Origin of the sequence: Streptomyces monomycini (assembly GCF_022271435.1) — a bacterium.
Classification (GTDB): Bacteria; Actinomycetota; Actinomycetes; order Streptomycetales; family Streptomycetaceae; genus Streptomyces; species Streptomyces monomycini.
The window spans coordinates 230,687-288,357 of sequence record NZ_JAFIQY010000001.1 but is presented as its reverse complement, the minus strand read 5'-3'; the positions used below and the strand labels follow the sequence as shown (position 1 = coordinate 288,357).

Here is a 57,671-nt window from a genome sequence, read left to right as displayed (position 1 = left end):
GATGTGCCGGACCATCCGTATCCCGGTGTGCTGTTCAAGGACTACGCCTCTCTACTGGCTGACCCGATTGCGTTCACCGCACTCGTGGACGCACTGGCCGACGTGTGCCGCAGCCGCGAAGCCACCATGGTCGTCGGACTCGAGGCCCGCGGATTCGTGCTGGGCGCGCCGGTGGCCGTACGGTCCGGGCTGGGGTTCGCGGTCATCCGCAAGAGCGGCAAATTGCCCGGCAGGACGTTCCGCCGAGTGTACGAACTGGAATACGGGACGGACGAGTTCGAGCTCCAGTGTGACGCCCTGGGACCGAAGGACCGGGTGGTCGTGGTCGACGACGTGCTGGCGACGGGCGGCACCGCTCTGGCGGCCGCCTCCCTGGTCGCGGAGGCGGGGGCCGAGGTCGTCGGCGTGGCCTTCATGCTGGAACTGGGGGCGCTGTCGGGGCGCCGGCGGCTGGCACACGACCTCGACGGGGTGCCCGTGGACGCCGTGATCGATGCGTAGGAGACGGAGCCGATGCGGGCAGCGGGCGAAGAACGGGCCTCCACGGCCACCGGCGCGGCCGGGCCGGGCAGCGGGGGCCGCCCTCCGGTCCGTTCTCTGGCCTACCTCGACGTGCTGGAGTCGGAGGCGGTGCACATTCTGCGCGAGGTGGCCGGCGAATTCGAACGGCCGGTCATCCTCTTTTCCGGGGGAAAGGACTCGATCGTCGTACTGCACCTGGCACTGAAGGCTTTTGCCCCGGCTCCTCTGCCTTTTGTGCTGTTGCACGTGGACACCGGCCACAATTTCCCGGAAGTCCTCGCCCACCGGGACCGTACCGTGGCCCTGCACAAGCTCCGGTTACAGGTCGCCTCGGTGCAGCGCTACATCGACGACGGGCGGTTGCGCGAGCGACCGGACGGCACCCGCAATCCTTTGCAGACGGTGCCGCTGCTGGACGCCATCGCGGCCGGCCGGCACGACGCGGTGCTCGGCGGCGCCCGGCGGGACGAGGAGAAGGCGCGCGCCAAGGAACGGGTGTTCTCGCTGCGGGACGACTTCGGCGCGTGGGACCCCCGCCGGCAGCGGCCGGAACTCTGGCAGCTGTACAACGGGCGGCACGCCCCCGGCGAACATGTACGCGTCTTCCCGCTGTCCAACTGGACCGAACTGGACGTGTGGCACTACATCGCCCGCGAGAAGGTCGAGCTTCCGGCCATCTATTTCGCCCACACCCGCACGGTGTTCCGCCGCGACGGCATGTGGCTGTCACCGGGGGAGTGGGGCGGGCCGAAGGACGCGGAGACCCTGGAGCGGCGGACGGTGCGTTTCCGGACGGTCGGCGACATGTCGTGCACCGGGGCGGTGGACTCCGACGCCGGGACGGTCGAGCAGGTCATCGCCGAGATCGCGGCGTCACGGCTGACCGAACGGGGGGCCGGCCGGGCGGACGACCGGATGTCCGAGGCCGCGATGGAGGACCGCAAGCGCGAGGGCTACTTCTGACGTGCCGCCGGCAGCCGTCCGCCGACGGAATCGGAGGTGCTGAGTGGTATCGCCGGAGTGTCCGATAAAAGGACCTTCGGTGACGCATCGGCGATCGTCGGACAGAAGGGTGGCGTGAATTCAACGTATTCGGCGATTTCCGGAATGCGGCAGAAGTGAAAATGCTAATGTGTGCCGATGTATTTGCACGAAGATGAGACCCTGCGCATCGAACGGGCGCTGGGGCAGACAGTGAAGTCGGCGGAGCGAATCCAGGGGCGGGGTTACACGAACAATCGCCGCTGGATCGTCCGCCTGGCCGACGACCGGACCGCGTTCGTCAAGCACGCCGACGACGCCGTCACCGCCGAGTGGCTGCGCAGGGAGTACGAAGTCTACGACGCGCTCCGTCTCGACGTGGTGCCGCGCGTGCTCGGGTGGCACGACGACGGGGAACTTCCGGTGCTCGTCCTGGAGGACCTCTCCGACGGCGAGTGGAGTCCGCCCTGGTCGAAGGGGAAGATCGACGCGGTGCTCGCGACCTTGCGGGCGGTCGCCGGGCACGAAGCGCCCCCCGGGCTGCCGACGGCCCGCTCCACCCACATGGGCGAGGACAACTGGCCGGAGGTGGCGGCCGATCCGAAGCCGTTCCTGTCCCTGGGGCTGTGCTCCGCCGCCTGGCTGGACCGCGCGCTCCCGGTACTGCTCGAGGCGGCGCGCCCGGAGCAGCTGGACGGTGACAGTCTGCTGCACCTGGACGTCCGCAGCGACAATCTGTGCTTCCGCGAGGGGCGGGCGTTCCTGTTCGACTGGAATCACGCCGCGGTCGGCAACGCGCAGTTCGACGTCGCCTTCTGGCTGCCGAGCCTGCGACTGGAGGGCGGACCGGCTCCGGAGGAGGTGGCTTCCGTCCCGCCGGAACTGGCCGCGCTGGTGGCCGGCTTCTTCGCCGCGCGGGCCGGGCTGCCGCTGATTCCGCAAGCGCCGATGGTGCGGGACATTCAGCGGCGTCAGCTCGAAGTGGCCCTGCCCTGGGCCGCCAGGGCCCTGGGGCTGCCCGCGCCGTCCTGAACGGGCGATCAGTGCCGCCGAGGGGCCCACGATTTCGCGTGCGGCTCCTCGGCGGAATAGGTGCTGACGGCCGGTGCGTATGACGCTTGACGCTCCGAGAGGCGCGTCGTTAGCCTGCTGGGAAATCGAGCAGGGGACCACCTTCGGTGCACGTGCGGGAAGTGCGCGGCAATTCTCGTCGTACGACGGTCAAAGGCCTGCCCGTCTGCTCGCCCGTCGATCCGGCGATTTCTGTTCCTCAGCACCGCTGCTGCCGATTCCGGCTGGACAGGCGTCCGGCAGGACGTGATCGGTGCGGTGACGACAGAGAGGGTAACCATGCGGGTTGTCATCATTTTTCCGCACGTTGGGTACTGCACGGGATGGCGCCCGCACTTGGCGACGGAAGTCAAGAACGGTTCGACCTACCACATCGCGCAGGCGCTGACGTACCTCTACAGCATCGCCCGGCACTACACACCGGACGCCTGGGTCGTCGACTTCAACTTCGGTACGTACGAGGAGAACATGCAGCGGGTCCTGGACCACCGTCCGGACGCCGTCCTGATTTCCTCGACGGTCAACTCGTACGACAGCACGCGTCAGATCGCCGTCGACATGTCCCGGCGTTCGCCCGCGAAACTCTTCGTCGGCGGGCCGGCGGTCAGCTCCAACCACTTCCTGCGGCCCGACCTGCTCAAGCTCGAAGCCGACTGCGAGTTCGTGGTGACCAACCGGGACATCTTCGCGTGGGCGAAGCAGGTGTTCGGCCGGGTGGACGACTTGAAGTTCCGTACCTTCCGGCCGGACAACTCGTGGATCGGCGAGACCTACGCGCCCGAGGTGCGGGACAAGATCCGCTACACGGTCGTCACCAGCATCGGGTGCACGTACAAGTGCACCTTCTGCCTGAACCCCATGGTCTACAAGATCAACTACAAGGACCCCGAGGTTCTGCGGGACGAGGTCCGGTATCTCCAGACGGAGTACGGCGCCGACGCGGTGTCCGTGGCCGACCCGTTCTTCTTCATGCGGCAGCAGCACGCCGACGAAATGATGGACGTGCTGTCGGAGGCCGGTATCGCCTGGTCGCAGCAGACGTGCCTGGTGACGCTCACCGACGAGAACCTGGACCGGATGGCCGAGACGGGATGCCACTCCGTCCTCGTCGGTATCGAGAACTTCACCAGCAAAGAGATCAACAAACCGGTGGAGGTGGAGAGCTTCGAGGACCGCCTCCAGTTCGCCGCCGCGCGGGGCATCTCCATCAAACCCAGTTTCATCTCGGGTCTGCTCGACATCGACTACGAGGCCGACCTCGGCCAGATCGACTACATCCGCAGCATCATCAGCCGAGGACTCGTCCCGAACTACCACATTCAGTCGAACATCTACACGCCGTACATTCCGGACGCACGCGACCGGCTGCTGGACATACCGTTCCGGTTCTGGGGCGTGATGCCGGTGACGGCCCAAGACGAAGATCACTGGAAAAGGAATCTCCACCTGTGCGACATGATCTACGAGTCGGTGTTCCCGGAGACGGCTCAGCGGTACCAGGAGGTCCGCAGCGAGTATCTGGACATCCTGGACCGGCAGGAGACGATGTGGCTGAGCCACCGTCCGGTTCCGCCGGTACCGCCGGAGAAGCGCATTCATCTGCTGACCTCGGGCAAAGTCCGGGTGTGACGGCCCACATCGTCTGGGACTGGAACGGCACGCTCTTCGACGACATCGACATCAGCGTCGCCGCGGCCAGCGCCGCCTGCCGGGCCGTCGGCGGCGGGGACATCACGCACGAGGCCTACCGCAGGGCGTTCACCCGCCCGGTACGCAGTTTCTACACGAGCCTGCTGGAACGGACGTTCACCGACCTCCAGTGGAAGGCCATCGCCGAGTGCTATCACCAGACGTACCGGAAGCTGCTCGACCGGGCCCGGCTCCGGGAAGGCGTCGCCGACATCCTGGACAGCCTGGCGGGCGCCGGCGTCACCCATTCCCTGCTGTCGATGGGGGAGCACGACGAGGTGGTCGCCCTGCTCGAACGCGAGGGCCTGATGTCCCGTTTCCTGGTCGCCGAGGGGATGGCCCGGCAGCACCGCACCGAGAGCAAACAGGCCATGCTGGCGCGGCACCTGGACGCCGTACGGGAGCGGCATCCGGCCGAGCTGAGCGTGGACCGGGTGCTGCTCATCGGTGACACCCTGGACGACAACGAAGCGGCCGTCGCGGTCGGCGCCTCCTGCGTCCTGCTCGCCGACGGCTCGTACGACCCGGAGCGGGCGGCGGCCGTCGCCGTACCCGTCGCCGCCAGCCTCAGCGCCGCGGCCGAACTCGGCCTGCGAGCGATCTCGGCCCGCCCCGGCCCCGCATGACGGCCGCTGCCGACAGCCCACGGCGAGCCGGGCGCTGACCGCCCACGGCGTGCGGCCGGCGCCTGACGGCAGCACCGCGGCCGTGGCCGGAGCAGCATGCGGCGCCCGTCCCGCCCCCGTCCAGGGGGCGGGACGCTCCGCATCACCGACAGCGTCGTGGCGAGTGGTCCGACCCCGCCTGAGCGAGAGGAAACACGCCCGTGAGCGTTCCCCAGCCGTACGACCATGTCGTGTTCATATCCCTGGACTGCCTGCGCAGCGACGGCGTGGGAGCCAATCCGCACAAACTCTGGCCACTGCGGTACCCCGACCTGCGGGCCCCCGCCACACCCGTCCTGGACGACCTCGCGCATTCCGGTGCCTTCTTCACCAACGTCATCGCCTCCGCGCCGTACACCTCCGCCGCCCACGCCACGGTATTCACCGGGCAATATCCGGCGCGCCACGGCCTGCACGCCTTCTACGAGGGTTTCCTGCGCAGCCCGTCGGTGTTCACCCACGCCCGCCGCGCCGGCCGCCAGACCCTCATGAAGGTCGACTTCCCCGTCATCCTCGGCGACCAGCTGGGATTCACGGCGGACATCGACACCTACCTCGTCGAGGAGGACCAGAAGTTCATCGACGCCGTGCTCGCCACGGAGACGTCGCTCTCGCTGGCCCACTTCGCCGGTATGCACATGCCGTACGGCTTCCACAACCTCCGCTTCGGCGGCTCGGCCTACCAGGAGAAAATCGCCTGGATGGAGAGCCTGCTGCCCGCGGAGGTGCCCCATCAGGTCGACGAACTGAACGAGACGTACCGCACGCCGGCGGACATGGCGCTGTTCCTGCGGTACAAGCGGGCCATCAACTACCTCTACGCCGCGGGTAAGTACGACACCCTCTTCCAGATGTACCTGGACGGGATCGAGTTCTTCCTCAAGAGCCGCTTCGAGCCGTTCCTCACCCAGCTCGTCGACCGGGTGCGCCAAGCAGGAAAGACCCTGCTGCTGGTGCTGTTCGGAGACCACGGCCAGCAGTTCGAGGACGACTCGTACGGCAACTTCAACTCGCTGGAGGAAGGCGTCCTCCGCATACCGCTGATCATCGCGGGAGACGGGGTCGCCCAGGGCCGGCACCTGCGCCGTATCCGGTCCGCGGACATTGCGCCCACGGTCATGGAACTGGCCGGGATCGAAGTTCCCTGGCGTGGGCTCTTCGACGGGGAATCCCGCGCCGGCGTGGTACGGGGAACGGCCGGGCTCACCGAGGACGCGCCGGCGCTGGCCCAGGCGTACACCTCCGACGCACGGCAATTCGTGCACTACCAGAAACGCCAGCGCGCCGGTGAGGACCCCGGGGCGTTGCCGCACGTGCTCCTGGGCGAGAGCGCTTACCTGGACCGCACCAGGCTGGTCCGGCTGAACTACCGCTACACCGACCAGATGAGCCGTCTGACTCCGGACCGACGGGTACGGATGGAACACTTCGACGACAACACGATTCCCCACGTCCGGGAAGGCGCCCCCGACCCCACTTTGCTCGCCGTGCTGGACGACTACAACCGGTCCCTGGGGCCGGCCCGGAACAACGCCCCGCCGGACTCGGTACGGGAAGGCCTGCGCAGTCTCGGGTATCCGCTCTGACGGCATTTCCGCCGCCGTAACGGTCCGTGGTTACGGCGCGTGCGGCAGCGGATTTCGACGAGCGCACACCGAGACTACGTTTCCCCCGGTCAACGACGGCGCGTAGCCGGTGGTTGACCGGGACGACCTCTTCTGCCCGGCCGACCCTTCCCCTCGGTCAAGGTTTCTTCGCGCGCTCGCCGACGAGCGGAGCCGGAGTGCTGTCCTCAGGGGCCTTGACCAGCAGGGTCAGCAGCGGTCCGGTCATGGCTGTGGTCGCGATCGCCATGATGACCATCACGGAGTAGAAGGACCGGTCGATGATGCCGGCGTCCAGGGCGACAGCGACGATCACGATTTCGGTCAGTCCCCGCGTATTCATCAGCAGGGCCGTGGGCAGCGCCTCCCCGTGCCCGATTCCGGAGATCCGGGCGCCCACGTACGCACCGCCGATCTTGGACAGCATCGCCGTGCAGATGATGAGCGCGATGACGGCGACAGCCGACACACCGACCGCCGAGAGGTCGACGTTCATGCCGGCCAGGAGGAAGTAGGGCGGCAGCATGAGCTGGCCGATCTGATTCATGCTGCGGGGGACCGATCCCCGCAGCTCCGCCATCTCTTTGCGCGGCATGACGGCGCCGAACGCCAAGGCGCCGAAGATGAAGTGGATGCCGAGCCATTCCGTGGCCGCGCACGACAGCATGAGTCCCAGAAACACGGCGGAGACGAGTCCGGCACCCGTCCGGTTCCGCCGCAGGCTCGCGCGTACCGCCGCCCTCAGCAGCGGCCGCGCCATGACCAGCAGAACGAGATAGAGCGGCAGCAGTAGGACACGCACCTGACCCGTTCCCCCCGCGTAGGCCACCACGCCCGCGAGACAGACCCAGGCGGTCAGATCGCCGACCGCGGCCGCTCCGAGGGAGAGATTTCCGACGGGCGTGCCGCTCAGCCCGCGGTCCGCGAGAATTCTGACGAGTACGGGCAGTGCCGTCACGGACATGGCGAGGGCGACGAAGAGGACGAAGGCGGTGCGCTGCGCGGGGGCGTACTGGTCGGCGAGAAAGAGCGCCACGCCCGCCCCCAGAGCGAGCGGGCACAGAATCGAACCGATGAGCAGCCCCAGTGACCCGGTCGCCCGGCGGTACAGCATCGACAGGTCCAGTTCGTAACCGGCGGCGAACATGAAAGCCGCCAGACCGATGTCGGCGACCACACTCAGCAGTGGTTTCACCTCGCCGGGCAGAATGACCGCGACCAGGTCGGGGGAGAGGACCATGGGACTGGCTAAGAGGCCCGCGCAAATCTCCCCCACCACCCGCGGCTGCCCGACCAGACGGGCCAGCCAGCCGAAGAGTTTCGCACAGCCGAGAACGAGTGCCAGGGCCAGAAAGAACTGCGAGAGGGTGGTTCCGCTCATCTAAGCGACTCCAGGTCCGGGACGGGCGCTTCGCGCGGAGTGCGAGAGGGGCCGTGCGGCGCGATCGGTCCGACGTGGGGAAGGGGGAGCATCGGGAGCCGTGGACCGACGAGGGTGCGACCTGAACGCTCACGATGCCCGGAAATCCGTCATCCGCGCGCTGCGCACACACTCCACCGACCGCATCTCATGAGAGGCGTGACGCTTCGTAGGAGCTCTTGAACCGTTATACGGTCATCGCTGGATATACGCCAGAGTGGTCGGCGACCACCCCGGCAGAAAACGGCCTGAATCCGACCCGCAGCGGTGAGGGCGCGCCCTTCCCTTCTCCACTTCTCCCGGCCACCGATTGTTTCCGCCCGCCAGCCCCCGACCATGGTGGAGTGCACCGCACATCTTCCAGCCTGACCTGGGCAAACGGAGAGGCGTAACGGATTCGGCGAGCAGACGTAAGAGACGGTGGGGGTTTCGGCCTTCGCCCACGTACCCAGGAGACGCCCCTCCATGAGCGCCACTTTCACCGTACCCGCGGCCACCGCGCAGTCCGCTGCGCCGTTCTTCCCCGCGACCGCCACCCCCGCGCCCCCCAGGGGAGGCCGCCGCGTGCCGTCCACGCTGTCCTCCACCATCCCGTCCCCGGCCTCGGACGCCGCCTACGAGGCGGCGCACGAGACACATCGCCGGTTCCGCCACGGCGTCTACTCCGTGGAGTGCCCGACCTGCCATGTCCCGGCGGGCGAACGGTGCTTGCTCCGCCGCGCGGTGCACGCCGCGCGTCGCGAGGCGTACTGGCTGGCTCACTCCAGCGCCACGCTGGTGCCCCTGCTCGTGGCGGGCGCCTGAGGGGCGCCCTGCGATCCCTTCGGCGCGGTTCAGGCGGTGGCGGCCCGCCAGATCTGTACCGGGCAGTACTGACCCGCCCTGCCCAGAGCGGCTTCATGGCCGGTGGGTGCGGCCAGTACCTCGGCTCACCGTCGTGCTCACCTCCGACGCGGTGCTCCACCGGAGTGTTCCGACCCAGTGGTGTCCGGTGACGGTGCCTCCGCAAAAAGAGGTTGGCCGGCCGCCGCGACCACTGCTACGTTTCCGTCGGCCGTGCGAGAGAACGAGGAGGTGGTACCCGTGAACGCAGTATCGACATGGGTGCTCCCCTCCGGGGTCACGGTCGGGTGACAGGTCGCCCGGGAGCGCCGTCCCAGAGCCCTCCCGAAAGGCACGACCATGCACTTCACTTCTGAGCAACGCCTCGACGACGGTGTCCTCGTACGCGAATTCACCCTCGGCGAGATCCCCGGCACCCTGTGGACACCCGAGTCCACCGCGCCGGTCCCGCTGATCCTCATGGCCCACAACAACGGCCTGCCCAAGAGGGAGCCCCGGCTGGTGGCCCGGGCCCGGTACACCGCGTCGTGCGGTCACGCGGTCGCCACCATCGACGCCGCCGGGTGCGGCGACCGGCCCCGTTCCGCCGCCGACGAGCAGGCACGCGCCGAACTCCGCCGGGCGATGCGGGCCGGCGAGCCGACCGACGACATCTTCGAATCCTTCATCGGTCCGCTGGTCGAAAAGGCGGTCCCGGAATGGCGGACCACCCTGGACGCCCTCCTCGCGCTGCCCGGGATCGGCGGCCCGGTCGGGTACTCGGGGTGGGCCGCCGTCGGCATCCGGCTGGCGGCGGTCGAGCCGCGCATCGCGGCCGCCGGTCTCTTCGCCGGCGGATACGTACCGCGAGCCCAGCGGGAGGAGGCCCGGCAGGTCACCATCCCGCTGCTGCTCCTGCTCCAGTGGGACGACGAAGGGAACCCCCGGCAGCGGGCCCTGGACCTGTTCGACGCCTTCGGCAGCAAGGAGAAGACGCTGCACGCCAACATGGGCGGGCACACCGGCACTCCGTGGTTCGAGGCGGAGGGCAAGGGCCGGTTCTTCGCACGGCACCTGACGTGAGGCCGGGGCGGTAGGCCCCTGGCAGACGGTGAGCGGGGCCGGCCGGGACGCCGTTCACTGAGGACAGGTACCGGCTCCCCACCACGGGCAGCACGGGCCCCTGCCTACCCGGTGAGGGCCCGTGCTGCCCGAAGCCTGGCCCTCAGGGCGGGGTACGTGTGCCGCCTGTCCCCGCCCTGCCCCTGCCGGAGGCCGCGGTGCCGCGGGAATACGATTGGCGCCGCGGTGTCAATCGTGGACCATTCCGTCGACTCCGGGCTCCTGGACACCACCGTCGAGAGTTTCGACCGGCACTTCGCCGTCAACGCACGCGTCACCTGGCTGCTCATCCGCGAGTTAGGGCGCCGCTTCACCGCGGCGCGGGGAACCGGCCGGATCGTCAGCCTCACCAGTGCTCACATCGTCGGCAACCTGCCCTACGGGGCGAGCAAGGGGGCCCTGGATCGCATCACGCTGGCCGCCGCCCACGAACCCGCCCACCTCGGCGTGACCGCCAACGCGATCAGCCCCGGGCCCGTCGGCACCGGCTGGATGCCCGAGGAAGTGCGGGAGCGCTGTGTTCGCAGCACCCCGCTCGGCCGGCTGGGCACTGCCCGGGACACCGCGCCCCTCGTGGACTTCCTGTGCTCCGAAAAGGGCGAGTGGATCAACGGTCAACTGCTGATGAGCAACGGCGGCCTCGCGTAGACGCCGAAGTCTCCGTCGTCAGGCGCCGATCGGAATGCGGAGCACCTGCCCCGGCACGATCACGTCAGGGTCCGTCACCTGATCCGGATTCGCCCGGACGATGCGCTGGTAAAGGGACGGGTCGCCGTAGAACGCCTTGGAGATGGACGACAAGGTGTCGCCCCTCACCACCTTGTGCTCGCGGTACCCGTAATAGCCGCGGACGATGCGCGGTCCGTAAATCACCGGTACGGACACGAGGTTGATCTCGCTGCCGTCCTTCGGGCTGATCTCGAAGACCTGGACGATCAGCCGGTCGAGCTTGAATGCGGCCTGCCCGACGTCGGCCTGGACCTGGAACTGCCCGTGCTCCCCGGAGCCGCCCCCGGCATTGAAGTGGCCGCTGACCTCGTCGTGCCCGTCGCCTACGCGGTACTGCAGCGTGGCCTCGAAACCGGTGCCGACACCGCTGATCTGTACCGGATTGCCGACCAGGTCGAGCTTGCGTGGTTGATCGATGCGGTTCGTCATGGAACCTCCTCGGCGGAAGGCTGTCAGGCCGTACTCTCGGGACTGCTGCCGATGGCGTCAAGCCGGTGCTCCGTCAGGGGTGGTGAAGGCGCCACATACGTCGTGCACATGCTCTGCGTACGGTGCGGAAAGCCCGGGAGGGACGTACTCCTCGCCGTCCGTCGAGCGAGCTCACCCCCGAGTGATTTTTCCGAGCTCGTAGATGACCCCGCCTACGATGCCGAGTCCGAACCACTTGAACATGCTGGGAGGGAAGCCCCTGCTGTGGCCGGTCCCCATGCCTGACCGCACGACGCCCAGCAGTTCCATGCCGAACATCGCCGTGCCGATCAGCATGGCGACGAGGCCCACCATCATCACGATTCCGCCGGATTCTCGCAAGGCTCTCCCCCCTGTATGCAAGCAGCTTGCCGTGGGCGGGCGGCTATCCAGAGGCAAAGAGACAGGTCGGCAGCCGGGGCCGCTGCGGGGGGCGCGTGGTGGACGGTGGCCCACGCCTCGCGGCCGCCCGCGACGGGGCCGTACTGCGTACCGCCACTGATCTGTACGCCTTCGTTGTGCTCCTCGGCACCGAGCTCACGCACGCTGACGGCCGGAGCGTGGTTGACGGCATAGCCGTCGCGGACCAGCCGGCGGTAGCGGCCGCGATGGCGCATGGCGCCTGCCAGCGCGGCGCAGCCCGGGACGGAACACCCGGTCGCCGACGGTCAGCCGGTGCAGGGCGTCTCCCGGGTATTCGCAACCCCGACCGAGGGCCTGAACCGCGACGCTGATCGCCTGGTGCAGCTCAGCGGCGTTGATCGGCCGAGGCATGGCGGGACGACGGTGGCCGCACCGGCGCCTGTTCCGATGAGCCGCAGCAGTGCGACCGTCAGGAGTGCCGGCCGGGTGGCACTCCAGTGCCCGGAGAACACGCCGAGCGCCAGTACGCCCAACATCGCCAGCCCCGCCAGGAACGGGGCACGCCGGGCCCGCAGACATTCATGAAGAACCCGTACCAGGTCGGTGCCGGGCGATGGCGCGGGCACCCGGTAGGGGTGCTCGATCAGCTCCACGATGACGGCACCGCGGAACGTACGGTCCAGGCAGCCGGCGGCGCACAGGTAGCGCGTTGCGGTGCCGCGCGGGGGCCCGGCGTAGTGCTCGATCAGCTGACGTGAGGGAGCCGGCGGATCGGGCGGCCGACGAGGCTGGGGCGGTACGGCGGGCAGGCGCGGTCCGGGGGAGGGGCCGGGCCAGTCGGAACTCGTCGCGAACCCCCGTTCGCGCGCTCATGCGCCTACTGTTGATCACAGCGGGTGATCTGCCGCAGGTGGAGGGGCATGGCCAGGGCTTCAACGCCGCTTGAGGTCCCTGGCCGCTGCCGGCACCTCGGGCGCGACACCCGGGGTACCGGGAATCCAGTTGCCGTGGAAGCCCGCCGGTATGCGGACAGGCACGTGGATCTCGGCAACCGGGGCGGCGCTGAGGTCGGCGGCGTCCAGGACGGCCAGGTAGCTGGTGCCGCGGGAGCGGTCGTGGGCGAACGTCAGGAGGTACCCGTCGTCTTCCTGGCCGGAAGAGGTGGGGGAGCGGGGGACGAAGACGGGCTCTCCACAGGTGTGGCCGGCGGGGAAGCGGTGGGTGCTGCGCCGGGCACCGTGGGCCAGGTCGTACTTGTAGATCTCGGTGTGCAGGGGCTCGGCGTCGAGGGTGAATCCGGCGGTGTAGCCGTAGCGGTGGGGCAGGCTGACACCGGTGTCGGCGATGCGGGGGTATTCGCTGGGAGTGTCGTCCAGCGGGGTTTCCGTGACCTTGCCGGTGGCCAGGTGGAGCACCCACTGGTGCAGGGCGGGCAGCCCACCGCTGAGGTCCTGCGGCCCCTGGCGCCACAGGGCCGGGACGCGGGTGCCGGTGAGGGTGACCGTCCCGTCGGTCTCGAAGGCGTTCATCGTGTGCCACACGTAGCAGGGCGCGACGTCGAACCACCGTACGCGGGCGTCCGCCCCGGTCCGGGGCAGGATGCCGAAGCGGGCGCGGTGTCCGTCGTCCCACCGCCAGGGCGGGCCGCCCGCGGCGGCCCGGCCGGCGTCGAAGACGACGGGCAGGTCCATGAAGACGACGTGGTGGGCGGTGAGGGCGAAGTCGTGCATCATGACTGCCCGCGGCAGGTCCACGGTCTGCTTCTGGAGCACTTCGCCCGCCGCGGAGGCCCGGTAGTAGGTCAGGTACGGCGGCCGGAGGCGGTAGCCGAAGAAGTGCAGTTCCCCGGTGCGGGGGCAGGTCTTGGGGTGAGCGGTCATGGGGGTGGTGAGCGCCCCGTCGAAGGTGAAGACCCCGAGGGTCGCCAGGTCGGGGGTGACCTCGTAGGGCAAGCCGCCTTCTTCGAGGGCGAAGAGCCGGCCGGCATGGGCGATCAGATGGGTGTTGGCGGTGGTGACGCGGTAGTCGATCCGTGAGGTGGCCGGGTCGAAGGCGAGGTCGAGGCGGGAGGCGCCCGGCTGTGCGTGCAGCGGGGTGCGTACGTAGCGGTTGCGGTACCAGGTGGCGTGGCCGTCGGCCAGTGCGACGGTGTGGAGCATGCCGTCACCGGCGAAATAGTGGGGTGACCAGCCGCTGCGCGGGTTGGGCCCGTTGCGGAAGTACTGGCCGCACAGTTCCCGGGGCACGGTGCCGGTCACCGCGCTCGGCCGGTGGGTGACCTCGGCCGCGACCGGTGCGTTGTTGCCCGAGAGGTGCAGGGGTGTGGGGGAACCCGATGGCATCGTCATCTGCGGTCTCCTGCCGTGGGGTGTGGCAGCCAGGGTCCCGCAGTCGGCATGCCGACGGCAGTCTTGTTCTTTTCGCGCGCGTCAGCCGCCGCCGTCCTCGCGAAGTGGTTCATCCGGAGCAGTTACAGCTACGGCGGCCACCCTGGCCCCGGCGCGCCCGACGGGCCCCACAGATCCGTACGGACCCCGACGGGCTCAGCGCCACGCTCCGGACAGGCGCCTGGTCACGACCGCGCTGAGTGTGCGTACGCCGCGTGTCGAGCCGGGGTCGATGCCGGTGAGTTCCCGTACCCGGCGGAGGCGGTAGTCCAGGGTGCGGGCGTGGATGTTGAGGGCGGTCGCCGTGGCGCCGCGGTGCATGTCGTGGCGGTAGTACGCGTCGAGGGTGACGAGCAGGTCCGGGCCGGAATCCAGTTGGCGGGCCACGTCGCGCAGCCAGGCGTCGACGAACGGCACGTCCACGACGGTGAGTTCGATGAACACGTCGGCCAGGGTGTGCGGCCGGAGCCGGGCGGATGCCCGGCGCAGCGGGGCCGCCCGGCTGATCCGGCGGGCCCGGTCGAGGGCGTCGGCCAGTCCGGGCGGCGGTGCGGTGGCGGTGCCGACGGCGCAGGGCCGGCCGAGGGCCAGGGCGAAGTCCTGTACGAGCTCGGACAGGGAGTCGGGGGTGAGCTCGGGCAGAAGGTCGGAATAAGCGTGCGGCGCTGCGGATCCGGCTCCCGCCGTGCCGGAAATCAAGGGGACCAGAGCGATCAGCTCACCGCTTCCGTCGCTGTATTCCCGGCCCCACATGACAGGCGTCCGGTGGCTCTTCACCAATGTCTCGATATCGTTTTTCAGAAAACGATCTGCGGCGGGGCGGACCGGCATACGGAACACCGTCACCACCCAGCAGTCAGGCAGCTCCATACCGACGGCCGAGGCGAGTTCCGCCGCTATGGGATCTCCGTTCAGCAGGGACCGGGTCAGCAAGGCGACTTGTTCGACGTACTGCCTCCGGCGGCGCAGTACCCGTACGAATCCCTGGCAGTAGGCGCCGATACCGCGGTCGCCCTGTGGGGCGAACCAGGTCATCATGCGCATGATTTCCTCGACACCGCCGCCACGCTGGGCCTCGGTCACCTCGTTGACCTCGCGCAGCATGAGCGCGGCGTGCAGCCCCAGGACCCGCTGCCGTGCGTCGAGCGACATCCCCGCCTCGGCCCGCAGCTCCCCCATCGACGCGATGTAGCCGAGGTCGGCTTCGGTCAACTCGCGGTTGTCCGGCGACAGTTCGACGGTGCGACGCCGGAGCCACAGCGCGTGCTCCAGCGTCCGGGCCCGGGCCCGGGAGTCCTTCTCCAGGAACCCGAACTCCGGGATCTCGCGCGTGTACGCCTCGACCTCCCGGCGGGCGTTGGCCGACGCCTGCCGGGCGAGTTCGACGAAGAGGCTCCCCACGGACACGAGCATGCCCTTCCGGACGAACCGGCCGACAGTCGGGATCCGGACGGTGTTCAGCACTGCGCGCAAAACGGCGGCGAGTACGCGACCGGACCTTTGTCACAGCGCGCAAAATTCCCGGACCTGAGCGTTCTCATCAGCTCTTCCGCTTGTGGAGGGGCCGTGAAGCAGTCTTAATGAGAACCGCATGTACGCCCGTGGGGGAACACCGCGACAGTCATTTCTGGGCGCGGCCCAGGAATGATTCCGGTCGTCAGTACGGGAGTACGGGCGGGCGCACGAGAATTCCCAGCCGGCGCCACACCATGACGCTCGCTCAATCTGGAGGGATGCTCCGATGAAAGCAGGCACGCGCAAAAAAATAGTGGCGACCATGGTTGCCGTGGGCACATCGGCAACGCTCATGCTCGGCATGGCGGGCACCGGTACGGCGGCGCCCGCCGTCCCCAGCCTGCGTGCGTACGGCATCACCGGCGACGGCACCCTGATGGCCGCGTTCAAGACCGACCGGCCGCAGGTCCTCGACTGGGTCCGGGCCGTCGAGGGCCTCGTCGGCGACACGAGCCTGGTCGGCATCGACTTCCGGGTGCAGGACGGCCTGCTGTACGGGGTCGGCAACAAGGGCGGCATCTACACGATCAAGATTCCGACGGGCGACGAGGACGTCCTGGTCACCAAGGTGTCCCAGCTCCAGTACGACTTGCGCGGCACGGCGTTCGGCGTCGACTTCAACCCGGCGGCCGACCGGCTCCGTGTGATCAGCGACAACGGGCAGAACCTGCGGCACAACCTCAACAACCACACGACCGTCCAGGACCAGAACCTCACCTTCCCGGGGGAGGAGGGCACGGCCAAGGGCATCACCGCCGCCGCGTACACGAACAACGACCGCAGCGCGGCCACGGCGACCGCCCTGGCCGACGTCGACACGACCAACGACCAGGTCGTCCTCCAGTCCCCGGCCAACCAGGGGACGCTCGCCCCGACCGGCAAACTCGGCGTCAACGCCGGGCTCAACGCCGGCCTGGACATCTACAGCACGCTGTCCGACGGGCAGACGGTCGACAACGCCGCCTTCGCCTCCCTCACTCCGAACGGCGCGGGCAACCCGTCGCTCTACAGCGTCAACGTCCTCACCGGCCAGGCCACTCCCATCAGGCAGTTCCCGCTGAACATCACGGACCTGGCCGTCTCTCTCACCGGCACCTGACCCCGCCAGGCGGTCCGCATCGGCGTCCCGTCCGTATCAGCCGGACGGGACGCCGAGCCGCCGCGGGCTTCAGGCAGCGAGGTTCACGCGAAGAAGTTCCAGTTCCCCTCGACCGGCAGCGGGTAGCCGCTGTCGGTCCTGTCGCTGACGAGGTCGTAGCGGACGTACTGGTCGTCCTTGAACAGGTACACCTTGTCCGTGTCGAGCACGGAGTTGACAGCCGCGTCGATGCCCCGCTGGAAGTTCTCCGGCAGCCCGCGCCAGCCGCGCAGGATGGGTGTCGGGCCGCCCAGCAGCTTGTCGTTCACGACGTCGTAGCGGATGTACAGGTCGTCCTTGAAGAACCAGCTGACGTTCGGGCTGCTCTGGTGGTTGACGGCCGCGTCGATGCCGAGCTGGAAGTCCGGCGGCAGCCCCTTCCACCCCTCCGCGATGCTGAGCGGGTAGCCCGGCTCGACCTTGTCGGAGTCCAGGTCGTAGCGGACGTACTGGCTGTCCTTGAAGAGGTACACGACGTTCGGCTGGTCCCGGCGGTTGAGCGCGGCGTCGATCCGGCGCCCGAAGCTGTCCACCAGGCCCGGCCAGTTGCCTTCGATGAGCTTGGGGTACCCGTCGAAGCCGTGGTTCTCCCTCATGTCGTAGCGCACGTAGGAGTTGTCCTTGAGGACCCACGTGATCGGGTCGTTGCCCTTGGCCCTCACGACGGCGTCGATGCGCCGGTAGAAGGAACCCGGTGCAGCGGTCTGCTCTGCCACGTTCCACACCCTCTTGCAGTCGATGGGTCTGGTTGACGCCTGCCGGCCGGCGGCTGTTCGAGCTCGTCCCCAGCACCCTGCCAGCCCCTCACGGCCGTGTCACGCCACCCACCGCTCATCGGCTCATTCCCTCCCTGCACCGCCATGCAGTTCGAGCCACACCACCTTCACCTGCACGTTCTTGTCGCCCCGCCAGTCACCCGGACACGGCGGTGTCCCTCGCCGTACCGACCGGTCCCGTGCTCGGATCGCCGGCACCCTTGCCTTGAGGCCGGGCATGCGCGCCCGCCTCGTACGGACCACGGTGCTGCCGGCCGGCCGTGGTGCGTTCACGATGCGTCGCGGCGGCGCCGGACCTGCCATACGGCCGCGCCGACCAGGGCAACGACGATGCCACCACCGAACAGCAGCCCCACGGACGGCCCGCCGCCCGAACCACTGCCACTGCCACTGTCGCTGCCGGGGCTGCCACTGCCAGGGCTGTCGCCGCTGCTCGCGCGAGGGGAACTGTCGGCCACCGCTTCCCCGCAGCCGCGCCGCGGGTAGCCCGCGATGGCGCACAGCAGCCCCGAGGACCCGTACCGCAGGGGTGGCGCGGCCTTGGCCAGCGCCTCCGCGGTGGTGGCATCCGGCGGCAACTGCACGCAGAGCGTGCGTACCGCCGGCGGCCGCTCCCCGGACGGGGCATCCTCTGCTGTTCCGAAGTCCACGACCAAGGCGACCCGCTTGGTGCCCGTCTTCGCCGGGGTGGCAGCGCATATCGCCGGGAAGTCGGCGGGAGCACGGGGGACGACGGACCCCTTCGTGTCCTCGTGGAAGACGGCGAAGCGCAGCCCTTCCACAGCGCCGTCGGCCGGACGGTAGGTACCCGGGCCTTCGGCCGTGGTGTGCCAGGCACCGTCGTCCCCGTGCCGCAGCGACCAGTAGCGGTAGTCGGCGGCGTGGGCGGGGGCCGCGGAAGCCAGCGCGAGAGTCCCCGCGGTGGCCACCACGGCCAGGCCGTGGCTGATGGGTCTGACGCTGCGTGTCACCGGGTGTCCCTCGTCTGCCTGGTACGGACCGCTGCGGCCCGAGGGCCTTCGGGTGGGTGTCGCAAGGGAGTGTATGCAGCCGCCGGCATGTCCGTACCGGACACCGCCGGCCTGTGCCGCTTCCGCCCGTCCCCGCCCGAAGCCTGGCGGTACTCTGCGTCACTGCACGGAAGATCCGGCTCGTTCTGGAGGGGCAGCAGTGAAGAACACGGCCAGCACCGACCCCGCACCGCGGTCGCGGCCCGCATTCGTTGTCGCCGCGACGCACAGCAGCGCCGGCAAGACGACCGTCACCGCCATTCTGCTGCGCCTCTTGCGGGAACGCGGCCTGAGGGTACAGGCCTTCAAGATCGGCCCTGACTTCATCGACCCCGGATACCACCGGGAGATCACCGGGCGGCCGTCGATCAACCTGGATCTGTGGATGACGGGGGCCGAAGGCGTGCGCCGCTCCTTCGACCGCTGGTCCGCCGAGGCGGACGTGTGCGTGATCGAGGCCATGGGCGGGCTGTACGACGGGGAGAACGGGACGGAGAAGGGAAGCGCGGCGCACATCGCCAAACTCCTCGGCCTGCCCGTGGTGGTCGTCATGGACGTGTGGGGGATGACGCGCACGTCCGGAGCCGTCCTCGGCGGCCTGCTGGCCTTCGACCCCGAGGTCCGGATCGCGGCCTGCGTCCTGAACCGGGTCGGCAGCCGCACCCACGCCGAGATGGTGCTCAGCGCGCTCCCCGGCCACCTGCGGGAGCTCGTGGCCGGCTGGGTCGAGCGCAGCGAGCACCTGCGGGTCGACGAGCGGCATCTCGGGCTGACCACCGTCGAGGAGAACCCGACCGGCGCCGCGGAACGCGCCCGCGCGCAGGTCGCTTCCGGACGCTCGGTGGACGTGGACGGGCTGTTGGCGGCCACGCGTACCGCGCTGCCCGGGCCCGCCGGGACATCCGCGGACCGTCCGGCACGCGGGACCGGCCCCGGTATGCCCCGTGCGCGTCTGGCGGTGGCCCGCGACGCCGCGTTCTGTTTCTACTACGAGGAGAACCTGCACGCGTTGGAGGACGCCGGGTTCACGTTGGTGCCGTTCCGGCCGACCGTCGATCCCCGGCTGCCGGACGACACCGACGCGGTGTATCTCGGCGGCGGCTACCCGGAGAGTTTCACCGCCGAACTGGCCGGCAACCGCTCCTTGGCAAACGAGCTGAGGGCGCGGGCCGGGCACGGGATGCCGGTCTACGCGGAGTGCGGCGGGATGATGTACCTCGCCCGGTCGCTGACCGACTTCGACGGTCAGCGCGCGCCCATGACCGGTATCCTCCCGATCGATGTGGTGATGGACCGGCAATACCTCTCCATCCATTACGTCGAGGTGCGCACCCAGGCGCCGTCCCCGCTCGGCGAGGCGGGGCAACGAGCCCGTGGCCAGGAGTTCCACCAGTCCCGTATCACCACTGCCGAGATCGAACCGAATCTGTACGAGGTGACCACGAGCACGGGTGAACGCCGCCGCGCCGGGTTCCTCCTCGACAACGTAGCGGCCAGCTACATTCATCTCCATTTCAGCCTGCATCCGGAGATCCCGCGCCATTTCCTGAGCGCTGCGCTGAGGTACTCGAAGAAGGTGCCCGCCGTATGAGATCGGAGAATCCCTTGAAACGGATCCCGCTGTTACGTCGCCGCCGGCTCCGGTCGGTCGTGGTGGCGGCTGCGCTGGCAGGGCTGATTCCCCTCCTGCCGGGCCACGAGCCCACGAGCGCCGCCGCGCTGGACGCTTCCCCGGCACCCAGAACCCTGAAGACCGCGACGATTCACTTCGCCCCGGAAGAAGGGAAGGTGGACGACAACCGCGCCAAGATGGTCGAACTGGCCGACCGGGCAGCCGGCAAGGGCGCCGGGCTCATCGTGCTGCCGGAGATGGCCACCAGCGGTTACTCCTTCTTCAGCCGTGCGGAGATGTCCGCGGCCGCCGAGCAGGTCCCCGGGAAATCGACCACCGCACTCGGCGCCGTCGCCGAACGGCACCGCGCGTACATCGCGTTCGGCATGCCGGTCTACGAGCCGGACACGAACCGGTACTACAACTCGGCCGTGCTCATCGGCCCGGACGGCAGAACCCGCGGCGTCTACCGCAAGCGCAACCACCTGATCGAATCCTCGTACAACGCCACGAGCTTCGACCCGATCCCGACCTTCGACACCGAATACGGCAGGATGGCGCTGGTCATCTGCTCCGACCTGTTCAACTCGCAGTTCCCCAGAGCGGCCGCCGTGCAGGGAGCGGACATCCTGATCGCGCCGGCCAACGTCGGGATCGACACCGACTTCGTCCGCGTCCGGACCTTCGAGAACGACTTCTCCATGATTGTCGCGAACCGCTGGGGGAAAGGCACCAAGGGAACCAAGCCCGAGGTGTTCACACAGGACACCTTCACCGTGCCGTCGCCGTTTCCCTACGATTTCGACACGGGGTCGCGCAGCATCATCATGACGCACGACGGCAAGGTCCTCGCGGAGGTGAGCGGCCGGTCCGATCAGATCGGTTACGGCGAGATCCCCGTACGCAGGTCACGGACCTTCCCGGTGGAGCGCAAACCCGCGATGTACTCGCTGCTGGGCCAGGACACCCTGGAGCCCTATACGCAGAAGCAGTTCCAGCAGCCCGCCCCGACCACCTTCACCGCCGCCGCTGTCGACCCCGGCCCCAGCACCACACCCTGGCAGGCCGCCCTCGACGCCGCGGCCAAGGCCACGTCCCGGGCCGAGTCCACCGGCAAGAAACTGCGCCTGATCGTTTTCCCGGCCAACTACTTCCCCGGCCCCGACACGGCGGGCCTCGCGGAGCTGAAGTCGTTCGCCACGAGCCGTCGGACCGACCTGCTCATCCACTACCCGTCCACCGGCACCGAGGTGCCCAAGAGCACCCTCCTCGCCTCGACGGGGCAGACCTACGACTACCGGCGCACCCACCACCGGCGCGGCGAAGCACTCCCCGAGGACCGACTCTCGAACGACTACCTGGTCGTAGACCGCGACTACGCCCGCCTCGCCCTCATGCAGGACGTCGACATGATGCCGCCCGAGACCGCTCACGTCCTGGCCCGCATGGGAGTCGACGTCGTCGCGATGAACACCGACTGGCGCGACCCGGTCCGCAGCGCCCTCTGGAAGAGCCGTACCGGTGACTACCTGCACATCGTCACCGCCAACAGGTCCGGCCAAGAGGGCATCTACCTCGGCGGCTACAAGGCGGACCCCAGCTTCACCGAGGACGAAGGCATCGTGATCCGCGACATCACCACCGGCGACGTCCGAGCCAAGCCCTCGGCTCGCTTCTTCGATCCCACCACCATCCTCGAACCGTGCCAGGCGGGGACACGCACCTGCTAGTCCCGGCCGAAGCAGGCGATCGGGTGCCCCGTGGTCCTCCGCAGCGAACTCGACGCGGCACCGACCGAGGCCGCAGCAGCCGCCGGTACGACGGTCCGCGACAGCACCGCGCTGACCACCGTGGCCGAGGAGGACCACATCGCCACCGTACGGACCAACCACGGCGACACCCTCCGTAGCCGGGACCTGATCGGCGCCGACGGCAGCGCCGGCCGGGTCGCCCGGTACGCAGGAGTGCGCTGCGCCCAAGTCGACCTCGCCAACCGCGATCGGCAGAACGGTCAGAACGCCTCACGTCACCCACTGAAGCTCAGGGATCGCCTCCGTATCGCTGTTGGGCCAGGTGGCGTTGCAGGTCGATGTGCCGGAATTGATAGACCGCCCCGACTTGCCGCAGCACGCCTCGACTTCGGTGGGCGTCCTCCAGGAAACCCATGAGGTCCCACGGAACCTGACGCCGCAGCGCAAGGCAGATCCGGGCAGCGCCGAAGGAGCCCCAGGACGTCACGGCGAGCCCGAATCCGATCCCGGCCGTGATGCCCTCCGCCATTCCGGTTCCGGCTCCCGGGCCGGCCCCGAACCTGACGAGGACCCCGGCCGCGATGGTTGCGGGCAAGCCGTGGGTGCGCATGGCGGCGAGCCACCCCGTGTAACCACCCGACTCTCCTTACGGGACCGGAGTCCTACAGGTATGCCATTCCCCGCGGTTCCCATCGCCGTCAGGACGACTCTCCGGCTCGGTGGCATGGGCTCGCTGCTACGGGGCTCGGGTCGGGCCTTGCGTCATGAGGTCATGAGGTCTCCTCTTCTCGGTTTCCGGTGCGGTGCGTGGCTGTCGGCCGGCCTTCACGGCAGCGGGGTGCCCCGTGCGGCGATCCACAGCTCGTACCACTCCTCGTGGGTGAGTTCCGGCTCGCGGCGTACCGCGTCCGCGCAGGCACCGATGCGCTCGGGACGCGTGGTGCCCACGACCGGGGTGATGCCCGCCGGGTGGCGCTGGAGCCACCACAGGAGGATGGCCTCCGGTGTGGTGTCCTTGCGCCGGGCGAAGGCTGTGACGAGGTGGCCCACCGGCGTGTCCGTGTGAGTGAGGCCGCCCCGGGCGAGTGAGCCCCAGGCCTGAAGCCGGATGCCGTGGGCGGTGCAGTGTTCCAACGTGCCGGGAGCGAAGCCGTTCCGGGCGGCGGCCGGAGTGTTGACGAGGACGCCCGCCTCCACCCAGTCGCGCCGGGCCAGGCTCATTTCGAGCTGGTTGACGACCAGGGGGACGTCCACGTGGGCTTGAAGGGCGGCGATCTGCGGGCCGCTCATGTTGGACACGCCGAATTGGCGCACCAGTCCCTGGGCGTGGAGGGAGGACAGCGCCTCGGCGATGTCCTGCGGGTCGGCGAGGGGGTCGGGGCGGTGCAGGAGGAGGACGTCCAGGACGTCCGTACGCAGGCGGGCGAGGCTCTCCTCGACCCGGCGCAGGATGCTCGCGCCCCGCAGGTCGTAGTGGCCGGGCCGGTCGCCTTCGGGCAGCCGGATGCCGCACTTGGTCTGCAGGACGACGCGCTCCCGCAGCCCGGGTGTACGGGCGAGCACCTCACCGAAGGCGGCCTCCGACTTGCCGTGCCGGTAGATGTCGGCGTGGTCGAACGCCGTGATGCCGGCGGCCAGGGCCGCCTCGATCGCGGTCTCGGCGTGCTGGACGTCCTGGGGTGTGTACGGCCGGGTGTCCCAGTCACCGCCGAGTCCCATGCAGCCGTAGGCGAGCTGGTGCGTACGGATGTCGGTTGGTGCTGCCATGCGGTCTCCCAGGTGGGGGGCGAAGTGGTGCGGCGGTCAGGCGCCGAGGGTTTCGGCGAGCATCTCGGCGACGGCCAGGACCGGCCATTGCGTGTTGGCGGCGGGCACGGTCGGCAGGACAGAGGCGTCGGCTATGCGCAGTCCCGCCACACCGTGGACGGCGCCCTGCCCGTCGACCACGGTCCGCGGGTCGTCCGCCGGGCCCATGGCGCAGGTCCCCACAGGATGCCAGTAGGCGCCCACCCGGCTGCGGAGGTCGGCGTCCGGCAGCGCGTGGGCCGGTGCTCCGCCCCCTGGCGCTGCCAGGGACTTCATGGCCGAGGCGAGCTCTTGCGCCTTCTCCAGTCCCGATCGGAGGACCGCGATGTCACGGCCGCCGGGATCGGTCAGGAAGGCGGGAACGATCTCCGGAGGCTCGGCCGGGTCGGCCGAGCGGAGCCGGACCTGCCCGCGCGAGGCCGGCTTCATCAGGAAGGCGGAGACACCGGCCTCGTACTGCCCCGGCGGCAGCCCGCCGAACAGCGGTGGACCGGCCGTGGGCAGAAGATGCAGGTCCCAGGCACCGTCCGGACAGTACTCGCTGGCAGCCCTGATCAGCATCCGGCTGACGTACAGTTCCCCTTCCGCGTCCTTGGCCGCCAGCGCCGCGTTGAGTTCCGGGGTGGGGGACAGCGGGACGAAGACACCGGGCTGGTCGGATAGGTTGCCGCCGACGCCCGGCAGGTCCGCCGCGCACCGGATGCCGTTCTCCTCCAGGTGCGCGGCCGGTCCGACACCGCTGCGCATCAGTACGGTGGGGGAGCCGAAGGTGCCGCACGCCAGCACGTACGTGCCGGCCCTCAGCGTCACATGACGTCCGTCCAGGACGGCGTGCACGCCGTGCACCCGGCCCGCCCGTATGTCGAGCCGGTCCACCAGGACATCGCTCAGGATCGTCAGGTTCGGCCGGCACCGGGTCGCCGGGTCCAAGTAGGCGAAGGCGGCGTTGAAGCGCAGGCCGTCGACGGCGTTGAGCAGCGGGCGGCCGGAGCCGGGCCGGCCGGGGACCGCCATGTCCACTTCCTCGTGGCCGAGGTCCCGTGCCGCCAGGAGGGCGGACGAGGCCCAGAGGGAGAGTTCGCCGTCCGGGACGGTCCGCAGCGCCATGCGCTCCATGGCCCGGAGCCGGTACGGTTCCAGCGCCGTGGCTGACCACCGTTCGCCGCCCGCCCGTGTCCACTCGGCGTGGTCGGCGTGCGAGCCCCAGGTGTTCCAGGCGCCGTTGATGCAGGAGGAGCCGCCCAGGATCCGGGCCCGGATGCGGTAGAAGGCGCCGTGCCGTTCCCATACGTCGTCGCGGGGCAGGGCACGGGCGTTCCGTACCTTCTGCGGCCAGCTCTCCTGCCGCGATCCGTAGTCGGGTCCCGCTTCCACCAGGCACACGGAGCGGCCGGGGTTCTCGGAGAGGCGGGCCGCCAGCACGCAGCCGGCCACTCCGCCGCCGAGAACGACGATGTCGTAGCCGGGCAGGGCGGGTGGGTTCGTCATGATCGCTCCGTTGAGTCGTTGCCGGGTGGGGGGACGAGGGCACGGTTGAGGGGCGGCCGGGAGTCGCGGAAGGTCGGGTACAGCCAGGCATGGTGGTGACGCGTAGGCACCGTGGGCGTCATGCATGAGGGGGGGCTCGTGCGGGGACGGGTTCAGGCACCCCTCGGACGGGTTCAGGCACCGGGACGGATTCAGGTACTCCTGGAACGGGTTCAGGCGCCGGGACGGATTCAGGCACCCCTGGGACGGATTCAGGCACCGGAGCGATTCAGGGGAGCGGGGGTGCGGTCCCGGTGAAATCGGAGGCCAGCAGGCGCACCCCCTCGCGTACCCCTCGGACGGCGATGCTTCCGATGCCGGGCAGAGCCGGCAGCACCTCACTGGCGAGGCAGGCGTTCACCGGACGGGAGGCGTAGCGGGTGCGGGCCCGCGGTACGGGCGTCACCAGCCGCGCGGGAGCGCCCAGCGCCCGGGCGATGGTGGCGGCCCATTCGGCGCGCGTGACGCGGTCGGGCCCGCCCAGGTGCAGCACCGGCGGCAGCGGATGCCTGGCATGCAGCAGCGCGGCCGTCACTTCCGCCACGTCGTCCAGGAGCACCGGCGTCGTCCAGTGGTCGTCAGGGGCCTCGACCGGCTCTCCCCGCCGCAGCCGGTGGGCACAGGCGGCGAAGAAGTTCAGCCACTTGTCCGCGTCGGCGGGTTCGTGGCCGTAGACGAGACTGACCCGCAGGATCACGGACCGGGGTGCCTTGGCGAGCAGCGCCCTCTCGGCCGCCAGCTTGGCCCGGCCGTAGGCGTTCGCCGGTGCCGGGGGAGTGTTTTCGGTGTGGCGGGCCGACCTGCCGTCGAAGACGTTGTCGGTGGAGATCATGACGAGCCGCGCGTCCGGCATCGCCGTGGCGAAGGTGTCCGCCACGGCGACGTGCGCGGCCAGCGCCTCGTCCGGGTGGGCCTCGCACCAGGTGACGTCGGACGGACCGTGCACCAGGACGACGCGCTCCGGACGGAGACGGCTGAGCAGACGGCGGCAGTCGCGGCCGTCGGTGGCGTCCAAGGCGGCCCAGCGGGCTCCGTAGCTGTCGGGTGGTATGGCGGGCGGGCGGCGCGAGACGAGGGTCACGGGCTCGCCTGCCCGGGCCAGGCACCGGGCGATCCCCGTGCCGATCAGACCACTGCCTACGACCAGGGTGCTGCCACCGGTCACGACGCCCCCTGGGAGGAGGGCACCGGCGTCCGCGCGGCCAGCAGGCGGCCCACTCCGATCAGCCCGTGGTGGTCGTCCGCCACGCCGAGCGACACCATGGCGTCGATCTGCCCCGGGTCGAGGCCGAAGCAGCCCAGCCGCCGCAACTCGGCCACCAGCAGGCGCCGGTACGGTTCACCGACCGCCAGGGCGAAGCCGCCCATCAGGATGTAGCGGCACACCCCGATCGACGCGAACACCCCGGTGATCGCCTGGGCGAGCGGCACCAGGGTGCCGCGCAGCACCTTGGTGGTGAAGGGGTCGCCCGCCCGGACCGCCTGGGCGATGGCCGGGTTGCCGATGCGCTCCACGCGGCCGTCGCACAGCGCGGCGAGCCGGGAGCCGCGGAAGGCGGCCTGGTCGCCCTGCGCGGCCCGCCGCGCCGCCGCCAGCACGCCACGGCCGGAGGCGACGGCGCCCAGGTGACCGCGGCCCCCGCAGTCGCACAGCGGCGCGTCGGGGGAGCGGTCGCAGACCCAGTGGCCCAGCTCACCGCCGTGGCCGTCGGCGTCGACGAGGACCTCGCCGCCGCGGAAGACCTTGTTGCCGATGCCGGAGCTGATGGTCAGCAGGCAGAAGTCGCCGGGTTCGGTGGCGGCGTACCGCCAGGCCGCCGCCGTCAGATCGTTCACCACGACGGCCGGCGCGCCGGTCCGCTCGGACAGCAGTTCGCCGAGCGGCAGTGGATGCCCTCGCCGCCCCCACACGGTGGGCGCGGCCATGACGAGCCCCGCGGCCGTGATCGGTCCGGCGAACGCCACGCCCAGTGCGCGCGGCGGATGCCCGCCCGTGTGTGCGGCGACCTCGCGCACGATCTGTTCCACCACCCGCCGTTGCAGTGCGGGCACCGGTGCGCCGGGGTCGCGGTGCATACCGTCGACCGGCATCCGGCGCACCTCGCTGAGGGACCCCGTCCCGGGGTCGTAGGTGCCGATACGCAGGGTCGTGCCACCTACGTCGAGAACCGTGAACACGCCGTCAGATGGCACGGTGCTCACCCGGCCCATCCTCCAGCGTCTCCTCGAAGACGAGCAGCCGCAGCTCCCGCTCCGAGTCGTTGACCAGGCCGTGTTCCCCTTGGGGCGCGTTGACGACGATGTCGCCGGGGCCCACGCGGAACTCCTCGCCGTCCCGGAACATCAGACCGCTGCCGTCGAGCACGACGTAGGTCTCGCGGTCGGCGCCGTGCCGGTGCCGGCCGATCGAGGTCCCCGGCGGCAAAACGGCCAGGTCGATGAATTCCGCGCCCGGGGCGCCGGCCCGGCGCGTGAAGACGCGGTGCGCGAGGATCGTGCCGGAACCTCCGTGGTCCCGCTCCTTGCCCGTCAGCAGGTTCCGCAGATTGGACACGGGTTCAGGCATCGCGCCGCTCCCCGTCCGCCGCCAGTGCCTTCAGCGCGTCCTCCAGGATGTTCCCCGGTATGTCCGTCAGCTCCTCCACGAAGGCCGCCTTGCCGATGCCGGTCGGCACGACGAGGTGCAGTTTGCGGCCCCGCCGCTGCCAGGTCGCGCGCAGCGCCTGTGTCATCAGCTCCGGTGTGCAGGTGCCGGGGTCGAAGACCGGCAGCCCGATCCGCCGCAGCAGCCGGACGATGCGGTGGCAGGTCTCCTCGTCCGCCAGGCCGAGCAGACGTGCGAGATGCGCGGACAGCGCCATGTCGACGGCGACCGCCTCGCCGTGCTCCAGCCGGTGTCCGCCGGCCGTCTCGACGAGCGGGCTGAAGGTGTGGCCGAAGTCGACGAGCCGGGCCAGATCATGCTCGTGCAGGTTGGGGCAGAGTTCCTCCATCATCAGACGCATCGAGGTGCGCAGGATGTAGGTTTCCAGCTCCCCGTCATCGGCGGCCGTGGCGGTCGTGGCGGCGGGACGGCGGAACGCGTCCGGGTGGCGCTCCAGCGTCCGGAAGAGGTCCTCGTCCAGGATCACGGCCATCTTCACGATCTCGGCGAGTCCGCAGCGGATCTCCCGGTGCGGCAGCGTCGCCAGGAAGGCAGGGTCGTTCAGGGAGGCGTGCGCCGGGTGGTAGGCGCCGAACATGTTCTTCGTCTGCAAGGCGTTGACGCCCGTCTTGACGCCCACCCCTACGTCCACCTGGCCGACGAGCGTGGTGTTGATCTTGATGTACCGGATGCCCCGCGCGTAGATGGACGCGGCAAAGCCGACCACGTCGGCGACGATGCCGCCACCGACGGCGAGCATCAGGCCGTGGCGGTCCAGCCCGTCCGCCTTGGCCAGGGCGCAGACGTTCTCCACCGCCGTGAGTGTCTTGTGGTGTTCGCCGGTGGCGATGACGTGCAGGGTCCACTGGCCCGGCAGGGCGTGGGTGTTCAGGTAGGCCCGCAGCCGGTCGCCGTACAGTCGCTCCACGGTCGGGCTGACGAAGACCACGGCACGGCGGCCTTCCAGGTAGCCGCCGAGCAGGGGGTTGTCCGGGTCGAGCACCCCGGAGGTCAGGTCGACCCGGTACCGGATGCCGTCCGGTGCTCTCAGGGCGAAACCGCCGGCCGTCTCCCTCACTCCCGTCGGTGCTCTCAGGACGACATCGCCGGGATCGTCGTGGCCCCCCGTCGGCGAGGGGCCGGCCCGGTCAAGAATCTGGCCTGACATCTTTCTCCTCACGTGCTCTCGCATCAGTACGAAGGTCCGCGAACACCCTGGTCAGGGCGGCCACAAGAGGGTGGCCCGGCAGATCCTCCAGCGGTACGGGACGGCCCTGGGCGTCGCTCACGGGCAGCCGCCAGTTGGGGTGCGCCGTGGACGTGCCGGGAAGGTTCTGGGGCCTGCGGTCGCCGGTCGCGTCCGGCAGCCAGACGCCGAGCAGGCGGGCCGGGGTGCGGCACAGGAAGCGGTGCAGCGCGACGAGGTCACCGTCCGGGTCGGGCAGCAGCCCGAGCCGCTCCAGTTCGGCCAGCCATCCGTCACGCTCGGCGGCGGCCCCGGCCTTCTCCTCCGCCTCCGGACGGGTGAGCAGGCCCAGCCGGGCCCGGAGGTCGACGTGCTCGCCGCTGAGCCAGGCCGCGGTCGTCGGCAGATCGTGGGTGGTGAGCGTGGCCAGGCAGTCGCGCCGCCACCGGTCGGGCGGCAGCGGGCCGTGCCGGCCCGCCGAACCCCCGAGGTACTCGAACCGCTGGACGGAGGTGCCGAGGATCCCCCGTTCACCGAGCGCCGTACGGACACCGGCCTCGACGGTGCCGAGGTCCTCCCCGATCACACCGGCTCCGGCGCGGTGCGCCTCCAGCATCAGGACGCCCAGCATCGCTTCGGCGTCGTACCGGACGTACGTACCCTCGGACGGCGACTGCCCCTCAGGCACCCACCACAGCCGGAACAGGCCCATCACATGGTCGATGCGCAGGGCGCCCGCGTGCCGCAGCCCGGCCCGCAGCAGCCCTGCCAAGGGCGCGTAACCCGCGGCGGCGAGCCCGTCGGGGCGCCAGGGCGGCTGACCCCAGTCCTGACCGTGCGGGTTGAAGTCGTCCGGCGGCGCGCCCACACTCATGCCCGCGGCCAGGCAGTCCTGCAGAGCCCAGCTGTCGGCACCCTCCGGGGCGACGCCGACCGCCAGGTCGTGGATCAGGCCGATGCCCATTCCCGCGTCCGTGGCCGCGGCCTGGGCGGCGGCCAGCTGCTCGTCGGTGACCCAGGCCAGCCAGCGGTGATAGCCGACCTCGGCGGCCAGCTCCCGGCGGGCCCGGGCCACGGCCGCGGAGCGCGGGTCGCGCAGTGCGGCCGGCCAGGACCGCCACGCCCTGCCGTGCACACCGGCCAGCGCGCACCAGGTGGCGAAGTCCGTCAGGTCCTGCCCCTCGCGCGCGGCGAAATGGGCGAAGGCGGCGGCGCGCCCGGGCGACAGCGGCACCTGGTGGACCGCCCGCAGCGCCTCGTGCTTGAGGGAGCGCACCGTTTCGCGGTCGATGAGCAGGCCGCCGCGCAGCATGCCCTCGTTCAGCACTCCGGCCTGGGCGGCACACCGGTCGGCCGTACGCCGCCCTTCCCCGCTCAGGTACGCGTACTCCGGGACGGCCTCCACACGAAGATGCATGGGGTCGGGGTAGCGACGGGAACTGGGCCGGTACGGCGACGGGTCGGGCAGCGGCCCGGGTTCGACGGCGTGCAGCGGACCGAGCTGGACGAAGCCGGCCCCGAGCGCGCGTCCCGACCAGGACGCCAGCTCCGCCAGGTCACCGAGGTCGCCCATGCCCCAGGAACGGCGCGAGAGCACCGAGTACAGCTGGACGAGGAACCCCCAGTGCCGCTCGGCCGGCACCGGCAGCCGTGCGGGTACGGCCAGCAGCGGTGCGGAATCGCTTCTTCCCGGTGCGCCGACGTGCACGGTGTGCCTGCCGACCGGGAGGGAGCCGGACAGGGCAGCCGTTCCGCCCTCCTCCAACTCCACTTCGACCGTCGCGTTCCGGGGCAGGCCCAGCTGCGGCACGGCAGCTCCCCGTACGACGACGCACGGAGGCAGCAGCCGGGCTGCCGCGCGTTCGCGGTGGTCCCGCAGAGCGGCCCGGGCCGACGTGTCGGTGGCCGCGTCGACACCGCTCGCGGCCAGCACGGCCACGAGGGTGTCCGGGGACACCGTCATCCGCTGCCCCCGGTCGGTGGTGTAGGCGGTGGATATGCCGTGGGCACGGGCCAGTTCGCTCAGAGCTGTGCTCATGACGCCGGCTCCGTGCTGCCGAAGAGGCGTTCCAGGACGGTGGCGACGCCGTCGGCGTCGTTCGCGGGCGCGATCTCGTCGGCCATCGACAGCAGCGCCGGATGGGCGTTGCCCACGGCCACCCCGTGTCCGGCCCAGGCGAGGAGCGGGATGTCGTTCGGCATGTCGCCGAACGCGACGGTCCCGGCCGCGTCGTACCCGAGGAGTTCCGCCGCCCGCTCGACACCGGCCGCCTTGGTGGTGCCGGCCGGGAGGACCTCCACCATGCCCCGCACCGAGTGCACCACGGTGACCTCGTCACCGCACAACCGCTGGGCCACGGCCTCGACCTCGTCCTCCGGCAGGCTTGTGTGGTGCAGGACCAGCTTGTCGATGGGGCGCGTCCACAGCAGCCGGCGGTCGGTCGTGACGTCCCAGCCGTGCCGGACACGTTCGCCGAAGCGGGGCGTGACCTTCAAGCGGCTCTCCGGCGGTGCCGTCACGACCCCCAGTTCCAGCGGCCCCAGCGCGGCTTCGACGCGTTCGACCACGCTGCGGGCGAGGTCGAGGTCGAGCGAGGCCGAGCTGAGCAGCCGCCCGGCGCCGGCGTCGTAGAGCTGGGCGCCCTGCCCGCACACGGCGAGCCCGCGGTAGCCGAGCGCGGTCAGATACTGCTCGCAGGCCGCGGCGGGCCGTCCGGTGACCACGAGGTGGGAGGCGCCCGCCTCGGCCGCTCCGGCGAGGGCGCGCAGGGTGCGCTCGGAGACGGACTGGTCACTGCGCAGGAGGGTGCCGTCCAGGTCCGTCGCCACGAGCCGGAAGGGCGGCGGGCCGGCCACGGGCCCGTACGGGACGGCCGACGGCTGGAAGGCAGAGCCCGATGGCTGGAAGGGAAGGCCCGATGGCTGGGAAGGGTGGCCCGATGGCTGGGAGGGAAGGCCGGACGGCTCACACGCAAGGGTGTCCCAGGTGACGCGTCCCGACGCCAGGGTCAGCATGACGAGCAGGTGGCGTCCGACGGGCGGACCGGGCAGGACGCCTTCGAAGACGCCGTCCCGTACCGCCGCCAGAGGCACCAGGCCGACACCGCTGCCCGCGGGCACCGCTTCGTCGGAGGCGAGGGTTTCGGCGCGGGACTCCAGGCCCGACGGCGACGTACCGGCCCCGGGCACGGCCACCTCCACGTGCCGTGCCTCCGGATGCCGGTACGTCACGTGCCAACGACGTGTGGCATCGAGACGTATCCGGTACCGCTCGCGCAGACGTGCCGTCCAGTCCTCCCGGCCGGCCGCACGCGCGGTACGGACGCAGGCGGCGAAGTCGGCCCGGGCGTGGGCGGCCTCGAAGAGCTGCTCGTACGCCGCCTCGTCGAGCGGCGCGGCACACCCGTAGGCCGCCGCGTCGCCCAGGGCCGCGGCCGACCGTGCGATGTGCTGCCGGTGCTCGTCCCATGCGGAGTCGGGCAGGGCATCGAACCAGCCGTACCGGATCGCGTCCTCGGTCGGAAAGGCCCTGGGCCGGCCGCGCAGCAGTCCCTCGAAGGCCGCCAGACGCCGGTCGGCGCTCCGTGCCCAGGTGAACCGGCGTGCTGTGGCGCGCGCGTTGGCCGACAGTCGCGCATAGTCGTCGGAGGCAGTGTGCCGTAACTCCACGGCCTGACGAATGCGTTCGACGAGCGCGCGGGTGAGGGCCGGGTCGTCCTCTCGGAACGATCCGGGCAGTGACAGCCCGGTGGCCCGGGGGTCGTCCGGTGGCAGGGCGTGCCCGAAGTGGGCCGTGACCGTCTGCGCGGTCGCGATCGGCACCGCGCCGCACGCCATGGCTTCGGCCTGGGCGATGAGGAACCCGTCGAGCTCGAACTTCGACGGGAAGACGCAGAAATCCGCGCACGCGGCCTGCTCGAACAGGGTGTCCTCGTCGGCCAGACGCCAGTCCAGATACACCCGGCCGGGGTGGCGGTCGGCGACACTCTGGAAGTAAGCGTTGCCGACCGGGGCCGGCTGCCCGCCGCCTCCACTGGTGGCGAAGCGCAGTACGAAGGCCGCTTCGGTGCCGCTGTCCAGCACTTCCTCGACAGCGCGGATCAGTTCGAGCTGGCCCTTGTGGTGCACCGCGTACCGGGCGGCGTGATAGAAGACCGGCAGGGAGGGGTCGAGACCCACGGAGCGCAGGACCGCCTCGCGGTCCACGGCTCCCGGATCGCGTGCCAGCCAGCCGTCGGATATGCCGCAGCCCCCCATGAGCAGCTGGTGCGCCCGGGCGCGCACCATGCGGGACACCGGCAGGGTACGGAACAGGTCCTCGAACGGGGTGTCGCGGAAGGTGCTGTAGTAGTCCCGCTGGCCGGGCGAGACGAAGTCCAGCAGATCGGCGTGGGCCAGGACCAGCGGCAGGACGGCGACATGGTCCGGTCCGTACTCCCCGTGCATCCGGGTGCCGGCCAGGACCCGTGACATGGCCGCCGCCGGGCTGTCCTCGGCGGGCGGCTCGTCCTCCAGCGCGTCGAGGTCGGCCCGCACACCGAACAGGCCGAGCAGCCGCTCGACCTGCGGACGGTAGACCTTCTGCGTGACGGGCGCGTTGGCCGCGACCGTGCTCACGGTGCGCAGGGACGGGTCGCCGGCGAACAGGGGCGGCAGGAGGTAGTGGTAGTACGGCTCGAAGCCGTGGACCACCGCCCCCTCCCCGCCGAGGTACCGCCGGATGAAGTGGGCGCCCGCGACCTGGAAGACCAGTGGCTTGAAATGGGCCAGGTCCGTGCCCTCGGTGCCCGGCGGCGGGTAGAGCCGCTCGGGCAGCAGGTCGAGGAAGGCGTCGGAGAGGAAGTAGACGTCCACGCCGTCGATCCGCAGCCGGTACGCCCGGGTGGTCAGCTCCAGGGTGATCTCGGACGGGTGGTCCGGCCACGTCTTGGGGTCCAGGACCAGCGGCACGCGGTGCACGTGGAGATAGGGGAGTTCCGTCACGGCGTACTCCCGCCGCAGGGTGCCGACGAGTCCGTGCGCCGGGGTGACCAGGGACACCCGGTGACCACGGGCCGCGAACTCCCGCGACAGGTTCCACACCAGCGGGGACAGCCCGCCGCGCATGAGGCGGTTGTCGAACCCGCCGCACTCGAAGGCGAAGTGGATCACATGCATGCCCGGCCCCTCACCGGCTCGCGACGGCGCGAGCACTGGCCGCGCGCAGTTCCGGCAGGCCGATGAACTCGGTGTGGGTGCCCACGCTGCCGCACACGAACGCCCCGGCCACCGAGCCGGCCAGCACGCAGTCCTCGAACGGGCGCCCCTCGAAGTACGCGTGCAGGAAGGCGGTGACGAACGCGTCACCGGCACCGTTGCTGTCCACGACCGGACGCTCCGGACGGACGGCGGGGAAGTGCCGGATGCTCTCGGCACCGCGCTCCAGCAGGTGGCATCCGTCGGCTCCGGCGGTCGCGACCACGAACCGGGCCCGGCCCTCGCCGATGATCGTCCGCAGCACGGTGTCCAGGCGGTCGTGGATCGCCGCCGCGCTCAAAAAGACGTAGTCGGAGTGCAGGGCGTAGTGGCGGTGGTAGGGGTTGAGCCCGTCCCAGTCGTGCAGATCCGTCGAACTGGTCACGCCGAGGCGGTGGATGTCGTCGTACATCTCCTGGTTGTGGCCGACGATCGACAGGTGGACGTGGGCCGACCGCTCCAGGTGGGGCAGGTAGAAGTCGCGGGGGAGCCGGAGATCGTCGGGGTGCCGGCCGTCGTAGAAGGAGAAGCGGCGGCCGCGCGGGTCCACCAGGTTCACCGCGCGCGGGGTACCGTGCGGCGAGACGAGGTGGGCGAAGTCGAGGCCCTGGCGGGCGTAGTGCTCCAGGACCATGCGGCCCTGCGGGTCGTCGCCGAGGAAGTCGATGAACTTCGTCCGCAGGCCGAGGGCGTGCCAGCCGAGTGCCACCCCGTTGCCGGTGTGCCCGACGTAGTCCCGCAGCGGGTCGACGAAGACCGAGTCGCCGGGCGGCACCCGCAGCTCCTCCACGCGCACGATGGTGTCCACCCCGGTCCCGCCCACCACCAGGACGTCGTAGCCGTCCGGACGCTGTTCCTTGTCGCAGTGCTGGTGCGTGGTCATGCGCTCACTCCTTCGGCAACGTGCTGCATGTGTCCGTCCTCCAGGACGACCGCTCCGTCGATGTCGGCGTCCGGCGGTATCACCGCGCCGGGCAGCACCACGCTGCGCCGCACCCGTGCTCCCGCGCCGATCCGGACCCCGGGGAAGAGCACGCTGTCCGCCACCCGTCCGTCGTTGACGAGGTCCGCGGGGATCACCGACCCGTGCACTCCGGGGGCGTCGGCGACCCAGCGCCGCCCGACCCCGGGCCGTACCGTCCGGGGCATCCGCGCGACGGGCAGCGGCGCCCGCGGCCCGGTGGCGAGGGCCAGATGCGCCCGGTGGTAGCGCTCGACGGTGCCGATGTCCTCCCAGTGGCCGTGCACCTCGTGGCCGCGGATGTGCTCTCCGGCCGCGAGCATCGCGGGGATCACGTCACGGCTGATGTCGTGCTGCCAGTCGCCGCCGTCCAGCAGGGTCAGATACCGGCGCAGTACGGCGGCGCCGAAGACGCAGAAGGCCGCGAAGACCAGGTCGGAGGTGGGGTTCTCGGGCTTCTCCGTGAACTCCGTCAGCCGGCCTCCGTCGTCGAAGCGGACCATGCCGAACAGGTGCACCCAGCGCGGGTCGATCCGCTGGTAGGCGACGGTCAGCGCCGCGCCCGAGGACCGGTGCGCCGCGACGAGCGGGCCGTAGTCGTACCGGTAGACGTGGTCGGAGTGCAGGACGAGGACGTCCTCGACGTCTTCGGTGAAGATGTACTCGGCCTTGCGGATCAGGGCGTCGGCGGTGCCGCGCTCCAGCGGCCAGGTGCGCCGCGGCAGCTCGGCCGGCAGCTCCCGGCCGCGGTAGGCGGTGTCGTACGGGCCGAAGCGCACCCGGAACCCCGGCTTCGCGTTCCATACGCGGTGCAGGTCGTCCATCAGCAGCCGCTCCTCGTACTGGGACAGCAGCAGCACTTCCGCGAGACCCGAGGCCCGGGCGTTGGCCAGGCTGAAGTCGATGAGCCGGCAGGTGCCGCCGTAGGGGACCAGCGGCTTGAGCCGGCCCGCGCCGAGCAGGCCCATCCGCTGCCCCTCGCCGCCCGCGAGCAGCACTGCGCGTACCGCACGCAGGTCAGCCATGCCGCACCTCGTCCCAGGCCACCCGGCCGCCGGACAAGGTGAGCAGCAGCAGCCCGTCGGCGTCCGGCGCCTCGCCCACGAAGACTCCCGGCCCGGTGCGTGCAAGGGTGCGTACGGTCGGCAGGGCCCTGGCCGCGCCGCGCCGCGCTTCCACGACTTGCACCCGTTCGGCGTGTGACAGCCGGTACTCCAGACGGCTGTCGGCGAGGACGCGGGCGCGGGTGTGCAACAGGCCGGCTTCCTCCGCGGGCACGGCCTCGGGAAGCCGGCCGAGGACCCGTTCGCAGGCGGCGAAGTCGGCACGTTGCCACGCGGCGCGGAACATCCGCGCGGCCGCGTCCGTGTCGAGCGGGGCCCGGCGCTCGTACGCCTCGATGTCACCGTGCGCGACGGCGGCCGCCGTGGTGACCTGGTCGTCGGCGAGCAGATCGAACCAGCCGTGCCGGAGTGCCAGTTCGGTGGACAGGACGGCGGGCCGGCCCTCCCACAGCCGGGTGAACGCCGACAGGTGCAGATCGGCGCAGTGGTCCCAGGTGAAGGCGCGGGCGACGGCCGAGGCCCGCTCGGACAGCTCCCGGTAGCGGCCGGGATCGTCCGACCACAGGGCCGCAGCCTGCCGGATGCGGTCCGCGAGCGCGTCCGTGAGCAGGGCGTCGTCCTCCGCGAAGGAGCGGTTGACCGCGAAACCGGTGGTCGTCCCCGGACCGTCGGCATGCCGGAAGTGCGCCATGCCCCGCTGGTCGGTGGCGATGGGCACGGCGCCCACGGCCATGGCCTCGCCCTGGGCGATGAGGAAGGTGTCCATCTCGAACTTGGAGGGGAAGAGGGCGAAGTCCGACGCGGCCGCGCAGGCGAAGACGCGGGCCTCCTCGACGCGCTCCCACTCGAAGTGCAGCCGTTCGGGATGGCGGGCGGCGACCTCGTGGAAGAGCGGATCGTCGATGCCGTTGGCGGAGATGCAGCGGATGACGAAGTTGGCCTTCAAGCCTTCGCTCAGTACGCGGTCCACGGCCCGAATCAGCTCGACCTGGCCCTTGTGGTGAACGGCGTAACGGGCGTTGTGGAAGAACGTCGGCAGCGCGGGGTCGAGACCGAGGCCGCCGAGCACCTCCGCCCGGTCCACCTGGGCGGGGTCCCAGGTCAGCCACCGGTCGGAGACGGCGCAACCGCCGACGAACATCTTGTGGGCGTTGCGGCGTACGACGTCGGCGATGGGCAGCCGCCGGAAGAGCGGCTCGAACGGGGTGTCCCGGAAGCCCGCGTAGAAGTCCAGCTGGCCGGGCGACAGGAAGTCGATCAGGTCGGCGTGCTCGGCGGTCAGCTCGTAGACCGCCACATGGTCCGGCGGGTAGGTGTAGTGCAGGTGGGTGAGCTGCTGGTACTGGACGACCGCCGCGGGCACCTCGGGATCGGGCCCGGGGCCGGGCAGCTCGACGTCCACGCCGAGCAGTTCGAAGAGGCGCGCCACCTCGGGCCCGTACACCTTCTTCGTGATCGGCATGTTGCTCTGTACGTTGCTGACGACCAGCTTCGTCGGGTCGTCGCGCAGGGCGGCCGGCAGCAGGTAGTGGTAGTACGGCTCGTGTGTGTGGACGACGGCCTTCTCGTCGCCGAACCAGCCGCGCAGGAACCGCACGCTGTCCACCTGGAACACCAGCGGCTTGAAGAACACCAGGTCCCGGCCCTTCGCGGAGTACGGCGGGTAGAAGGTGTCCGGCAGCCGGTTCAGGTAGTCATTGGAGAGGAAGTACAGGTCCACGCCTTCCAGACGGATGCGGTGCGCGGTGGTGCGCAGCGCCAGGTCGACCTGTTCGGGGAAGCCCTCCCAGACCCGGGTGTCGAGGACGACCGGCAGCGTGTAGGCGTCCTCGTAGGGCAGGTCCTCCACCTCGTAGCGCTGCCGCAGGTCGTCGAGCCTGCCGTGGGCGGGGGTGACGATGGAGACCTGGTGGCCGCGGTCGGCGAAGGTCTTGGAGAGGTTCCACAGGTACACGGACGTGCCGCCCTGAAGGAAGGTGTGGTCGAAGCCGCAGCACTCGAAGTAGTTCTCGATGATGTGCATCCGGGGCGCGTTCACGACGGTCACGTCCTTGCGTGGAGGGTCGGGGTGGGGGAGGCCAGTGCGAGCGCGTGGCGCAGGTCGATCGCGGCGTGGTACGGGCGGGCGTGGTCGTGGTTGTAGCCCAGTTCGTGCAGGAGGCGGCGCAGGTACAGCAGCCGCCGCAGCGGACTGTCGGACGGGGGCCCGAGCAGCAGGTGCAGCACCCGCTCGCGCCAGGTGTCCGCGGTGCGGAAGACGGTGTGCAGCACCTTTCGCCGGACGTCCGGCAGGCCCGGCGCACCGTCCAGAGAGCCGTTCATGGTGGTGTCCGCGTCCACGCCGAGGCGGCGGGCGCTCTCGAAGGCAGCCTCGTCGGCCGTGAAGTACTCCAGCGCGCGCTGGACGGCGACGAGATCCTGGAGGGGCGACTGCGCGGCGTAGCCGGAACCGTCCGACGGGAGGGCGGGCGTGGACAGGTCGATGACGTTCATCCGCCAGGTGCCGTCGGGTTCTTCCGCGCACAGCAGGTGCGACAGGTGCAGGTCGCCGTGGCAGGGGCCGGCTCCGGGGGCCGTCACGCGGCCGCCCAGCTCGGAGTGGAGCCGGTCCAGCTCGGCCCGCAGGGCGTCCAAGGCGGCACTGCGGGCGGCCGGTGGAAGGGGGAGGTCCGTCAGAAGCAGCCGGTCGAGCTGTGCCGACGTCCGGGGCAGGACGTCGGCCACCGGGTAGCCGATCGAAGGCCCGCCCAGGCGTACCGACAGGTCGTGGTGGAAGGCGCTCAGGAAACGTCCGGCCGCGCGTAACGTGGCTTCCAGCGGACGCAGATGAGCGTGTACGAGCCGTTCCGAAGGGAGGCGGTTCGTCAGGCGCGGCCACAGTGAGCGCAGGTTCGCCCGCAGCGGCGCGTCGATCCCCTGCCCGGGTGCGTGCCGGTACAGGACGCCCGCCGGATGCCTGGCCCCGCGGCCGGGGTCGGTGTAGGTGTAGTCCCCGGCCCATTCGGGCGTGCGTCCGGTGCCGCTCATGAGCCGAAGGACGTCGGGCTCGTGGATCGTCTCGTTCAGACGCCGGTAGGTCTTGTGGACGTAAGAGGAGCCGCCTATCCCGACCAGCGAGAGGGCGTTGGAGGACCAGCCCTGGTCGAACGGCAGGCGGCGTGCCTCGCCGGCCGGAGCCGAGGGCCCGCGGCGGAAGTCCAGGTACCCGCCACGCGCCGTGCGCAGCCGCCCGCCGGTCAGGACGCGGCGTACGGTCGCGAGCCCCGGGGGCCCGTCGCCTCCGGCCCAGGCACCGGACGGCTCCCGGTGTACGGGGACGAAGACCCGCTCGCCTGACGCAGGGCCGCCGACCGCCCGCACGATCAGCAGCAACTCGTCCGGTGCCTGCTCGGCGTGGTCGGCCGTCTCGTACCGGTGGGCGGCGCGGAGGTCGCGTGGCATCCAGGACGCGGCGCGCAGCAAGGGGGAGAGATGTTCGTCGCGGATCACGTGAGAGTTCAACTCCCGGTCATTTCATAGGCGTTGACGCCACGCCGCCATACGGCCAGGGCCAGGGCCAGGGCGCCGGCCGTCACCACGGGCAGCCAGACCACCAGGCCCGCGGCGCCCGTCAGCAGGTAGACGCACGGCACGTAGGAGGTGAAGGCGAAGGGAAGCACCCAGGTCAGCAGGGCGCGCAGCGACGAGTGGTAGATGTCCAGCGGGTACGCGGCGAACTCGGACACCTGGTTGGCCGCGTACATCGACGGCAGACTGGTCACCGTCCAGAAGGACAGCGAGGCGAACAGCAGCTTCACCGAGGTGTGGATCAGGGCGCCGCACAGCACCAGCAAAGGGGCGACGGCCCATTGCAGCGGGGTGAGGTCGAGGCCGATGCTGCTGCCGGACCAGATCACCAGGAAGGTGCCCACGGCGAGTTCGCCGAGCGCGTCGGGGTGGAAGAAGCGCTCCGAGAGCAGGGAGAACAGCGGGTTCACGGGGCGGATCAGATAGCGGTGGAACTCGCCGCGCTGGACCAGTTTGCGGCCCAGCTCCCACAGCTGATCGGTGAAGAGGTGGTCCAGGCCGCGCGGCAGCAGCGAGAAGCCCAGCAGGAACAGCACCTCGTGGTAGCTCCAGCCGCCCAGGACGGGAATCTGCCGGAAGACCAGGCCCACCACCGCCGTCTGCAGGCCCACACGGATCAGGAAGGCTCCGGCCCCGAGAACGAAGTCCACGCGGTACGCGCTCAGCCGGTGCAGCCCGACTCCGCCGAGGAAGAACGCCAGCCGTACGTGGCGCCACAAGGCCCGGGTCATCCGCCGAGCACCTCCAGACGGCTGAGCGCGGCCCGCCAGAGGACGGCGCTGAGCACGGTCAGGCCGGCCACCCAGCCGAGCTGCCGGGCGAGGACACCGGCGACGTCGGCCACTCCGTCGTAGCGGCCGAGCAGCAGGGCGAGCGGCGCGTCGACCATGCCCTGGAAGGGCAGCGCGGACGCCAGCGCCCGCAGCGGCCCCGGCATCAGCGCGAGGGGCACCAGCTGCCCGGCGAAGAAGGCGACCACGCTCTGTTTCACCATCCGCACACCCCAGGTGTTGGTGGTGACGAAGCCCGTCATGCCGGTCAGCAGGTTCACCAGGAAGGCGAGCAGGACGGACAGTACGGCGGACACCAGGAACAGCAGGACGTCGGCCGGCCGGGGCACGGTGAGCGGCACGAGCAGGGTGAACAGGCCGAGTACGGGCACGCCGACCAGGACGGCGTTGGCCGCGACGACCGGCAGGCACGCGAAGAACCGGACGACCGGATAGCTGACCGGCCGGACCAGCATGACGGCCACGTCACCCCGGTAGACCTCGGCGGCGACCTCGTCGTCCACCCGGTTGGCGTGCAGGATCTGCAGGATCTGGGCCATCAGCAGGTAGGTGGTGATGCTCCCGGCGGTGAAGCCGCCCGGGCCGCCGCCGGGCGGCGAGCCCGCGTACACGGCCCGCCACAGGAAGACGGAGACCGCGGCGCCGGCCGCCGCGGTGATGCCGGTCGTCACGAACGACGAGCGGTACTGCAGCAGGGACTGGAGTCCCGCGGTGGCGAAGGGCAGGTAGTGCCGGACGCGCGCGGCCGGGCGGACCGGCGTGCCGCTCGTCACCTCTGGTAGGGGGGAGCGGTTCATGCCCCACCTGCCGCGGGCCCGCACGGGATCTCGGCCGGGACCGGTTCGGGGCGCCCGCCGCCGTAGATCCGCCGCAGTACGTCCTCCAGGTCCGGTTCGGGCGCGTAACAGTCCACCAGGTCGAAGCGTTCGAGCAGGAAGGCCAGCACCTGGCGGGAGGTGAACCGGTCCACCGGATAGTCGACCCTGATCCGGCCGTCCTCGGCCGGCGAGGCGCTCACCCCGGGCAGCCCCTGCTCGATGCCCGCGCAGGCGCGCTCAGGGGCCGTCGTGTCCCGGTGGTCGAAGAGGACGGACCGCCGGTCGGCGGTCCGCAGCAGGTCCCGGATGCTGCCCTGGTGCACCACCCGTCCCCGGTCCACGACCAGGGCGCTGTCGCAGATCGCGGCGATGTCGGTGATGTCGTGGCTGGTGAGGACGACGGTCGTGCCCAGTTCCCGGTGCACGTGGTTGACCAGGTGCCGTACCGCGTCCTTGAGCACCATGTCGAGGCCGATGGTCGGCTCGTCCCAGAAGACGACGGGCGGATCGTGCAGCAGGCTCGCCGCGATCTCGGCGCGCATCCGCTGGCCCAGGCTGAGCTGGCGTACGGGGGTGGTGCCGAGGGCGTCGATGTCCAGCAGTTCCCGGTACAGGGCGAGGTTGCGGCGGTACACCGGGCCGGGGATCTCGTAGATGCGGTGCAGGATGCGGAAGGAGTCCGGGACGGACAGATCCCACCAGAGCTGACTGCGCTGGCCGAAGACGACACCGATGCCCCGGGCGTTGTCCTTCCGGTGCCGGTACGGCTCGATGCCGCGGACCAGGCAGCGCCCGCTGGTGGGCGTCATGATGCCGGTGAGCATCTTGATGGTGGTGGACTTCCCCGCCCCGTTGGCGCCGATGTACGCCGTCTTGGAGCCGGCCGGGAGCGTGAAGGACACCCCGTCGACCGCACGGACGATGCGGTGCTTACGGGTGAAGAGCGTGGCCAGACTGCCGGCCAGGCCCGGCTTGCGCTCGGCGAGCCGGAACTCCTTGACGAGATTCTCCGCGACGATCACGACAGCACCTGCTCCAGGGCCTGTTCGAGAAGCTTGACGCCCTCGTCGAGGAGCGGTTCGTCGATGGTGAACGGAGGCGCCAGGCGCAGGATGTGCCCGCCGAGGGCCACCCGGAGGCCCAGGTCCAGTGCGCGTGCGTACACGGCCCGGGCGATGTGCGGTGCGGGTCTGCGGCTCTCCCGGTCGGTGACGAACTCCAGCCCGTACAGCAGGCCCAGGCCGCGCACGTCGCCGAGGTTCTCGAAGCGGGCGGGGAGAGCGGACAGCCGGTCGTGCAGCTGGTCCCCGAGGACGCGGACACGCTCGACCAGACGGTCGCGTTCGACGACCTCCAGAGTGGCCCGCGCAGCGGCGATGCCGAGCGGATTGCCGCCGTACGTCGCCGAGTAGGCGCCAGGCACCGAAGCCGCCGGTTGGTGCAGCAGCTCCGCGCGTCCCGCCAGGACCGCGAACGGGAACCCGCTGGCCAGACCCTTCGACAGGGTCACCAGGTCCGGCTCGATGCCGAACTGCTCGCTCGCCAGGAAGGTGCCGGTCCGGCCGCCGCCGGTCAGCACCTCGTCGGCGACGAGCAGCACCCCGTTGGCCTGGCAGGCTTCGGTGATCTGCGCCCAGTAACCCGGGGGCGGCACGACGACTCCGGCGGCGCCCAGGACGGGTTCGAAGACCAGCGCCGAGACGTTCGGCTTGTCGGCGATGTGCTTGCGTACGAGGGAGGCGCACCGCAGGCCGCACGAGGGGTGGCTGAGTTCCAGAGGGCAGCGGTAGCAGTAGGCCGAGTAGCCGAGGACGGCATTGCCGGCGAACGCCTGGTGGCCGACGTCCCAGTGCACGAGCATCCGCGCGCCCATCGTCTTGCCGTGGAAGCCGCCGCGCAGGGCGCCGATCCGGTTGCGGCCGGGCTCGGCGGTCGCCTGCACCACCCGTAACGCCGCCTCGACCACCTCCGCCCCCGTGGAGAGCAAGGCGTAGGTGTTCAGCCGTGCGGGCAGCAGCCTGGCCAGCAGCTCCAGGAGCGCGGCACGGTCGGGCGTCGCCGAGTCGTGCACGTTCCACAGGCGCCGGGCCTGCGCGGTCAGCGCCTCCACGACCTCGGGGTGCCCGTGACCCAGCGACTGGGTCAGAGTGCCCGCCGCGAAGTCCAGGTACTGGTTGCCGTCGAGATCCGTGAGGACCGGGCCGTGCCCCTCGGCGAAGACCCGGCGCCCGACGGACGCCTCGTCCGAAGCGCCCGGGGCCAGATGTCCGGCCTCCCGCTCCAGCTGCTCCAGCTGGTGCCGACCTGTCACTGCCGCTCCCACCCTTCTGGGCGAACTGCTGTGCCATGTGCCGCCGTTGGGTGGCGACGGAAGTGAGTCAAACACCAATCGCCCAGCCCTGCAAGAAATTTCTGCAACTTTCCGAACGGCCTTGCGTGTCTCATGCAAATTCTGCTTGAGTCACAAGCCACTTCACCGGTGACACCGCGACCTTCGTTCGAGGAGAGATCCGTGAGACGACAGACCCCGCCCCTTCCGCGACATCGGTGGCCGACGTGAAAGCCCTGGTCCTGGCGGGTGGCACCGGCAGCCGCTTACGGCCGTTCACGCACACCCGCGCCAAACAGCTCCTCCCCCTCGCCAACAGACCGGTGCTGCACCACGCCCTCCAGGCGATAGCGGAAGCCGGTATCGAGCACGTGGGGGTGGTGGTCGGCGAACACGGTGACGCCATCCGCCGCTCGGTGGGGGACGGATCCGCCTTCGGACTGCGCGTCGCCTACCTCCACCAGCCCGCGTCCCTCGGCCTGGCCCACGCGGTGGCGATCGCGCGGGACTTCCTGGCGGACGACGACTTCCTGCTGTACCTCGGGGACAACTACCTGGAGGACGGGGTGGCGGGCTTCGTCCGGCGCGCCGCCGCCGACCGGGACACCGCCCGGCTGCTGCTCACTCCGGTGCCCGACCCCACCGCCTTCGGCGTGGCCGAGATCGACGGCGCGGGACGCGTGCACCGGCTGGAGGAGAAGCCGGAACATCCCCGCAGCGACCTCGCCATGGTCGGCGTCTATGCCTTCACCCCGGCGGTGCACGACGCGGTGCGCGCCATCCGTCCGTCCGGGCGCGGCGAGCTGGAGATCACCCACGCGGTGCAGTGGATGGTCGACCAGGGCCTCGCCGTACGCGCGGAGACGACCACCCGGCCGTGGCGCGACACCGGCAGCGTGGACGACCTGCTGGAGGCGAACCGGCACGTCCTGGACCGGATGACCGGCAGCGTGGACGGCAAGGTCGACCCGGACAGCGTCCTGGTGGGCAGGGTCCGCATCGCCGGGGGAGCCGTGGTCACCGGGTCCCGCATCGTCGGGCCCGTGGTGATCGGGCCGGGCGCGGTGATCAGCAACTCCACTGTCGGCCCGTACACCTCCGTCGCCGAGGACTGCCGCATCGAGGACAGCGCGGTCGGGTTCTCCGTGCTCCTGCGGGGCGCGTGTCTGGACGGCGCTCACGGCATCGAGCGCTCGCTGATCGGCAGTGAAGCGGTCGTGGCCGCGGTGCCCCGCCCGCACCGGGGCCACCGTCTCGTCATCGGCGATCACAGTAAGGTGCAGCTCACCTCATGACGTCACGCATCCTCGTCACCGGCGGCGCCGGCTTCATCGGATCCGCCTACGTCCGCGCGCTCCTCGGCCCGTCGGGACCACCCGGCACCACGGTCACCGTGCTCGACAAACTCACGTACGCCGGCAGCCTCGCCCGGCTCGATCCGGTACGCGGGCACCCGGACCTGACCTTCGTCCAGGGGGACGTCGGGGATGCCGCGACGGTGCGGCGCCTGACGGCCGGGCACGACGACATCGTCCACTTCGCGGCAGAGTCGCACGTGGACCGCTCCATCGAGGACGGCTCGGACTTCACCCGTACCAACGTGGTGGGCACCCAGACCCTGCTGGACGCGGCGCGGCGCAACGGGGCGCGCACCTTCGTGCACATCTCCACCGACGAGGTCTACGGCTCGATACCCGAAGGCGCCGCACGGGAGGAGGACCCGCTCAGGCCCAGTTCGCCCTACGCGGCGTCCAAGGCCGCGGCGGACCTCGTCGCACTCGCCCATCACCGCACCTACGGGCTGGACGTCCGGGTGACCCGCTGTTCCAACAACTTCGGCCCGTACCAGCACCCGGAGAAGGCCGTCCCGCGCTTCCTGGCCGCGGCGCTGACCGGCGGCAGCCTGCCGATGTACGGGGACGGCCGGCAGGCCCGCGACTGGCTGCACGTGGACGATCACATCCGGGCGGTCGAACTGGTCCGTACGGCCGGGCGGGCCGGAGAGACGTACAACATCGGGGGTGGCACCTCCCTCAGCAACCTCGACCTCGCGGACCGCCTGTTGGAGCGGTGCGGCGCGGGCCCCGACCGCATCACGTACGTCACGGACCGCAAGGGCCACGACCGCCGGTACGCGGTGGACCACAGCAAGATCACCGCAGAGCTGGGGTACCGGCCGCGTGCCGACTTCGAGCGGGCGCTGACTGCCACGGTGGACTGGTACCGCACCCATCGGACCTGGTGGGAGCCCTTGTTCGCGACCGCCTGAGGGGGCGGCACGGCGGCAGGGGGGCGTCGGACACTCCGGCCCGGTCGGCCGGGCGCGTTGGGGACACACCTGCTGCCATCCCCACGACCGCGGGCCGGAGTGCGTTGAAGGTAACACCGCTGAAACACTTGCGAAAGAGTTTGCGGGCTCCGAGTTCGCCTCCCACCTCGGTGAACTGCGCGCCTGACGCGAAGGGTTGACCGAAGGTGAACGGCGCCGTACGGTCTCGACCGCAAAAACTTGCTGCAAAAACCAGTACCGCCTTGTCCGGCATGGCGCGTTGCCCATCGAGGCTCCCCCCACCCCCTCAGACTGGAGCCCACCATGGCCAGAAAGACCGTGGCCGCTGCCCTCGCCCTAGTGGCGGGAGCCGCTGCGGCCGTCACGGCACCGACGCCGGCGCAAGCCGGTGCGCCCGGCGGCAAGGACGTCACGGCGGTGATGTTCGAAAGGAGCTTCTCCTCCGTGGCGAAAGCGTGCACGGAGGAGCTGGGACCCGACGGATACGGGTACGTCCAGATCTCCCCGCCCAACGAGCACCTCGCGGGAAGCCCCTGGTACACGGCCTACCAGCCCGTCAGCTACAAGATCGGCACCAAGCTGGGCGACCGCTCGGGCCTCAAGAGCATGATCGACACCTGTCACGCGGCAGGCGTCAAGGTCGTCGCCGACACGGTGATCAACCACATGGCGAACGCCTCCGGCACCGGTTCCGCGGGCTCGCCCTTCAGCAAGTACGACTACCCCGGCACCTACTCCGGCGCCGACCTGGACACCTGCCGGAAGAAGATCGGCAACTACCGGGACCGCTGGGAATCCCAGAACTGCGAGATGGGCGACCTGCCCGACCTGGACACCGGCGAGGAACACGTCCGCAAGACGATCGCGGGCTATCTGAACGACCTGCTCTCCCTGGGCATCGACGGCTTCCGCATCGACGCCGCCAAGCACATACCGCAGAACGACCTCGTCAACATCAAGTCCAGGCTCACCGACCCCGGTGTCTACTGGAAGCAGGAGACCATCGGGGCCCCGGGCGAGGACGTCCAGCCACCCGAGTACTACAACACCGGAGACGTCCAGGAGTTCACCTACGCCCACGACCTCAAACGGGTCTTCACCAACGAGAAGCTCGCGTCGCTGAAGAACTTCGGCGAGGGCTGGAACTACCTCCGCAGCGACAAGGCGTCCGTGTTCGTCACCAACCACGACACCGAACGCAACGGCGGCTCCCTCAGCTACAAGGACGGCGCCGACTACACCCTCGCCCACGTCTTCATGCTGGCCTGGCCGTACGGTTCCCCCGACGTGCACTCCGGTTACGAGTTCACCGACCACAACGCCGGCGGCCCCGACAACGGCAAGGCCGACGCGTGTTACCAGGACGGCTGGAAGTGTCAGCACGCTTGGCGTGAGATCGCGAGCATGGTCAAGTTCCGCAACACGGCCGCCGGCGCGCCGGTGACCCACTGGTGGGACAACGGCGACAACCAGATCGCCTTCGGGCGCGGCGACAAGGCCTACGTCGCCGTCAACCACGAGAACACCCCGCTCACCCGCACCTTCCAGACCTCCCTGCCCGCCGGCGGCTACTGCGACGTGCAGACCGGCAAGGGCGTCACGGTCGACTCCTCCGGGCGGTTCACCGCGACCCTGGGCGCCGACTCGGCCCTCGCCCTGCACGTGGGGGCCAAGAAGTGCGACAGCTCCACCCCGACCGACCCTCCGCCGGCTGCCGGTGCCTCCTTCAACGTCAAGGCCAGCACCCAGTGGGGGCAGAACATCTACGTCGTCGGCGACAACGCCGCACTGGGCGACTGGAACACCTCCAAGGCACTCAAGCTGGACCCTGCGAGCTACCCCACCTGGAAGCTCGACGTGAAACTGCCCGCGGGGACATCGATCGCGTACAAGTACCTCCGCAAGGACGCGGCGGGCCATGTCACCTGGGAGGGCGGAGCCAACCGCAGGACCACCGTCCCCTCCGGCACCGGGATCAAGCTGAACGACACCTGGCGCCACTGACAGCCACCCCGCACGACGCACGCTGACCGCTGACGACAGACGGCGGTCGCCGAGAAGGACCGCCCGGCCCACTTCCCCGGTGCCGGGCGGTCCGCGCCTCGTGTCACGGCGGCCCGTCCGTATCCGTCACCAGACACCGGGAAGAGGCGTCACATGACCGGACGAAGACCGCACGCAACCGTCCTGGCTCTCGCGCTGTTCGCCGCGGCCCTGCCGCCTTCGGCAGCCCGAGCGGCGGCCGGCGGGCCGCCCCCACCGCCGTCGGACGCCCGGCTCGCCCGGGAACCGGACCGTCCGGCCGTCAGCAGGGAACAGTTCTACCTGCTCCTGCCCGACCGGTTCGCCGACGGGGCCCCGGCCAACAACCGAGGAGGACTGACCGGCGGCCGTACGACCACCGGATACGACCCCACCGACAAGAACTTCTTCCAGGGCGGCGACCTCCGGGGCGCCATCGGCCACCTCGACTACATCAAGGGTCTCGGCACGACCGCCATCTGGCTCGCCCCCGTGTTCAAGAACAAGCCCGTGACGATCCGCGACGGCGAGGCGAGCGGCAACTACCACGGCTACGCCATCACCGACTTCACCTGCGTCGACCCCCACTTCGGCACTGAGGCCGACCTGTCGGAACTCATCGACAAGGCCCACGCCAAGGGCATGAAGGTCTTCTTCGACGTCATCACCAACCACACCGCGGACACCGTCGACTACGCCGAAAAACGGTACGGATACCGCAGTAAAGGCGCCTACCCCTATCTCGACACCGACGGCCGCCCCTTCGACGACAGCACCGTCTTGCACAGGACGGACCGGTCCGGCTCGCCCTACACTCCGCGGCTCTCCACCGATCCGCGGGACCGCAAGACACCCGCATGGCTCAACGACCCGGTCATGTACCACAACCGCGGCAACTCCACCTTCGCCGGAGAGAGCGCCCTGTACGGCGACTTCAAGGGCATGGACGACCTGTGGACCGAACGGCCCGAGGTCGTACGCGGCATGGAGCGGATCTACCAGAAGTGGATCCACGATTTCGACGTGGACGGCTTCCGGGTCGACACGGCCAAGAACGTCGACATGGCCTTCTGGACGCAGTGGGCCACCGCACTCGACCGGTATGCCGCGCGGCACGGCCGCCCGGACTTCTTCCTCTTCGCCGAAGCGTTCTTGGCCGACGCCTCCATCACCGCCCGCTACGTGACCCAGGGCCGGCTCGACGCGACGCTGGACTTCCCGTTCCAGGCAGCCGCCCGCAACTTCGCCTCCCGGGGCGGCCCCGCCGCCGACCTCGCCCGTGTTTTCGCGCAGGACCACCGGTACAGCACGGACAAGACCAACGCCTACAGTCAGGTCACCTTCCTCGGCAGCCACGACATGGGGCGCATCGGCGGCTTCGTCGCCCAGGACAACCCCGGCGCCGACGACGCCGAACTGCTGCGACGGGACCGCCTGGCCCACGAGCTGATGTTCTTCTCGCGGGGCAACCCGGTCGTCTACTCCGGCGACGAGCAGGGATTCACGGGCTCCGGCGGTGACGTGGACGCTCGCCAGACGATGTTCGCCTCGAAAGTCCCCGGCTACCTGGACGACGACCAGATCGGCACCGACCGCACCGCGGCCTCGGACGCGTACGACACCACCCACCCCCTCTACCGGACCGTCGCCGCCCTCTCCCGGCTGACCCGGCAGCACCCCGCCCTGCGCGACGGCGTCCAGACCGAGCGCCTGGCCCAGGACTCCGTGTACGCCTTCTCCCGTACGGACGTACGCCGGGGACGCGACTACCTGGTCGCCGTCAACAACGCGACCGCACCCCGGACCGTCACCCTGCCGACCGGCTCGGCGCACCTGCCCTACCAGGCGCTCTACGGCACCAAGGGCAGGGTACGCAGCGACCGGGACGGGAAGATCTCCGTGACCGTGCCGGCCCTGTCGGCCATCGTGTACCAGGCGACACGGCCACCGGCCCCACCGACGGCCCAGCCCTCCCTCAAGCTCGACGCACCGCCCGCGGGCGTCAGCGGCACGGCGGAGGTCTCCGCCGACATTCGGGGCGGTGGACAGCACCGGGTCGTCTTCGCGGCCCAGATCGGCAACGGTCCCTGGAAGACGCTCGGTACCGCCGACCACGCCCCCTACCGGGTCACCCAGAACCTCACCGCGGGTTTCCCGTCCGGAACGCCCATCCGTTACAAGGCAGTTGTCGTCGACAGCGTCGGCCGAACCGCGAGCGACCGCGCCGTGACGACCACGGGTCCGCCGCCGGTGGCGGAGAAGCCGACGGCAGCCCGCCACTGGGCCGTCGTCCACCACCGGCGCACGGACGGTGACCACACGGGCCTGCGGCTGCGGGCCGCCGACGGCCGGACCGCCGACTTCACCGGCCGGGACGCGTACGGAGCCTTCGCCTGGTTCACCCCGGACGAGGGGGCCGACGCAATGTCCTTCACCGTGGAGAAGAACGGCGTACCCGACGGCCCACCACGCACCCTCCACCTCTCCGCCGCACCGGAAGTGTGGACGGAGCAGGGAAGCGGCGCCGTGACGACCACCCGGCCCCCGGGCACGTACCCGGAACAGGACCCGACGAAGGCAGTCGTCCACTACCACCGGGCCGACGGCGACTACGAAGGCTGGGGTCTGCATCCATGGACCGGAGCGGCGAACCCGCCCGAGTGGAACGACCCGGTGCGGCCGACCGGCCGGGACTCCTTCGGCCTGGTCTTCGAGGTCCCACTGACCGGCCACGCGGAATCGCTCAGCTACATCCTGCACAAGAAGGAGGAAAAGGACGTCCCGGTCGACGAGACGCTCGACTTCTCCCTCTACGGGCACGAGGTCTGGCGCGTGGCCGGGGAGCCCGCCTTCCTCACTCCGACCCTGGGCGGAGCGTTCGCCCTGGACCTCGCCACGTCGGCGGCGACCTGGCTGGACGACACCACCGTCGTATGGCGGGGGAGCGGCGCAGGAGTCGCCAGTCAGCAGCTGGTGTACGCGCCGAAGGGCGGTATCACGCTCCGGCACGGGGCCTTGTCGGACGAGGGCCAGTGGCTGCGCCTGATCCCCACGAGGCTGACCGGCGCACAACAGACAGCCCACCCGCGGTACGCCGATCACCAGGCATTCACGATCGACCCACGGGACCGCGCCCGGATCACCGAGGCCCGGGCGAGCCGCCAGGTGATCGCCACACAGCGGGGACAGGACGGAGCCCTGCTCGGCGCGACCACCGTTCAGGCACACCGCCGAGGCTGGAACGCCATATGCAGGTGGGTCAGCATGCATTTCGTGAAACAGCCGACTTCTTCCGCTCCGCGGGTCCGCACAGGGACGGGTTGGCAAGTGCCCGGGGACCAGTTACGGTGATCTCGTCCCGACCGCCTGTCGAGGCACGGACCTGCGTGCGTCATCCACGCAGTGGTCCCGCCGACGTGGCACATCGGATTTCCCGTGGGTTGCCCCTCCATCCCGGCCCCACTTCTTCACCCCTCCTCCTCTTCCGCAGCGGCGCTCCGTGTCCAGGAACGCTCTTCGGCTGCGAACTCCCCCTCACCACCAGCGTCTCGTGCCGCCGCACAGTCGTGCGGCGGCAACAAGAACCACCCCTAAGGGGCCGACCATGGGAAGAAGTGGGCAAGCATGAGCAAGGGCGCGACCTTGAGGGACGGTGCCGGCGGCGCGGCGCCGCCGTCCTTCGCCACCCGGCGATGGGCACTCCTCGCCATGTCCGTGGGTGTGTTCTGCATCCAGCTCGACTCGTTCGGCCTGAACCTCGCCCTGCCGCAGATCGGCCGCGACCTGCACGCGGGCGGAGACGGCCTCCAGTGGGTGGTCAGCGCGTACCTGCTGTCCACCGGCACGCTGATGCTGGGGGCGGGACGGCTGGGCGACCTGTTCGGCCGACGGCGGCTCCTGGTCGCGGGGCTCGCCGTGTTCGGCGCGTCCTCGCTGGTCTGCGCGCTCGCCCCGACCCTGCCCGTCCTCGTGGGCGCCCGGGTGGCCCAAGGCTCCGGGGCCGCGATGATCATGCCGGTGGGGCTGTCCCTGCTGACCAACGTCTATCCGGCCGGACTGCGGGGCCGTGCCACCGGCTGGGCCCTCGGCATCGGCGGGATCGCCACCGCCTGCGGCCCGTTCATCGGCGGCGCCCTGACCGAGTCGGTGTCCTGGCGTGCCGTGTTCTGGCTCAACGTTCCGCTCGCCGCACTCGGCGCGGTCTGCGCCTCACGGACCGCCGAAAGCCACGACACCAGTGCGCCCCGCAGCGTCGACTGGAGCGGCCTGGCCGGTGCCACGGCCGCGCTCGCCGCGCTCTGCGTCGTCATCGACCGCGGACCGCGCTGGCCGTGGCCCGCCGCGCTGGTGGGCGTGGCCGTCGCGGTAGCTTTGCTGATCCTGTTCGTACGCCGTGAGCGGGCCGCGGCCCATCCGCTGGTGGAGCTCAGCCTGTTCCGCAACGGGCCGTACATGGCGCTCACCCTGGCCGGCGCCGCGGCCAACACCACCACCGTGATGTTCCTGTTCGTCGTACCCCTGACGCTCCAGGGTCAGTGGGACCTCTCGGTCGGCCTCGCGGGTACCGCGTTCCTCGGTCCCGCGCTGGCCATGGCGCTCGCCGGGCCGTTCGCCGGGCGGGTGCCGCCACGGGCCGCGGTACGGCTGATGGCGGGCTGCCTGGGCGGGGGAGCACTGGTTCTGGCGTGCCTCGCCGGGACCTCCTCCCTCCTCTTGTACGTGGCCGTGGCCACCGTGGGCGGCGCGGTCCTGGGAGTGGCCAACTCACTGACACTCATCGCCACCCAGGCGGCGATCCGGCCGGAGCGGGCCGGGGAGGCGTCGGGAGTCACCAAGACGGTCATCACCGTGGCCGCCGGCCTCGGCGTCGGACTGGCCGGGGCCGTCACCGACCAAGACCGCGGCGTGGGAGCGGAAACGGCCGCCGACACGGCACTGCTGATCACCGCATCGGGTTGTCTGGCGGCGTGCGCGGTCCTCGCTGTGTGGATCAGGCTGCGAGAGGGCACGGTGCGGGGCAGGTCGGGAGTCAGGCGGCGCTCGGCGAGCCGGACCACACGACCCTGATCAAGCACCCTGCGCTCACTCCCGAAGCTGCGTCAGCATCCCGAACGCCGCGCCTCGTGCCTCCGTCCCAGCCGACTCACTCCGTGCTCCCCGCGCTCGGCCTTGCCACAAGGGCGGGCGATGCGATGCGGCTGTGTGCTGCCGGGAGTGAAGGCGCTCAGAAGAGCCCGAGCTTCTTCGGGGAGTAGCTGACCAGCAGGTTCTTCGTCGACTGGTAGTGGCCCAGCATCATCTTGTGGGTCTCGCGACCTATACCGGACTGCTTCATCCCTCCAAAAGCGGCGTGGGCCGGGTAGGCGTGGTAGCAGTTGGTCCAGACGCGGCCGGCCTGGATGGTGCGGCCGGCGCGGTAGGCGGTGTTGGTGTCGCGGGTCCAGACGCCGGCGCCGAGGCCGTAGAGGGTGTCGTTGGCGAGGGTCATGGCGTGGTCGAAGTCGGTGAAGGAGGTGACGGCCACGACCGGGCCGAAGATTTCCTCCTGGAAGACGCGCATGTCGTTGGTGCCTTCGAGGATGGTGGGGCGGACGTAGTAGCCGCCTTCCAGTTCGCCGCCGAGTTCGGCGCGGGTGCCGCCGGTGAGGACGCGGGCGCCTTCCTTCTGGCCGATGTCGAGGTAGGAGAGGATCTTTTCGAGCTGGTCGTTGGAGGCCTGGGCGCCGAGCATCGTGTCGGTGTCCAGGGGGTGGCCCTGGACGATCTGTTCGGTGCGGGCGACGCCGGCGGACAGGAAGTCCTGGTAGTGGCCCTGCTGGAGGAGGGCGCGGGAGGGGCACGTGCAGACTTCGCCCTGGTTGAGGGCGAACATGGTGAAGCCTTCGAGGGCCTTGTCGAGGAAGTCGTCGTCGGTGGCGGAGACGTCGTCGAAGAAGAGGTTGGGGCTCTTGCCGCCCAGTTCGAGGGTGACCGGCTTCAGGTTCTCCGAGGCGTACTGCATGATCAGGCGGCCGGTCGTGGTCTCGCCGGTGAAGGAGATCTTCGCGACGCGCGGGCTGGCGGCCAGGGGCTTGCCGGCCTCCACGCCGAAGCCGTTGACGATGTTGACGACGCCGGGCGGCAGCAGGTCGGCGACCAGGCTCATCCAGTAGTGGACGGAGGCGGGGGTCTGTTCGGCGGGCTTGAGGACGGCGGCGTTGCCGGCGGCGAGGGCAGGAGCCAGCTTCCAGGCGGCCATGAGGATCGGGAAGTTCCAGGGGATGATCTGGGCGACGACGCCGAGCGGCTCGTGGAAGTGGTACGCGACGGTGTCGTCGTCGAGCTGGGAGAGGGTGCCCTCCTGGGCGCGGACGGCACCGGCGAAGTAGCGGAAGTGGTCGATGGCGAGGGGGAGGTCGGCGGCCAGCGCCTCGCGGACGGGCTTGCCGTTCTCCCAGGATTCGGCGACCGCGAGGGACTGGAGGTTGTCCTCCATACGGTCGGCGATCTTGTTGAGGACCTGGGCGCGTTCGGCCGGAGAGGTACGGCCCCAGGCGGGCGCGGCGGCGTGCGCGGCGTCGAGGGCACGGTCCACGTCCTCGGCCGTGCCGCGGGCGATCTCGGTGAACGGCTGCCCGGTGACCGGGGTCGGGTTCTCGAAGTACTGGCCCCGCACGGGCGGCACGTACTCACCGCCCATCCAGTGGTCGTACCGGCTCCGGTAGGACATCACGGCGTCGGCGGCACCGGGGTTCGCGTAACGGGCCATGAGAGCTCCCCATCGCTGTCGGGTCGGTCGCGCCTCCGCTCCCGCGGCGGGGCGCCGGTGCGCAGGTTAGGGGAGCGGACGTTGCCCGGACGTTGCGGGCGCTGGGGGAGGCCGTATGCCGTGCGGAGGCGTGTCGCGGTGGAGGCTGGTGTGGTGTCTCCAGGGCGGGCTGTGGCCTTCAGAGCTTCCCAGACCTCCAGGTCGTGTTCGCCCCAGGGGGTGTCAGCCCACAGGCGTAGCGTTTCCGGGGTGCGGTGGGTGAGGACGGAGCGCCGTAGCCGGTCTTCGAGGAGGGAACGGAGACGGCATACACCGGGGGCCTCGGAGCGGGGGAGCAGGGGACCGCGGTAGCCGCGGAGCGCGGCGGACAGGTCGCCGGTGGTGAGGTCCGTCTCCACGGCGTCCGCGTCCGTCTCGACGGTTCTGGTCAGGCGGTACGGGCGCGAGGCGAGCAGCGGCCCCACGACATGGCGCAGCCGGGACAGCTCCGCGCGCAGGGTCACCGGCCGGACATCGCGTTCACCGTAGAGCAGCGTGGCCAGTTGGTCGCCTGTCAGGCCCTCCGGATGCCGGGCCAGCAGCAGCACGATTTCGCTGTGCCGGCGGCCGAGCCGCAACGACCGGCCGTCCGTGACGAGGACGGCCTCGTCCCGGGCGAGCACGGTCAGGTGTGCAGTAGGCGCCGGGTGTTTCGCGTACGAGTCCAGGTGGGCCTCGGCGGCACGGGCGGTGGCCTGGACGAGGGCCAGGCTGTGCGGGCTGGCGAGGTGGTCGCCGCCGGTGATGTCGACGGCACCCAGCAGCCGGCCCGTCCGCAGGTCGTGTAAGGGCGCCGCCGCGCAGGTCCACTGCTGTACGCGCTTGTTGTAGTGCTCGGTCGCGAAGATCTGTACGGCGTGGTCGGCGGCCAGCGCGGTGCCGGGCGCGTTCGTACCGGCGTGCCGTTCGTCCCAGCGCGCGCCGGGCACGAAGTTCATGCGCTCGGCATGCCGGCGGACGCCTGGATGGCCTTCGACCCAGAGCATCCGGCCCTGCGGGTCGCAGACGGCGAGGACGTGGGCGCCGTCGTGGGCGATGGTGCCCAGGAGGTCGCGGAAGACGGGCATGGCGCGGGCCAGCGGGTGCCCGTCGCGGTAGGCGCGCAGCTCGGGCTCGTCGAGGTCGATCGGCACGGGTCCGTCGAGTGTCGCGCGCGCGGACGCCGACCGGCGCCAGGAATCGGCCACCACCTGGCGCACGGGGTGCGCCACCGGCCCGCCGGCCAGGAACGCCTCGTGGGCGTGCCGGAGGGTGCGGGTGCGCTCTGCGGGGTCGGTTCCTGTCTCCATCGCCAGCCAAGGGTTGACCACGCGTCACCTCTCCGTTGCGGTTCCCGTACCTGTTCCGGTTCCTCTTCCCGTTCCGGCTCCGGTTCCGGTTCCAGTTCCGGGTCCGGCTCCCGTCGCCGTCCCGTACGCCGATGGTGCTCGTATGGGGCGGGGCAGTAAAGGCCGGGGCATGGTCGGGGTCGCTGGTCGGGGCGGGCGTACGGTCAGGTGGGGGCCGGCCGCCTCTCGGGGAGGAGGTCCGATGTGGCCCGCCAGTGCGCCTTCGGGAGGCCCACCAGCCCGTACAGCCCGCGGACGGGGGAACGACGCGGTAGCAGGAGCGTTCCTGCCACGGCGGCGAAGACCGTGAGGCCGACCGGATAGCCGAGGAAGCGGACCAGCGTGCTCGCAAGGACGGCGCCGGCCGGCGGCAGCCCGTACAGGCCGGCTCCCGCGATGGCTACGGCGAGGAAGCGCGGGACCTTCCGGTCCTGTGCACCGCCCGGCAGGAGCCACCCTTCGGCCAGCCAGCCGATCTCCACCAGCAGCATGGTGCCGATGACGGCGGTGCCGAGGAACAGGAGGGTGAGGAAGGTGCCGGAGGTGAGGAAGCGCAGGACGTTGTTGACGACGCTGTCCTGCGGCCAGGCGCGCAGTGCGGCGCCGTCCGTGGTCAGGAAGCGGCGGTAGCCCTGGCCGTCCCAGCCGTGTACGAGGGTGCCGAAGAGCAGGAAGGAGCCGCCGACGCAGTTCAGATACGCCCAGTAGCCCGCGCCGACGAGGCACAGCGCCTGCGCGATCAGGAAGCCGAGGAGGGCGGCGGTCACGACGCCGCCCGCGTAGAGGAGGGGGAAGCCCGCCCAGACACCGCGGTGCCCGTCGGCGATGTGCATCGTCGACCAGGACGGGTTCTGCCACATCAGGAAGAGACCGGTGGGTACCAGCAGCACCGCGGCGTACAGGAGCGTGAGACACAGGTACGGGTTCGCCGCGCGGCTGACGAGGCGCGGGGCGAGCAGTGCGGGCAGGCCGGTGCGGTCGGCGGCGCGGCGTTCGAGGAACTGCAGCTGCCGGGCGGCGGAGAGCGCGAACGTCGAGCCGATGGCGTACGCCCAGAACAGCGCGGCCGGCAGCCCGATCATGCCGCCCCAGCTCCCGGCCCGGCGTCCAGGGTCAGCCCGTCCGCGACGATCAGGTCGGAGGTGACCAGGGCTTGTTCGGCGTCCACGTCGGTCATGAAGACGAACGGCGGTACGACGGGCGGCACCGGGAGGGTGTCCGGCGTGAAGGTCAGACAGATCAGGCCTTCCAGGCAGCCACTGAACTTGGTGAGGTACAGCGTCACATTGCCGTTGAGGTCCAGACTGCGGGCACCGAGGCTGAGTTGGGGGCCGCCGGCGTCACGGGTGGTGAGCCGGTAGTCCGTGAGCGAGGCGGCCTTCATACGGAGGACCATCGCCTTGACCGGCCCGTCGGCCGTCTGCACCTCGGTGACGCCGGCCAGCATGAAGCCCTTCGGAGCGAACATCGTCGTGGTCACCGTCGGCGGGGTGGACGGTGCGGGGATGCCGGTCGCCGCGTGCGCGGGTTCGGTGGGGGTGCCGATGATCGCGATCAGGACGATCGGCAGGGTTATGGCGAGGGTTTTGTTCCGGTTTCCGTTGTCGTCCCTGTCGTCCCTGTTGCTCTCGCTGTCCTTCCCGTCCTTCCCGTCCTTTCCGTCCTTTCCGT

The 57,671-nt window shown here is 70.6% G+C and carries 46 protein-coding genes and 1 pseudogene (2 of these 47 running past the window's edge); 17 read left to right on the top strand and 30 right to left on the bottom strand.

Going from position 1 to position 57,671, the window contains the following annotated elements; genetic code table 11:
• The 6 genes from JXZ78_RS01200 to JXZ78_RS40615 all read left to right on the top strand — a co-directional run.
• Nucleotides 1-501, top strand: partial view of an adenine phosphoribosyltransferase gene (locus tag JXZ78_RS01200; protein ID WP_030019548.1) — the 3' portion only. The gene continues 39 nt to the left of window position 1, outside the view; 501 of the gene's 540 nt are visible here — the last part of the coding sequence; its start codon lies beyond the left edge, outside the window; the stop codon is at nt 499-501.
• Between the two features lie 12 nt (nt 502-513).
• Nucleotides 514-1,485, top strand: a complete 972-nt coding sequence (gene cysD, locus JXZ78_RS01195; protein WP_030019549.1) for a sulfate adenylyltransferase subunit CysD — start codon at nt 514-516, stop codon at nt 1,483-1,485.
• 177 nt (nt 1,486-1,662) lie between these two features.
• Complete coding sequence (locus tag JXZ78_RS01190; RefSeq protein ID WP_030019550.1) at nt 1,663-2,535, top strand: aminoglycoside phosphotransferase family protein; 873 nt, start codon at nt 1,663-1,665, stop codon at nt 2,533-2,535.
• 375 nt (nt 2,536-2,910) lie between these two features.
• Nucleotides 2,911-4,203, top strand: coding sequence for a B12-binding domain-containing radical SAM protein (locus JXZ78_RS01185; RefSeq protein WP_030019551.1), 1,293 nt, complete (start codon nt 2,911-2,913; stop codon nt 4,201-4,203).
• Nucleotides 4,200-4,889, top strand: a complete 690-nt coding sequence (locus JXZ78_RS01180) for an HAD family hydrolase (protein WP_030019552.1) — start codon at nt 4,200-4,202, stop codon at nt 4,887-4,889. The genes JXZ78_RS01185 and JXZ78_RS01180 overlap by 4 nt, the downstream gene beginning before the upstream one ends.
• A 200-nt stretch (nt 4,890-5,089) precedes the next feature.
• Nucleotides 5,090-6,514 (top strand): sulfatase-like hydrolase/transferase, encoded by a 1,425-nt coding sequence (locus tag JXZ78_RS40615; RefSeq protein ID WP_030019553.1) that lies wholly within the window; start codon nt 5,090-5,092, stop codon nt 6,512-6,514.
• A gap of 157 nt (nt 6,515-6,671) precedes the next feature.
• Here JXZ78_RS40615 and JXZ78_RS01170 read toward each other — a convergent pair whose 3' ends face one another.
• Entirely contained in the window at nt 6,672-7,913 is a 1,242-nt protein-coding gene (locus JXZ78_RS01170; RefSeq protein ID WP_030019554.1) for a cation:proton antiporter, read from the bottom strand.
• A 504-nt stretch (nt 7,914-8,417) separates the two neighbouring features.
• Here JXZ78_RS01170 and JXZ78_RS01165 point away from each other — a divergent pair.
• The 3 genes from JXZ78_RS01165 to JXZ78_RS01155 all read left to right on the top strand — a co-directional run bounded on the left by JXZ78_RS01165 (nt 8,418) and on the right by JXZ78_RS01155 (nt 10,544).
• Nucleotides 8,418-8,756, top strand: coding sequence for a zinc finger domain-containing protein (locus tag JXZ78_RS01165; protein WP_030019555.1), 339 nt, complete (start codon nt 8,418-8,420; stop codon nt 8,754-8,756).
• 378 nt (nt 8,757-9,134) lie between these two features.
• On the top strand, nt 9,135-9,857 hold the full coding sequence (locus JXZ78_RS01160; protein WP_030019556.1) for a dienelactone hydrolase family protein: 723 nt from the start codon (nt 9,135-9,137) through the stop codon (nt 9,855-9,857).
• A 213-nt stretch (nt 9,858-10,070) separates the two neighbouring features.
• Nucleotides 10,071-10,544 (top strand): SDR family oxidoreductase, encoded by a 474-nt coding sequence (locus JXZ78_RS01155; RefSeq protein WP_372498387.1) that lies wholly within the window; start codon nt 10,071-10,073, stop codon nt 10,542-10,544.
• A gap of 18 nt (nt 10,545-10,562) precedes the next feature.
• Here the strand turns inward: JXZ78_RS01155 and JXZ78_RS01150 are convergent, their stop codons facing one another.
• The 5 genes from JXZ78_RS01150 to JXZ78_RS01135 form a co-directional block, all read right to left on the bottom strand.
• Nucleotides 10,563-11,054, bottom strand: a complete 492-nt coding sequence (locus JXZ78_RS01150; protein ID WP_030019558.1) for a Gmad2 immunoglobulin-like domain-containing protein — start codon at nt 11,052-11,054, stop codon at nt 10,563-10,565.
• 171 nt (nt 11,055-11,225) lie between these two features.
• Nucleotides 11,226-11,414, bottom strand: coding sequence for a hypothetical protein (locus JXZ78_RS01145; protein ID WP_238782598.1), 189 nt, complete (start codon nt 11,412-11,414; stop codon nt 11,226-11,228).
• Between the two features lie 216 nt (nt 11,415-11,630).
• Nucleotides 11,631-12,035, bottom strand: coding sequence for an AbeC-like domain-containing protein (locus tag JXZ78_RS41285; RefSeq protein WP_505016621.1), 405 nt, complete (start codon nt 12,033-12,035; stop codon nt 11,631-11,633).
• A 353-nt stretch (nt 12,036-12,388) separates the two neighbouring features.
• Nucleotides 12,389-13,804: a carotenoid oxygenase family protein gene (locus JXZ78_RS01140; RefSeq protein WP_050502353.1), complete on the bottom strand. Its 1,416-nt coding sequence runs from the start codon at nt 13,802-13,804 to the stop codon at nt 12,389-12,391.
• Nucleotides 13,805-13,999: 195 nt separating this feature from the next.
• Nucleotides 14,000-15,244 carry a PucR family transcriptional regulator gene (locus tag JXZ78_RS01135; RefSeq protein WP_030019561.1) on the bottom strand — a complete coding sequence of 415 codons (1,245 nt, stop codon included), beginning with the start codon at nt 15,242-15,244 and terminating at the stop codon, nt 14,000-14,002.
• 376 nt (nt 15,245-15,620) lie between these two features.
• Here JXZ78_RS01135 and JXZ78_RS01130 point away from each other — a divergent pair, with 376 nt between their 5' ends.
• A complete protein-coding gene (locus JXZ78_RS01130; protein WP_238782597.1) occupies nt 15,621-16,457 on the top strand; it encodes a DUF4394 domain-containing protein in 837 nt (278 codons plus the stop codon).
• Between the two features lie 83 nt (nt 16,458-16,540).
• Here the strand turns inward: JXZ78_RS01130 and JXZ78_RS01125 are convergent, their stop codons facing one another.
• Nucleotides 16,541-17,212 carry a hemopexin repeat-containing protein gene (locus tag JXZ78_RS01125; RefSeq protein WP_050502354.1) on the bottom strand — a complete coding sequence of 224 codons (672 nt, stop codon included), beginning with the start codon at nt 17,210-17,212 and terminating at the stop codon, nt 16,541-16,543.
• 329 nt (nt 17,213-17,541) lie between these two features.
• Nucleotides 17,542-18,243, bottom strand: coding sequence for an SCO2322 family protein (locus JXZ78_RS01120; protein WP_078624161.1), 702 nt, complete (start codon nt 18,241-18,243; stop codon nt 17,542-17,544).
• A gap of 199 nt (nt 18,244-18,442) precedes the next feature.
• Between JXZ78_RS01120 and JXZ78_RS01115 the strand changes: the two genes are divergently transcribed.
• Nucleotides 18,443-19,873, top strand: a complete 1,431-nt coding sequence (locus JXZ78_RS01115) for a cobyrinic acid a,c-diamide synthase CobB (protein ID WP_030019565.1) — start codon at nt 18,443-18,445, stop codon at nt 19,871-19,873.
• Nucleotides 19,870-21,624, top strand: coding sequence for a nitrilase-related carbon-nitrogen hydrolase (locus tag JXZ78_RS01110; RefSeq protein WP_078624162.1), 1,755 nt, complete (start codon nt 19,870-19,872; stop codon nt 21,622-21,624). Before JXZ78_RS01115 ends, JXZ78_RS01110 begins: the two co-directional genes overlap by 4 nt.
• On the opposite strand, the gene JXZ78_RS01105 is transcribed toward JXZ78_RS01110, so the two are convergent.
• The 18 genes from JXZ78_RS01105 to JXZ78_RS01015 form a co-directional block, all read right to left on the bottom strand.
• A complete protein-coding gene (locus tag JXZ78_RS01105) occupies nt 21,621-21,794 on the bottom strand; it encodes a hypothetical protein (protein ID WP_238782596.1) in 174 nt (57 codons plus the stop codon). The two genes, JXZ78_RS01110 and JXZ78_RS01105, sit on opposite strands and share 4 nt — an antisense overlap.
• A gap of 140 nt (nt 21,795-21,934) precedes the next feature.
• A complete protein-coding gene (locus JXZ78_RS01100; protein ID WP_030019567.1) occupies nt 21,935-22,255 on the bottom strand; it encodes a hypothetical protein in 321 nt (106 codons plus the stop codon).
• Nucleotides 22,256-22,470: 215 nt separating this feature from the next.
• Complete coding sequence (locus JXZ78_RS01095; RefSeq protein WP_030019568.1) at nt 22,471-23,412, bottom strand: aldo/keto reductase; 942 nt, start codon at nt 23,410-23,412, stop codon at nt 22,471-22,473.
• Nucleotides 23,413-23,448: 36 nt separating this feature from the next.
• Entirely contained in the window at nt 23,449-24,939 is a 1,491-nt protein-coding gene (locus JXZ78_RS01090) for a GMC family oxidoreductase (RefSeq protein WP_050502355.1), read from the bottom strand.
• A 268-nt stretch (nt 24,940-25,207) separates the two neighbouring features.
• The gene (locus tag JXZ78_RS01085; protein WP_050502356.1) at nt 25,208-26,143 is read right to left on the bottom strand and encodes an SDR family oxidoreductase; all 936 of its coding nucleotides are present in this window, start codon (nt 26,141-26,143) and stop codon (nt 25,208-25,210) included.
• Nucleotides 26,140-27,189: an ROK family protein gene (locus JXZ78_RS01080; protein ID WP_033037461.1), complete on the bottom strand. Its 1,050-nt coding sequence runs from the start codon at nt 27,187-27,189 to the stop codon at nt 26,140-26,142. The genes JXZ78_RS01085 and JXZ78_RS01080 overlap by 4 nt, the downstream gene beginning before the upstream one ends.
• Nucleotides 27,161-27,544, bottom strand: coding sequence for a cupin domain-containing protein (locus tag JXZ78_RS01075; RefSeq protein WP_030019572.1), 384 nt, complete (start codon nt 27,542-27,544; stop codon nt 27,161-27,163). The genes JXZ78_RS01080 and JXZ78_RS01075 overlap by 29 nt, the downstream gene beginning before the upstream one ends.
• Nucleotides 27,537-28,790, bottom strand: coding sequence for a sedoheptulose 7-phosphate cyclase (locus JXZ78_RS01070; protein WP_078624164.1), 1,254 nt, complete (start codon nt 28,788-28,790; stop codon nt 27,537-27,539). The genes JXZ78_RS01075 and JXZ78_RS01070 overlap by 8 nt, the downstream gene beginning before the upstream one ends.
• Nucleotides 28,771-30,846 carry a 4-alpha-glucanotransferase gene (gene malQ / locus JXZ78_RS01065; RefSeq protein WP_050502357.1) on the bottom strand — a complete coding sequence of 692 codons (2,076 nt, stop codon included), beginning with the start codon at nt 30,844-30,846 and terminating at the stop codon, nt 28,771-28,773. Before malQ ends, JXZ78_RS01070 begins: the two co-directional genes overlap by 20 nt.
• Nucleotides 30,843-33,965 carry a Cof-type HAD-IIB family hydrolase gene (locus tag JXZ78_RS40610; RefSeq protein WP_308280960.1) on the bottom strand — a complete coding sequence of 1,041 codons (3,123 nt, stop codon included), beginning with the start codon at nt 33,963-33,965 and terminating at the stop codon, nt 30,843-30,845. The genes malQ and JXZ78_RS40610 overlap by 4 nt, the downstream gene beginning before the upstream one ends.
• Before the next feature lie 10 nt (nt 33,966-33,975).
• Nucleotides 33,976-34,926 carry a carbohydrate kinase family protein gene (locus JXZ78_RS01050; RefSeq protein WP_050502358.1) on the bottom strand — a complete coding sequence of 317 codons (951 nt, stop codon included), beginning with the start codon at nt 34,924-34,926 and terminating at the stop codon, nt 33,976-33,978.
• Complete coding sequence (locus JXZ78_RS01045) at nt 34,923-36,029, bottom strand: sugar phosphate nucleotidyltransferase (RefSeq protein ID WP_030019576.1); 1,107 nt, start codon at nt 36,027-36,029, stop codon at nt 34,923-34,925. The genes JXZ78_RS01050 and JXZ78_RS01045 overlap by 4 nt, the downstream gene beginning before the upstream one ends.
• On the bottom strand, nt 36,022-38,106 hold the full coding sequence (locus tag JXZ78_RS01040; protein WP_238782595.1) for a glycosyltransferase: 2,085 nt from the start codon (nt 38,104-38,106) through the stop codon (nt 36,022-36,024). Before JXZ78_RS01040 ends, JXZ78_RS01045 begins: the two co-directional genes overlap by 8 nt.
• 5 nt (nt 38,107-38,111) lie before the next feature.
• The gene (locus JXZ78_RS01035; protein ID WP_157851542.1) at nt 38,112-39,569 is read right to left on the bottom strand and encodes a phosphotransferase; all 1,458 of its coding nucleotides are present in this window, start codon (nt 39,567-39,569) and stop codon (nt 38,112-38,114) included.
• A complete protein-coding gene (locus JXZ78_RS01030; RefSeq protein WP_030019579.1) occupies nt 39,566-40,366 on the bottom strand; it encodes an ABC transporter permease in 801 nt (266 codons plus the stop codon). The genes JXZ78_RS01035 and JXZ78_RS01030 overlap by 4 nt, the downstream gene beginning before the upstream one ends.
• Nucleotides 40,363-41,223: an ABC transporter permease gene (locus JXZ78_RS01025; RefSeq protein WP_050502372.1), complete on the bottom strand. Its 861-nt coding sequence runs from the start codon at nt 41,221-41,223 to the stop codon at nt 40,363-40,365. Before JXZ78_RS01025 ends, JXZ78_RS01030 begins: the two co-directional genes overlap by 4 nt.
• Entirely contained in the window at nt 41,220-42,266 is a 1,047-nt protein-coding gene (locus JXZ78_RS01020; protein WP_050502359.1) for an ABC transporter ATP-binding protein, read from the bottom strand. The genes JXZ78_RS01025 and JXZ78_RS01020 overlap by 4 nt, the downstream gene beginning before the upstream one ends.
• Nucleotides 42,263-43,555 carry an aspartate aminotransferase family protein gene (locus JXZ78_RS01015; protein WP_050502360.1) on the bottom strand — a complete coding sequence of 431 codons (1,293 nt, stop codon included), beginning with the start codon at nt 43,553-43,555 and terminating at the stop codon, nt 42,263-42,265. The genes JXZ78_RS01020 and JXZ78_RS01015 overlap by 4 nt, the downstream gene beginning before the upstream one ends.
• 245 nt (nt 43,556-43,800) lie before the next feature.
• On the opposite strand from JXZ78_RS01015, the gene JXZ78_RS01010 reads away from it, so the two are divergent.
• From JXZ78_RS01010 to JXZ78_RS00990, 5 genes and pseudogenes are all read left to right on the top strand, one after another.
• Nucleotides 43,801-44,868 (top strand): glucose-1-phosphate thymidylyltransferase, encoded by a 1,068-nt coding sequence (locus tag JXZ78_RS01010; protein ID WP_030019583.1) that lies wholly within the window; start codon nt 43,801-43,803, stop codon nt 44,866-44,868.
• Entirely contained in the window at nt 44,865-45,842 is a 978-nt protein-coding gene (gene rfbB, locus JXZ78_RS01005) for a dTDP-glucose 4,6-dehydratase (RefSeq protein WP_238782594.1), read from the top strand. Before JXZ78_RS01010 ends, rfbB begins: the two co-directional genes overlap by 4 nt.
• Nucleotides 45,843-46,166: 324 nt before the next feature.
• Nucleotides 46,167-47,867 (top strand): carbohydrate-binding module family 20 domain-containing protein, encoded by a 1,701-nt coding sequence (locus JXZ78_RS01000; protein ID WP_030019586.1) that lies wholly within the window; start codon nt 46,167-46,169, stop codon nt 47,865-47,867.
• 153 nt (nt 47,868-48,020) lie between these two features.
• Nucleotides 48,021-51,107, top strand: a pseudogene (locus tag JXZ78_RS00995) (alpha-amylase family glycosyl hydrolase); the annotation flags it as partial.
• Nucleotides 51,108-51,509: 402 nt separating this feature from the next.
• Nucleotides 51,510-52,952 carry an MFS transporter gene (locus JXZ78_RS00990; protein WP_050502362.1) on the top strand — a complete coding sequence of 481 codons (1,443 nt, stop codon included), beginning with the start codon at nt 51,510-51,512 and terminating at the stop codon, nt 52,950-52,952.
• 157 nt (nt 52,953-53,109) lie between these two features.
• Here the strand turns inward: JXZ78_RS00990 and exaC are convergent, their stop codons facing one another.
• The 4 genes from exaC to JXZ78_RS00970 all read right to left on the bottom strand — a co-directional run.
• The gene (exaC, locus tag JXZ78_RS00985; RefSeq protein WP_030019589.1) at nt 53,110-54,633 is read right to left on the bottom strand and encodes an acetaldehyde dehydrogenase ExaC; all 1,524 of its coding nucleotides are present in this window, start codon (nt 54,631-54,633) and stop codon (nt 53,110-53,112) included.
• Nucleotides 54,594-55,982: a GAF domain-containing protein gene (locus JXZ78_RS00980; RefSeq protein ID WP_208870135.1), complete on the bottom strand. Its 1,389-nt coding sequence runs from the start codon at nt 55,980-55,982 to the stop codon at nt 54,594-54,596. The genes exaC and JXZ78_RS00980 overlap by 40 nt, the downstream gene beginning before the upstream one ends.
• Before the next feature lie 182 nt (nt 55,983-56,164).
• Nucleotides 56,165-57,082, bottom strand: a complete 918-nt coding sequence (locus tag JXZ78_RS00975) for a hypothetical protein (protein ID WP_030019591.1) — start codon at nt 57,080-57,082, stop codon at nt 56,165-56,167.
• Nucleotides 57,079-57,671 carry the 3' portion of a DUF6114 domain-containing protein gene (locus tag JXZ78_RS00970; RefSeq protein WP_030019592.1) on the bottom strand. It continues 412 nt past the right edge of the window, so only the last 593 of its 1,005 coding nucleotides appear in the window; the start codon falls outside the window, past its right edge — the gene reads right to left on this strand; it ends in the stop codon at nt 57,079-57,081. Before JXZ78_RS00970 ends, JXZ78_RS00975 begins: the two co-directional genes overlap by 4 nt.

Bases quoted from the DNA above. Each gene is read 5' to 3' on its own strand.
- rfbB (WP_238782594.1), top strand. From the start codon at position 44,865: ATGACGTCACGCATCCTCGTCACCGGCGGCGCCGGCTTCATCGGATCC.
- JXZ78_RS40610 (WP_308280960.1), bottom strand. From the start codon at position 33,965: ATGCATGTGATCCACTTCGCCTTCGAGTGCGGCGGGTTCGACAACCGC.
- JXZ78_RS01100 (WP_030019567.1), bottom strand. From the start codon at position 22,255: ATGCGCACCCACGGCTTGCCCGCAACCATCGCGGCCGGGGTCCTCGTC.
- JXZ78_RS00975 (WP_030019591.1), bottom strand. From the start codon at position 57,082: ATGATCGGGCTGCCGGCCGCGCTGTTCTGGGCGTACGCCATCGGCTCG.
- exaC (WP_030019589.1), bottom strand. From the start codon at position 54,633: ATGGCCCGTTACGCGAACCCCGGTGCCGCCGACGCCGTGATGTCCTAC.
- JXZ78_RS01075 (WP_030019572.1), bottom strand. From the start codon at position 27,544: ATGCCTGAACCCGTGTCCAATCTGCGGAACCTGCTGACGGGCAAGGAG.
- JXZ78_RS01190 (WP_030019550.1), top strand. From the start codon at position 1,663: ATGTATTTGCACGAAGATGAGACCCTGCGCATCGAACGGGCGCTGGGG.
- JXZ78_RS41285 (WP_505016621.1), bottom strand. From the start codon at position 12,035: ATGTCTGCGGGCCCGGCGTGCCCCGTTCCTGGCGGGGCTGGCGATGTT.
- JXZ78_RS00990 (WP_050502362.1), top strand. From the start codon at position 51,510: ATGAGCAAGGGCGCGACCTTGAGGGACGGTGCCGGCGGCGCGGCGCCG.
- JXZ78_RS01030 (WP_030019579.1), bottom strand. From the start codon at position 40,366: ATGACCCGGGCCTTGTGGCGCCACGTACGGCTGGCGTTCTTCCTCGGC.
- JXZ78_RS01130 (WP_238782597.1), top strand. From the start codon at position 15,621: ATGGTTGCCGTGGGCACATCGGCAACGCTCATGCTCGGCATGGCGGGC.
- JXZ78_RS01160 (WP_030019556.1), top strand. From the start codon at position 9,135: ATGCACTTCACTTCTGAGCAACGCCTCGACGACGGTGTCCTCGTACGC.
- JXZ78_RS01025 (WP_050502372.1), bottom strand. From the start codon at position 41,223: ATGAACCGCTCCCCCCTACCAGAGGTGACGAGCGGCACGCCGGTCCGC.
- JXZ78_RS01090 (WP_050502355.1), bottom strand. From the start codon at position 24,939: ATGACGAACCCACCCGCCCTGCCCGGCTACGACATCGTCGTTCTCGGC.
- JXZ78_RS01050 (WP_050502358.1), bottom strand. From the start codon at position 34,926: ATGACCACGCACCAGCACTGCGACAAGGAACAGCGTCCGGACGGCTAC.
- JXZ78_RS01170 (WP_030019554.1), bottom strand. From the start codon at position 7,913: ATGAGCGGAACCACCCTCTCGCAGTTCTTTCTGGCCCTGGCACTCGTT.
- JXZ78_RS01165 (WP_030019555.1), top strand. From the start codon at position 8,418: ATGAGCGCCACTTTCACCGTACCCGCGGCCACCGCGCAGTCCGCTGCG.
- JXZ78_RS01110 (WP_078624162.1), top strand. From the start codon at position 19,870: ATGAGATCGGAGAATCCCTTGAAACGGATCCCGCTGTTACGTCGCCGC.
- JXZ78_RS01070 (WP_078624164.1), bottom strand. From the start codon at position 28,790: ATGTCAGGCCAGATTCTTGACCGGGCCGGCCCCTCGCCGACGGGGGGC.
- JXZ78_RS01080 (WP_033037461.1), bottom strand. From the start codon at position 27,189: ATGGGCCGGGTGAGCACCGTGCCATCTGACGGCGTGTTCACGGTTCTC.
- malQ (WP_050502357.1), bottom strand. From the start codon at position 30,846: ATGAGCACAGCTCTGAGCGAACTGGCCCGTGCCCACGGCATATCCACC.
- JXZ78_RS01150 (WP_030019558.1), bottom strand. From the start codon at position 11,054: ATGACGAACCGCATCGATCAACCACGCAAGCTCGACCTGGTCGGCAAT.
- JXZ78_RS01095 (WP_030019568.1), bottom strand. From the start codon at position 23,412: ATGGCAGCACCAACCGACATCCGTACGCACCAGCTCGCCTACGGCTGC.
- JXZ78_RS01140 (WP_050502353.1), bottom strand. From the start codon at position 13,804: ATGACGATGCCATCGGGTTCCCCCACACCCCTGCACCTCTCGGGCAAC.
- cysD (WP_030019549.1), top strand. From the start codon at position 514: ATGCGGGCAGCGGGCGAAGAACGGGCCTCCACGGCCACCGGCGCGGCC.
- JXZ78_RS01000 (WP_030019586.1), top strand. From the start codon at position 46,167: ATGGCCAGAAAGACCGTGGCCGCTGCCCTCGCCCTAGTGGCGGGAGCC.
- JXZ78_RS01045 (WP_030019576.1), bottom strand. From the start codon at position 36,029: ATGGCTGACCTGCGTGCGGTACGCGCAGTGCTGCTCGCGGGCGGCGAG.